Source organism: Deferribacter thermophilus (genome assembly GCF_049472675.1).
GTDB classification, from domain to species: domain Bacteria; phylum Chrysiogenota; class Deferribacteres; order Deferribacterales; family Deferribacteraceae; genus Deferribacter; species Deferribacter thermophilus.
The window spans coordinates 57,672-115,342 of the sequence record NZ_JAPNXM010000005.1; the positions used below are offsets into that span (position 1 = coordinate 57,672).

At 32.3% G+C, this 57,671-nt stretch carries 61 protein-coding genes (2 of these 61 cut by a window edge); 20 read left to right on the forward strand and 41 right to left on the reverse strand.

What is annotated here, in order from left to right; genetic code table 11:
* The 26 genes from OWM07_RS05975 to ndk all read right to left on the reverse strand — a co-directional run.
* On the reverse strand, positions 1-1,106 hold the 5' portion of the coding sequence (locus OWM07_RS05975; protein ID WP_423302904.1) for a DUF1015 domain-containing protein. Its footprint begins 133 nt before the window's first position; 1,106 of the gene's 1,239 nt are visible here — the first part of the coding sequence; it begins with the start codon at positions 1,104-1,106; the stop codon falls past the left edge of the window.
* A 16-nt stretch (positions 1,107-1,122) separates the two neighbouring features.
* The gene (gene tyrS, locus OWM07_RS05980; protein WP_423302765.1) at positions 1,123-2,325 is read right to left on the reverse strand and encodes a tyrosine--tRNA ligase; all 1,203 of its coding nucleotides are present in this window, start codon (positions 2,323-2,325) and stop codon (positions 1,123-1,125) included.
* Positions 2,326-2,337: 12 nt separating this feature from the next.
* Complete coding sequence (locus OWM07_RS05985; RefSeq protein WP_423302766.1) at positions 2,338-3,114, reverse strand: prepilin peptidase; 777 nt, start codon at positions 3,112-3,114, stop codon at positions 2,338-2,340.
* A 2-nt stretch (positions 3,115-3,116) separates the two neighbouring features.
* A complete protein-coding gene (locus OWM07_RS05990; RefSeq protein WP_423302767.1) occupies positions 3,117-3,584 on the reverse strand; it encodes a chemotaxis protein CheX in 468 nt (155 codons plus the stop codon).
* Positions 3,574-4,389 carry an LpxI family protein gene (locus tag OWM07_RS05995; protein WP_423302768.1) on the reverse strand — a complete coding sequence of 272 codons (816 nt, stop codon included), beginning with the start codon at positions 4,387-4,389 and terminating at the stop codon, positions 3,574-3,576. Before OWM07_RS05995 ends, OWM07_RS05990 begins: the two co-directional genes overlap by 11 nt.
* A 3-nt stretch (positions 4,390-4,392) precedes the next feature.
* The gene (locus tag OWM07_RS06000) at positions 4,393-5,343 is read right to left on the reverse strand and encodes a Gfo/Idh/MocA family protein (RefSeq protein WP_423302769.1); all 951 of its coding nucleotides are present in this window, start codon (positions 5,341-5,343) and stop codon (positions 4,393-4,395) included.
* A gap of 2 nt (positions 5,344-5,345) precedes the next feature.
* A complete protein-coding gene (gene lpxA / locus OWM07_RS06005) occupies positions 5,346-6,116 on the reverse strand; it encodes an acyl-ACP--UDP-N-acetylglucosamine O-acyltransferase (protein WP_423302770.1) in 771 nt (256 codons plus the stop codon).
* Positions 6,113-6,541: a 3-hydroxyacyl-ACP dehydratase FabZ gene (gene fabZ / locus OWM07_RS06010; protein WP_423302771.1), complete on the reverse strand. Its 429-nt coding sequence runs from the start codon at positions 6,539-6,541 to the stop codon at positions 6,113-6,115. The genes lpxA and fabZ overlap by 4 nt, the downstream gene beginning before the upstream one ends.
* A gap of 1 nt (position 6,542) precedes the next feature.
* The gene (lpxD, locus tag OWM07_RS06015; RefSeq protein WP_423302772.1) at positions 6,543-7,532 is read right to left on the reverse strand and encodes a UDP-3-O-(3-hydroxymyristoyl)glucosamine N-acyltransferase; all 990 of its coding nucleotides are present in this window, start codon (positions 7,530-7,532) and stop codon (positions 6,543-6,545) included.
* Complete coding sequence (locus OWM07_RS06020; protein WP_423302773.1) at positions 7,519-8,058, reverse strand: OmpH/Skp family outer membrane protein; 540 nt, start codon at positions 8,056-8,058, stop codon at positions 7,519-7,521. The genes lpxD and OWM07_RS06020 overlap by 14 nt, the downstream gene beginning before the upstream one ends.
* Positions 8,059-8,082: 24 nt before the next feature.
* Complete coding sequence (gene bamA, locus OWM07_RS06025) at positions 8,083-10,323, reverse strand: outer membrane protein assembly factor BamA (RefSeq protein WP_423302774.1); 2,241 nt, start codon at positions 10,321-10,323, stop codon at positions 8,083-8,085.
* Positions 10,316-10,942, reverse strand: coding sequence for an ATP phosphoribosyltransferase (gene hisG / locus OWM07_RS06030; protein ID WP_423302775.1), 627 nt, complete (start codon positions 10,940-10,942; stop codon positions 10,316-10,318). Before hisG ends, bamA begins: the two co-directional genes overlap by 8 nt.
* Positions 10,932-12,194 (reverse strand): UDP-N-acetylglucosamine 1-carboxyvinyltransferase, encoded by a 1,263-nt coding sequence (gene murA, locus OWM07_RS06035; RefSeq protein ID WP_423302776.1) that lies wholly within the window; start codon positions 12,192-12,194, stop codon positions 10,932-10,934. Before murA ends, hisG begins: the two co-directional genes overlap by 11 nt.
* Positions 12,182-13,018 carry a peptide chain release factor N(5)-glutamine methyltransferase gene (gene prmC, locus OWM07_RS06040; RefSeq protein WP_423302777.1) on the reverse strand — a complete coding sequence of 279 codons (837 nt, stop codon included), beginning with the start codon at positions 13,016-13,018 and terminating at the stop codon, positions 12,182-12,184. The genes murA and prmC overlap by 13 nt, the downstream gene beginning before the upstream one ends.
* A gap of 4 nt (positions 13,019-13,022) precedes the next feature.
* Positions 13,023-14,090: a peptide chain release factor 1 gene (gene prfA / locus OWM07_RS06045; protein ID WP_423302778.1), complete on the reverse strand. Its 1,068-nt coding sequence runs from the start codon at positions 14,088-14,090 to the stop codon at positions 13,023-13,025.
* The gene (locus OWM07_RS06050; protein ID WP_423302779.1) at positions 14,080-14,988 is read right to left on the reverse strand and encodes a DUF1385 domain-containing protein; all 909 of its coding nucleotides are present in this window, start codon (positions 14,986-14,988) and stop codon (positions 14,080-14,082) included. Before OWM07_RS06050 ends, prfA begins: the two co-directional genes overlap by 11 nt.
* A 42-nt stretch (positions 14,989-15,030) precedes the next feature.
* Positions 15,031-15,747 carry an FAD-dependent thymidylate synthase gene (gene thyX / locus OWM07_RS06055; RefSeq protein WP_423302905.1) on the reverse strand — a complete coding sequence of 239 codons (717 nt, stop codon included), beginning with the start codon at positions 15,745-15,747 and terminating at the stop codon, positions 15,031-15,033.
* 24 nt (positions 15,748-15,771) lie between these two features.
* A complete protein-coding gene (gene rpmE / locus OWM07_RS06060; RefSeq protein ID WP_423302780.1) occupies positions 15,772-15,990 on the reverse strand; it encodes a 50S ribosomal protein L31 in 219 nt (72 codons plus the stop codon).
* A gap of 70 nt (positions 15,991-16,060) precedes the next feature.
* A complete protein-coding gene (gene rho, locus OWM07_RS06065) occupies positions 16,061-17,302 on the reverse strand; it encodes a transcription termination factor Rho (protein WP_423302781.1) in 1,242 nt (413 codons plus the stop codon).
* Positions 17,303-17,466: 164 nt separating this feature from the next.
* The gene (secF, locus tag OWM07_RS06070; protein WP_423302782.1) at positions 17,467-18,360 is read right to left on the reverse strand and encodes a protein translocase subunit SecF; all 894 of its coding nucleotides are present in this window, start codon (positions 18,358-18,360) and stop codon (positions 17,467-17,469) included.
* A 10-nt stretch (positions 18,361-18,370) separates the two neighbouring features.
* Positions 18,371-19,915 carry a protein translocase subunit SecD gene (secD, locus tag OWM07_RS06075; RefSeq protein WP_423302783.1) on the reverse strand — a complete coding sequence of 515 codons (1,545 nt, stop codon included), beginning with the start codon at positions 19,913-19,915 and terminating at the stop codon, positions 18,371-18,373.
* Between the two features lie 18 nt (positions 19,916-19,933).
* Complete coding sequence (gene yajC, locus OWM07_RS06080; RefSeq protein WP_423302784.1) at positions 19,934-20,257, reverse strand: preprotein translocase subunit YajC; 324 nt, start codon at positions 20,255-20,257, stop codon at positions 19,934-19,936.
* Positions 20,250-21,371: a tRNA guanosine(34) transglycosylase Tgt gene (gene tgt / locus OWM07_RS06085; protein ID WP_423302785.1), complete on the reverse strand. Its 1,122-nt coding sequence runs from the start codon at positions 21,369-21,371 to the stop codon at positions 20,250-20,252. Before tgt ends, yajC begins: the two co-directional genes overlap by 8 nt.
* A 10-nt stretch (positions 21,372-21,381) precedes the next feature.
* Positions 21,382-22,407: a tRNA preQ1(34) S-adenosylmethionine ribosyltransferase-isomerase QueA gene (gene queA / locus OWM07_RS06090; RefSeq protein WP_423302786.1), complete on the reverse strand. Its 1,026-nt coding sequence runs from the start codon at positions 22,405-22,407 to the stop codon at positions 21,382-21,384.
* A complete protein-coding gene (thrC, locus tag OWM07_RS06095; protein ID WP_423302787.1) occupies positions 22,407-23,795 on the reverse strand; it encodes a threonine synthase in 1,389 nt (462 codons plus the stop codon). Before thrC ends, queA begins: the two co-directional genes overlap by 1 nt.
* A gap of 48 nt (positions 23,796-23,843) precedes the next feature.
* Entirely contained in the window at positions 23,844-24,263 is a 420-nt protein-coding gene (gene ndk, locus OWM07_RS06100; protein ID WP_423302788.1) for a nucleoside-diphosphate kinase, read from the reverse strand.
* A gap of 135 nt (positions 24,264-24,398) precedes the next feature.
* Here ndk and rdgC point away from each other — a divergent pair, with 135 nt between their 5' ends.
* Genes rdgC through OWM07_RS06120 form a run of 4 tightly spaced genes read left to right on the forward strand, consistent with a single transcriptional unit; the run spans position 24,399 to position 27,328 of the window.
* A complete protein-coding gene (rdgC, locus tag OWM07_RS06105; RefSeq protein WP_423302789.1) occupies positions 24,399-25,001 on the forward strand; it encodes a recombination-associated protein RdgC in 603 nt (200 codons plus the stop codon).
* Between the two features lie 14 nt (positions 25,002-25,015).
* On the forward strand, positions 25,016-25,513 hold the full coding sequence (locus OWM07_RS06110) for a hypothetical protein (RefSeq protein ID WP_423302790.1): 498 nt from the start codon (positions 25,016-25,018) through the stop codon (positions 25,511-25,513).
* A gap of 41 nt (positions 25,514-25,554) precedes the next feature.
* Positions 25,555-26,997, forward strand: coding sequence for a sensor histidine kinase (locus OWM07_RS06115; RefSeq protein ID WP_423302791.1), 1,443 nt, complete (start codon positions 25,555-25,557; stop codon positions 26,995-26,997).
* Positions 26,975-27,328 (forward strand): response regulator, encoded by a 354-nt coding sequence (locus tag OWM07_RS06120; protein ID WP_423302792.1) that lies wholly within the window; start codon positions 26,975-26,977, stop codon positions 27,326-27,328. The genes OWM07_RS06115 and OWM07_RS06120 overlap by 23 nt, the downstream gene beginning before the upstream one ends.
* 34 nt (positions 27,329-27,362) lie before the next feature.
* On the opposite strand, the gene OWM07_RS06125 is transcribed toward OWM07_RS06120, so the two are convergent.
* Entirely contained in the window at positions 27,363-29,258 is a 1,896-nt protein-coding gene (locus tag OWM07_RS06125; protein WP_423302793.1) for a transketolase, read from the reverse strand.
* Positions 29,259-29,398: 140 nt separating this feature from the next.
* On the opposite strand from OWM07_RS06125, the gene OWM07_RS06130 reads away from it, so the two are divergent.
* From OWM07_RS06130 to OWM07_RS06175, 10 genes are all read left to right on the forward strand, one after another.
* On the forward strand, positions 29,399-30,055 hold the full coding sequence (locus OWM07_RS06130) for a hypothetical protein (protein WP_423302794.1): 657 nt from the start codon (positions 29,399-29,401) through the stop codon (positions 30,053-30,055).
* 10 nt (positions 30,056-30,065) lie between these two features.
* Positions 30,066-30,974, forward strand: coding sequence for an AEC family transporter (locus OWM07_RS06135; protein WP_423302795.1), 909 nt, complete (start codon positions 30,066-30,068; stop codon positions 30,972-30,974).
* A gap of 65 nt (positions 30,975-31,039) precedes the next feature.
* Positions 31,040-31,969: an MOSC domain-containing protein gene (locus OWM07_RS06140; RefSeq protein WP_423302796.1), complete on the forward strand. Its 930-nt coding sequence runs from the start codon at positions 31,040-31,042 to the stop codon at positions 31,967-31,969.
* Positions 31,956-32,603: a dTMP kinase gene (tmk, locus tag OWM07_RS06145; RefSeq protein WP_423302797.1), complete on the forward strand. Its 648-nt coding sequence runs from the start codon at positions 31,956-31,958 to the stop codon at positions 32,601-32,603. The genes OWM07_RS06140 and tmk overlap by 14 nt, the downstream gene beginning before the upstream one ends.
* Positions 32,594-33,382, forward strand: coding sequence for a DNA polymerase III subunit (locus tag OWM07_RS06150; protein ID WP_423302798.1), 789 nt, complete (start codon positions 32,594-32,596; stop codon positions 33,380-33,382). The genes tmk and OWM07_RS06150 overlap by 10 nt, the downstream gene beginning before the upstream one ends.
* Positions 33,375-34,082 (forward strand): PSP1 domain-containing protein, encoded by a 708-nt coding sequence (locus tag OWM07_RS06155; RefSeq protein ID WP_423302799.1) that lies wholly within the window; start codon positions 33,375-33,377, stop codon positions 34,080-34,082. Before OWM07_RS06150 ends, OWM07_RS06155 begins: the two co-directional genes overlap by 8 nt.
* Complete coding sequence (gene metG / locus OWM07_RS06160; RefSeq protein ID WP_423302800.1) at positions 34,079-36,001, forward strand: methionine--tRNA ligase; 1,923 nt, start codon at positions 34,079-34,081, stop codon at positions 35,999-36,001. The genes OWM07_RS06155 and metG overlap by 4 nt, the downstream gene beginning before the upstream one ends.
* Positions 35,998-36,825 (forward strand): TatD family hydrolase, encoded by an 828-nt coding sequence (locus OWM07_RS06165; RefSeq protein WP_423302801.1) that lies wholly within the window; start codon positions 35,998-36,000, stop codon positions 36,823-36,825. Before metG ends, OWM07_RS06165 begins: the two co-directional genes overlap by 4 nt.
* Complete coding sequence (locus tag OWM07_RS06170) at positions 36,815-37,180, forward strand: response regulator transcription factor (protein ID WP_423302802.1); 366 nt, start codon at positions 36,815-36,817, stop codon at positions 37,178-37,180. Before OWM07_RS06165 ends, OWM07_RS06170 begins: the two co-directional genes overlap by 11 nt.
* Before the next feature lie 117 nt (positions 37,181-37,297).
* Positions 37,298-37,645, forward strand: coding sequence for a hypothetical protein (locus OWM07_RS06175; protein WP_423302803.1), 348 nt, complete (start codon positions 37,298-37,300; stop codon positions 37,643-37,645).
* A gap of 31 nt (positions 37,646-37,676) precedes the next feature.
* Here OWM07_RS06175 and OWM07_RS06180 read toward each other — a convergent pair whose 3' ends face one another.
* The 5 genes from OWM07_RS06180 to OWM07_RS06200 are packed head-to-tail and all read right to left on the reverse strand — an operon-like array spanning position 37,677 to position 42,031.
* Positions 37,677-38,651 carry a class II fructose-bisphosphate aldolase gene (locus tag OWM07_RS06180; RefSeq protein WP_423302804.1) on the reverse strand — a complete coding sequence of 325 codons (975 nt, stop codon included), beginning with the start codon at positions 38,649-38,651 and terminating at the stop codon, positions 37,677-37,679.
* 10 nt (positions 38,652-38,661) lie between these two features.
* Positions 38,662-39,651 carry an S-methyl-5-thioribose-1-phosphate isomerase gene (gene mtnA, locus OWM07_RS06185; RefSeq protein WP_423302805.1) on the reverse strand — a complete coding sequence of 330 codons (990 nt, stop codon included), beginning with the start codon at positions 39,649-39,651 and terminating at the stop codon, positions 38,662-38,664.
* A gap of 8 nt (positions 39,652-39,659) precedes the next feature.
* On the reverse strand, positions 39,660-40,196 hold the full coding sequence (locus tag OWM07_RS06190) for a flavodoxin family protein (protein WP_423302806.1): 537 nt from the start codon (positions 40,194-40,196) through the stop codon (positions 39,660-39,662).
* On the reverse strand, positions 40,193-41,542 hold the full coding sequence (locus OWM07_RS06195) for an NAD(P)/FAD-dependent oxidoreductase (RefSeq protein ID WP_423302807.1): 1,350 nt from the start codon (positions 41,540-41,542) through the stop codon (positions 40,193-40,195). The genes OWM07_RS06190 and OWM07_RS06195 overlap by 4 nt, the downstream gene beginning before the upstream one ends.
* 6 nt (positions 41,543-41,548) lie before the next feature.
* Complete coding sequence (locus tag OWM07_RS06200; protein WP_423302808.1) at positions 41,549-42,031, reverse strand: metallophosphoesterase family protein; 483 nt, start codon at positions 42,029-42,031, stop codon at positions 41,549-41,551.
* Between the two features lie 95 nt (positions 42,032-42,126).
* Between OWM07_RS06200 and csm6 the strand changes: the two genes are divergently transcribed.
* The 3 genes from csm6 to csx20 all read left to right on the forward strand — a co-directional run bounded on the left by csm6 (position 42,127) and on the right by csx20 (position 44,813).
* Entirely contained in the window at positions 42,127-43,233 is a 1,107-nt protein-coding gene (gene csm6 / locus OWM07_RS06205) for a CRISPR-associated ring nuclease Csm6 (RefSeq protein ID WP_423302809.1), read from the forward strand.
* 117 nt (positions 43,234-43,350) lie between these two features.
* Complete coding sequence (locus tag OWM07_RS06210) at positions 43,351-44,040, forward strand: hypothetical protein (protein ID WP_423302810.1); 690 nt, start codon at positions 43,351-43,353, stop codon at positions 44,038-44,040.
* A gap of 389 nt (positions 44,041-44,429) precedes the next feature.
* Positions 44,430-44,813, forward strand: a complete 384-nt coding sequence (gene csx20 / locus OWM07_RS06215) for a CRISPR-associated protein Csx20 (RefSeq protein ID WP_423302811.1) — start codon at positions 44,430-44,432, stop codon at positions 44,811-44,813.
* A gap of 29 nt (positions 44,814-44,842) precedes the next feature.
* On the opposite strand, the gene OWM07_RS06220 is transcribed toward csx20, so the two are convergent.
* Positions 44,843-45,232, reverse strand: a complete 390-nt coding sequence (locus OWM07_RS06220) for a hypothetical protein (RefSeq protein ID WP_423302812.1) — start codon at positions 45,230-45,232, stop codon at positions 44,843-44,845.
* Positions 45,233-45,778: 546 nt separating this feature from the next.
* The gene (locus tag OWM07_RS06225; protein WP_423302813.1) at positions 45,779-46,807 is read right to left on the reverse strand and encodes a hypothetical protein; all 1,029 of its coding nucleotides are present in this window, start codon (positions 46,805-46,807) and stop codon (positions 45,779-45,781) included.
* Between the two features lie 55 nt (positions 46,808-46,862).
* Here OWM07_RS06225 and OWM07_RS06230 point away from each other — a divergent pair, with 55 nt between their 5' ends.
* Positions 46,863-48,167, forward strand: a complete 1,305-nt coding sequence (locus OWM07_RS06230) for an HD domain-containing protein (RefSeq protein WP_423302814.1) — start codon at positions 46,863-46,865, stop codon at positions 48,165-48,167.
* 30 nt (positions 48,168-48,197) lie between these two features.
* Here OWM07_RS06230 and OWM07_RS06235 read toward each other — a convergent pair whose 3' ends face one another.
* The 5 genes from OWM07_RS06235 to OWM07_RS06255 are packed head-to-tail and all read right to left on the reverse strand — an operon-like array spanning position 48,198 to position 54,454.
* Positions 48,198-48,389: a YgaP family membrane protein gene (locus OWM07_RS06235; protein WP_423302815.1), complete on the reverse strand. Its 192-nt coding sequence runs from the start codon at positions 48,387-48,389 to the stop codon at positions 48,198-48,200.
* Positions 48,390-48,392: 3 nt separating this feature from the next.
* On the reverse strand, positions 48,393-51,674 hold the full coding sequence (locus OWM07_RS06240; protein WP_423302816.1) for an efflux RND transporter permease subunit: 3,282 nt from the start codon (positions 51,672-51,674) through the stop codon (positions 48,393-48,395).
* Positions 51,675-52,856 (reverse strand): efflux RND transporter periplasmic adaptor subunit, encoded by a 1,182-nt coding sequence (locus OWM07_RS06245; RefSeq protein WP_423302817.1) that lies wholly within the window; start codon positions 52,854-52,856, stop codon positions 51,675-51,677.
* 19 nt (positions 52,857-52,875) lie between these two features.
* Positions 52,876-54,186, reverse strand: a complete 1,311-nt coding sequence (locus tag OWM07_RS06250) for a TolC family protein (RefSeq protein ID WP_423302818.1) — start codon at positions 54,184-54,186, stop codon at positions 52,876-52,878.
* Complete coding sequence (locus tag OWM07_RS06255) at positions 54,179-54,454, reverse strand: ArsR/SmtB family transcription factor (protein ID WP_423302819.1); 276 nt, start codon at positions 54,452-54,454, stop codon at positions 54,179-54,181. The genes OWM07_RS06250 and OWM07_RS06255 overlap by 8 nt, the downstream gene beginning before the upstream one ends.
* A 223-nt stretch (positions 54,455-54,677) precedes the next feature.
* On the opposite strand from OWM07_RS06255, the gene rpsB reads away from it, so the two are divergent.
* Positions 54,678-55,490: a 30S ribosomal protein S2 gene (gene rpsB, locus OWM07_RS06260; RefSeq protein ID WP_423302820.1), complete on the forward strand. Its 813-nt coding sequence runs from the start codon at positions 54,678-54,680 to the stop codon at positions 55,488-55,490.
* 2 nt (positions 55,491-55,492) lie between these two features.
* Positions 55,493-56,149, forward strand: a complete 657-nt coding sequence (gene tsf, locus OWM07_RS06265) for a translation elongation factor Ts (protein ID WP_423302821.1) — start codon at positions 55,493-55,495, stop codon at positions 56,147-56,149.
* A 160-nt stretch (positions 56,150-56,309) separates the two neighbouring features.
* On the opposite strand, the gene OWM07_RS06270 is transcribed toward tsf, so the two are convergent.
* On the reverse strand, positions 56,310-56,837 hold the full coding sequence (locus OWM07_RS06270; protein WP_423302822.1) for a YdcF family protein: 528 nt from the start codon (positions 56,835-56,837) through the stop codon (positions 56,310-56,312).
* A 105-nt stretch (positions 56,838-56,942) separates the two neighbouring features.
* A protein-coding gene (locus OWM07_RS06275) for a RelA/SpoT family protein (protein ID WP_423302823.1) crosses the window boundary here: on the reverse strand, positions 56,943-57,671 show its final stretch. Its footprint extends 1,404 nt past the window's final position; 729 of the gene's 2,133 nt are visible here — the last part of the coding sequence; its start codon lies beyond the right edge, outside the window; its stop codon occupies positions 56,943-56,945.

A 57,671-nucleotide genomic window follows, 5' to 3' on the forward strand; every position in this document is an offset into this window, starting at 1 on the left:
ACAATATTTTCCCTTTCCTTTTCAATCTTCTCAATTTGAGCCATGTTTTGGACAAAGTATATCCCCTCTTTTTTTAATAGCTTCTCCTCAGTAAACCCTAAAATAGGTTTTAGTATCGTCTCTTCAAGAACATAAGCATCCACTTTTCTATATATTGGGTGCAATTTCTCGTATTCTTCTACACTTAATCTTAACAACTTAAAATCACCTTTATAATAAAGGACAAAAGCAGGATAATCACTTTCACTTTGCTTTTTTATACCTTCTTCATAACTATTTACATTTTCCACTGTGTAAGATGTTTTTATTTTTTCTAAAAGCTCATCCAAGTTTCCATTATATTCTACAACTCTGTGAGTTGGAAATACTTTTAATCCTTCATCATAAAAATTTACAAACATCATCATTACAAAATCATAAGGCTTTATATCATCAGGGGAATCTCCATTTAGCTCTCTCATATACTCTCTATATTTCAAAGCAGTCTCATACCTATGATGGCCATCCGCAATATATATTTTCTTATTCTTCATAAAATCTTCTATAGTCTTCTTAATCTCTCCATCATCAATTAACCATAAGCTATTCTTCACCTTTTCATCATTAACAGCTGAAGCTACAGGCATCTCTTTCTTTATAGAAGAAAATATTTTATCAAGAAATCTTTCTTCATCTATATACAAACCAAAAATTTGACTAAAATTTGCCTTTGCTGCCTTCATAAGATTAAATCTGTCCATCTTTGGACCTGATAGAGTTTTTTCATGAGGGAAAACATTGCCTTTTCCATAATCTTCAAGTTTTAACAAGCCAATAAATCCAGTACGCACATATTTTTTCCCATCATATTCATATTCCTGTTCATAAAGATAGAAAACAGGTTCAGGATCTTTTATTAAAATCTTTTCTTTTTTCCAATCATTATATTTTTTGGCAGCTTCCTCATAATTACCATCAGGTAAAATTAGATTTACTACATTATATGGTGATCTCAGCTTTAAAACTTCTTTCTGTTCATTACTAATCACATCGTAAGGTGGTGCAATAACTTGCTTTAATAGAGTTTTTTCTAAATTGTATCTAACACCCTTAAAAGGTTTCACCATTACCACGACAACCTCCTCATTTTAAAACAATTTTAGCAAATTTCTTCTTACCTACCTTTAATACAAACTCATCTTCCTCCATTACCCTATAAACATCTTCAACCCTTTCATTGTTTACATAGATACCACCTTGAGAAGCAAGTCTTCTTATCTCACTATTTGAAGAAACAAAATTTATCCTCTTTATAATTTCTATTAATTTTAACCCTTTTTCTACCTGATACTCTTGCAAATCATCAGGGATCTCTTTTTTACTAAAAAGTTTTTCAAATTTTTCCCTTGCTTCCTTAGCTTCTATAGAACCATGAAATCTTGTTACAATTTCTGCAGCCAACATCTTCTTTGCTTCCATAGGATGAAGCACACCTTTTTCTATATCCTGTTTCATATTATTGATTTCTTCTTCAGTCTTATCTGATAAAAGTAAATAATATCTAAACATTAACTCATCAGATATAGACATGATTTTACTAAACATTGTAAAAGGATCCTCTGTGATACCTACATAATTACCAAGAGACTTACTCATTTTTTGAACACCATCAAGCCCTTCTAAAATAGGCATTGTTATGGCAATCTGAGGCTCTTGCCCATAATCTCTCTGTAATTCTCTACCAACCAATAAGTTAAATTTCTGATCTGTTCCACCTAACTCCACATCAGCTCTCAATGCAACAGAATCATAACCTTGAACCAGTGGATATAAAAACTCATGTATGCTAATCGGTTTATTTGATGAATATCTCTTAGCAAAATCATCCCTTTCTAACATTCTTGCAACAGTATATTTTGAAGCTAACTTAATCATATCATAAGATGTCATTTGATCCATCCAGGAGCTATTAAAAGCAACCTCTGTTTTATCAGGATCTAATATCTTAAAAACCTGCTCTTTATATGTTTCAGCGTTTTTTAACACTTCTTCCCTTGTTAATGCTTTTCTCGTTTCTGATTTGCCAGTTGGATCACCTATCATACCAGTAAAATCACCTATTAGAAATATTACATGATGGCCTAAATCTTGAAAATGTTTTAATTTTTGAATTAATACTGTGTGTCCTAAATGAAGATCGGGCGCTGTAGGATCAAAACCAGCTTTTACTCTAAGAGGTTTACCCTCTTTTAATGACCTTTCCAACTTTTTTCTTAATTCTTCTTCAACAATAATCTCTTCTGTGCCTCGTTTTATCAATTTCAGCTGCTCATCTACAGTCAACAAAACAACCTCCTTTTAAAGAATCATTTTTAAATAACTCTGTATAATCTCTTCACCATAAAAAATGTATATAATTGAAGCCAAAGATATAAATGGACCAAAGGGTATTGGATAATCTCTCCTTTTATAAATATGTATAAAAAACAAACCAATAACTGCACCCAAAAATGAACTGATAAACAATATAAAAAAAAGTGGTTTGTATCCTAAAAATGTACCAATCATCGCAAAAAGCTTTATATCTCCACCACCCATCCCTTCCTTACCAGTAACAAGCTTATATACAAAACCTGGTATAAAAAGCAACAAAAAACCAATAATTCCACCAATTATACTAATTAACAGGCTCTTTTCTATAAAACCAAAAATTAAACCAACTGGTATCCCACCTAAAGATAGCTCATCTGGAATAATCCCTGTCTCAAAGTTATCATCTAAAGCAGTATTTAAGTCTATAATACCAGCACACAAAAGCAATCCACATAAAATAAAATACTTAACAAACAGAATACTCATCCCATACTTTACATAAAGCCAAACTGTTATAACTGCGGTAATAATTTCAACAAATGGGTATTGAAACGATATTTTCAATCCACAATTTCTACACCGACCATTTAGAAGTATATAACTTATTACAGGGATATTATCATACCATCTAACTTCTTGACCACATTTTGGACATGCAGAACCAGGAAATACGATGGACTTTCCATAAGGTAATCTATTTATTACAACATTGAAAAAACTTCCAAAAATCAAACCTAAAAGGGAAAATATTAGATAATCCATTTTTAGTTATTCTCTTTTAAAGAAACCTCTATAGCAAAAAATTCTTTATCAACTTCGAAAATAACAGCTATACACGGGACATTACTAGGTCTTTTTATTTTATGCCCTTTTCCTGTTACCACATTTGGTATAGAAATTTTAAACTTTAAACCTTTATCGGTAAAAATCTTTTTTGCTCCACCAGCAATCATATTGATCAACTCACCCACAGCATCAACCACATCATCATCAATTTCACTCTTTTCCTCACCTATAAATTTCGAAACAACTTTTAAAGCCAAAGATTCTGGAAAACTTATTACAACAGAACCTATAGCTTGCCCAGTCAAACCAATTATACCAGATATATCATAGGATGGGTTGTCCCCTTTTTTTAGTTCAACAGTTTTTTTAGATGGTTTTATACCCATCATTGTTTCAAAAACTGAGAAAGTAGATTCGATAAAAGGATTTATATGCTCAGCCTTCATTTTCACCCCTTATACCAACAATAATCATCTTATTTTTATCTGCAAATTTAATACACTCTTCTTTATCAATTATAAATGTCTTCCCAGCCTCTAAAGCCAATACTTTACCTTTATTATCTTTTATATTCTTTAATGTGTCAATACCTACTGTTGGTACATCAAATCTAAAATCTTGAAAAGGTTTTGCAACTTTCACCACCACAGCGTCCTTTTTAGCATAATTACACCCTCTTTTTATCGCTTCATCGGTGCCTTCAATAGCCTCAACAGCCATTACAGCCATATTCTTCACAACAACAGTCTGTCCAATATCAACCCTTCCCAGTTCTTTAGCAATATTAAAACCAAATCTTATATCATCCCACTCATCTTTGTTAGGCTTTAATTTTGTCAACCCCCCCTCTTCTATAAGTAGATTTTTTAAAATCTCGGTTTGTTCCAATACCTTTATCCCTCTCTCTTCTAACAACTCCACAATTTTCAACATTATTGTGTCATCTTTTCTATCTTTCAAACTCATTAAAAGTTTTATAGAAAACATATCAAACTTTAAATTACTATATAAAAGCGATTTATTAATCTTTCCTGCAAACAAAACTGATTCAACCTTTTCCTTTTCCAGGGTATCCAAAACTTTTTTCGCCTGACCTACACTAAATTTGTAAATTTTATCTGAAGCATCAGATAAATCTATATTTATCTCCTCATTAAATGCTATCGTAATTACTTCATGACCCAAATCTTTCAAATTATTTATTGCTATTAAAGGTAATTTCCCATAACCAGCTAATACGGCTGTTTTCATTATCTACCTGTTGTTTAACATCTCATCAATTTTTAAAGCCACTTCCAATGATTTTAATTCATGCTCCACTGAAACAACTCTACAAGCTCTATTATCAATACATTTTATAAAATTTTTTATTTCCAGCTTAAGAGGGTTGTCTTTATACACAAAAAGTCTTTCTAATATATATTCATTTTTGTAAGTTAACTCTTTATTACCAAAAATATGTTGGCTTGTTCCCTGTCTATAAATATTTATATCTTGATTTGTGTAATCTAAGAAAATAAACGCATCCTTTTGAGCTATACTCATTGTCCTATCTTTCTTCTGATTTACTCTACTAACAATTATGTTAGCTACAGTCCCTTTTTTAAATTTCAAATTAACTGAGGCATAATCAACAAGTTTAGAATATACAGAAGCACCTTGCGCTTGAATATCAACAACTTCATCTTCTAAAATGTTTAATATAATATCTATATCATGAATCATCAAATCTAATATTATACTATCATTTTTCATCCTTTCAGCAAAAGGGCCTACTCTTCTCGATTCTATTAAGTATGGATTGTTTACGATTTTCTTTAATTCCATAACTGCTCCATTAAACCGCTCCACATGACCGATATTCAATACCAAATCCTTTTTCATTGCAATATCAAATAACTCTTTTGCCTGTTCAAGGTTAGTAGTTATAGGTTTTTCAACCAATACATGTTTACCAGCCAATAGACACTCTTTTGCAACTTCGTAGTGATACTTTGTGGGAACAGCAATGGTAACTGCTTCTACAGTATCAAGCATTTCTCTATAATCCAAATACCCCCTAACACCAGTTAATTTTGATTGTTTATTAAGCTCTTCTTCATTTATATCACAAATACCCATCAGCTTTACTTCAGGGATTTCATCATATAGATTTAAATGGTATTTCCCCATTCTTCCAAGTCCAATGAGCCCCATTTTAATCATAACTATCTCCTAGTAATACCTCTTTTTGAGTATTTCATAAACTCAACAAACTCTCTACCCTCACTACTATTTACTACTTTTTCCATCTCTATTATTGCTTCTTCCTTGGTATATTTTTTATCAAGAAATATTTTCAAAAGCTTTTTAAGTTCATTTCTCACTTCTAAACCGATACCTCTTCTTCTCAAACCAATTACATTTAGTCCATGGATAACAGCTGGATTACCTTCAACAAGGGTAAAAGGTGGCACATCTAAAGTAATTCTACTCATCCCCCCTATCATAGCAAGTTTCCCAATTCTTACAAACTGATGAACAGCAACTAATCCAGAAATTACTGCCATGTCCCCCACATGAATATGTCCAGCCAAGCCTGAATAACTTGTTAAAATAACATTATTACCAATCTTACAATCGTGAGCTATATGCGAACTTGCCATGATAAAACAATTATCACCAATCTCTGTTACCCAGTCCTCTTTTGTAGATGCTCTATGAATAGTAACAAATTCTCTGATAATGCAATTTTTCCCAATAATAAGCTTAGTATCTTCCCCTTTATAACTGATATCCTGAGGAGCACCACCAAGATGCGCATTTGGTGAAATAATTGTCCCCTCTTTTATCTCTGTATTAGATTCTATTACAGTCCCAAAACCTATCTTTACATTATCATGAATAACGCAATTTTTACCGATGTAAACATTGGGACCTATTTCGGCTTTTGATGAAATTTCTGAGCTTTTATCAATTATAGCTGTTTTGTGAATCATTTTTGCACCATAGCCATAAATTCTGCTTCACACGCTATAACATCATCAACTTTAGCAACCCCCTTTAACTTCCAAACATCTTTTTTTCTCTTAACCACAGTTACCTCTAAAATTAATTGATCACCAGGAACAACAGGTTTTCTAAACTTTGCATTATCTATTGACATAAAATAAACTTTTGCATCTTTCTTCTCTTCTTCAGAGTAAAATTGAAATGCCAATATACCACCAGCCTGAGCCAAAGCTTCAATAATCAAAACACCAGGCATTACAGGATTTGCTGGAAAATGCCCTAAAAAAAACTCCTCATTCATAGTAACATTTTTTAACGCTTTTATTTTCAAATCATCTATTTCTAATACTCTATCAACTAATAAGAAAGGGTATCTGTGAGGTAAAATATCTTTAATTTTGTTTATATCCATACTACTCCCCCTCTAAATTTTTTAAATATTTATCAATATTTTTCAAAATCACATTCAATTTTAACCATTTTTTATGATCCATTATTGGGCTTCCTGAATATACGCCAGGCTTTTTAACATTGCCAGGTACACCAGCTCTTGATGCTATAATTGTGCCAGCAGGAATTTTAACATGGTCAGCAACCCCTGATTGACCACCAATTATAACAAAATCACCAATCTCACTACTTCCTGCAATACCAGCCTGAGCTACGATTATACAGTGCTTACCTATTTTTACATTGTGCCCAACCTGAACTAAATTATCTATTTTCGTGCCAAAGCCTATTATTGTATCTCCCAATGTTCCTCTATCTATTGTACAGTTAGCACCTATTTCCACATGGCTTTCAATGATTACACTTCCAACCTGCTTTATTTTCTGATGACCAGAAGGTGTATTTACATAACCAAAACCATCACTACCAATAACAGTTCCAGAATGAATAATTACATTATCCTCAATTTTTACATCTGAATAGATAGTCACATTTGAGTATATCTTACAATTTTTTCCAATCTTTACATTATTTCCAATTTTAACACCATCTCCAATATATGTATTACAGCCAATCTCTGTACCATCACCTATTTTTGTAAAATCTCCTATATATACAGGTTTTTCAATCTTTACTCCACCGATAACAGCAGTCTTTGAGATCTCATGCTCTATCTCTTCATCTGGATAAAAAAGGTCTATAACTATTTTTATTGCTTGTTTTAAGTCTTTTACAAATAAGTGAGGGAGATTTACATCCTTACCTTTTAATTTTTCATCTAAAATGGCAGCAACAAACCCCTTTGAAGAATCAAGCTGCCTGAGATAACCTTCTTTTCCTACAAAGGTTATACTTTGTGGCTTTGGGAAATCAATCGCTGCCACATTGAGAATATCTACATCTTCACCGTTAAAATCACAATTTAATTTTTTAGCTATTTCACTTAGCTTCATTTTGATTTGCATGCCATTCTTTGTTATATCTTTCAACAACAAGATTTGTTATATCCACTTTGTCAGAATTGTACAATACACCTGATTCTCTTACCTCTAAAATAATATCATATTTTAGTTCTTTCCCAAGCTTTTCAACAACTTCCTTTAAATCGGTAGCTATTTTTGAAATAAATTCTTGCTCTTTCTTCTTAAGCTCTTCGTTAGAATCAGCTACAAATCTTTTCAAATCTTTTAATTTTTTCTGATAATCATCTAATTTTGCTTGTTTTGCATCTTCAGATAATAGTGAGCTTTGATTATTAATCTCTTCTTGCATCCTCTTAAGTTCGTTTTGTTTTTCATTAATCTCTTGCTGCTTTGCACTATAAAGCTTCTTCATCTCTTCAACAGCTGCTTTACCAGCATCACATTCATCAAGAGCTTTCTGCATATTTACAACCGCTATCTTTAGCTCAGCATAAGCTGAACCAATAAAAACAAAAAAAATAGCCAAAAATAATATTCCAAACTTCTTCTTCATCATAAAAAATTCCTCCTTTATGTTAATTTAAAACATTCCTCCAATTGAAAAATCCCACCTATCAGCGGACTCACCAGATTTTCTATCCAATTTTTTCCCATATTCTAATCTTAAAGGGCCTATTGGACTAAACCATCTAAAACCAAAACCTGCCGATTTTCTTAAGTCATAAGAGAAATAATCTTCCCCATTATCATACACCTGACCTGCATCAAAAAACACAACCCCCTTTAAATTAGCTGCTTCAGATATAGGAAATGTAACCTCAGCATTAAATAGAACATATTTATCACCACCATACTCATAACCTGTCTCATCCTTAGGTGAAATATCCCCATATTTAAAACCTCTCACACTATACATCCCACCTAATCTATATCTTTCATCAACTGGCAATGGATCATTATTTAAAGATTTTAAATAACCGATCTCTCCATGAAGCATACCTACAAATTTCCAGAAAAGAGGGAAGTATTGGGAAGTTTCAAAACCCATTTTAACAAAATTGTTATCACCACCTAATATACCGCCTGCATATTTTACAAATATTTTTGATCTGTTCCCCTTTGATGGATCTATTGGACTATCAAGAGTACTCCAAACCAAAGAAGGTGTAAAACTTATTGTGGTTGTTTCACCTTCCTGATCTTTTATATATTGTGAGGCCGTATCATCAATATCATAAATCTTAATTTTATCATAAGCAAATCTATAATATGCATATAGTTTTCGATTTATAATTGAATGCCCTAATCTTAAAGCTCCACCTTTTGATTTTTTTGTATACTCATAATAGCTTCTCTTAAGATTGTAAAGATCAAACCCAAAAGTAATAGGTCTATCAAACAACCAAGGGTTTGTAAAACTTAAAGTATAATCGGTTCTTTTTGATGAAAATTCTGATTTAAGACTTAATTTATATCCCAGCCCCCAAAAGTTATTTTGAGATAATTGAATTGTACCTACAAACCCATCAAGTGTAGAATAACCAGCTCCTAAACTGAACATCCCAGTTGGTTTCTCTTTTACATTGAGCTTTAAATTTATTTTGTCCTTATCAAAAGGATCCTCAATTAGATTAACTTCTTCGAAATACCCTGTATTTTCTATATGCCTTTTAGAGGATTTAATTTTTTTACTGTTATAAATTTCCCCTTCATGAATATCAAACTCTCTCCTAATAACCCTATCCCTTGTTTTAGTATTTCCACTAATTATGATTTCATGAATATGTACTAAAACATTTTCTTCTACTTTATAAAGGATATCCACTACCTTTTCATCATCATCAATAACAGTATCTGGTTCAATATTCGCAAAAGCATACCCTATTTCAGTAAATGCATCAGTTAAAGATTCTATATCTTTTCTAAATTTTTCACTGGAAAAGATATCCCCCTCTTTAAGAAGAACCCTTTTTCTAAGCTCCTTTTCGCTTCGGTGTATATTTCCACTAAAAGAAATTTTTCTTACTTTATATTGATTACCCTCTTCAATCCTAAATGTCACAACTATTTTTGTTTTATCATCATTCAATTCAACTTCAGGCTCAGCCACCTTTACTCGCATATAGCCGTTATTAAGATACTTTGCTCTGATCCTTTCCCTATCTAATTCCAGTTCATCCCTTTTTAATTTACCACTACCTGTCAGCCACGACCAAAACCCTTTTTCAGAAGTCTCAATTACCTTTTTAAGCTCTTTATCCGTATATATCTTATTACCATAAAAATTAATTTTGACCACTTTGGCTTCTTTCCCTTCATCTATAGTAAAAATAAGGTCAACACTATTATCTTTTCTTTCTTCTAAATCATAATCTATTTTTATATTATAAAAATTCTCATCTTCATACTTTTTTCTGATTTCTGCAATACTCTGCTCAATCTTTGCTTTATCAAAGGGATCTCCTTCATGAATTATTAAGATCTCCTTTAAAGTTTCCTCTCTGATTTCATCATTACCTTCAATATATATCTTATTTATAAAAGGCTTTTCTTTTACAAAATAGGTCAAAACGATTTTATCTTCTACAGCTGATAAATCAGCTTTTATATCCAGAAAATAGCCTGTTTTATAAAGCTCCTTAATAGTTTCGTCTATCTTTTTCAAATCAAAAACATCACCAGGTTTAACCGTATATTTTTTGATAGTTTCTAATGGTACCCTTTTGTTCCCTTCAATTAGAACATTATCTATCAATACTTCAGCAAAAACAAACTTTATAAAAAATACAATAAAGAAAATAAAAATTATTTTTTTAGTCATTCAATGCCTCAATCAATTTTTTAATCCTATTAGATTCCAATTTAGCAAGATTTTTATTAGCTATTAATCTTGCTGTTGACTCCATCACAGTGACTATCTCCTTTAGGCCATTTTTTCTTAAAGTCTCACCAGTTGACACCAAGTCAACAATTAAATCTGATAAGCCTACAATTGGCGCCAATTCTATTGATCCATACAGTTTAATAATTTCTACAAACAAACCATTTTCAAAAAAATACCTTTTGGTAATATTTGGATATTTTGTGGCAATTTTCAAATTATGGGTAAAATCACCCATCCAATCTTTTGGACCAGCTACACATAATCTACAATAACCGAATTTTAAGTCTAAAAACTCATACACATCAGGGCATAACTCCTCCAAAACATCTTTACCTACCACTCCAATATGGCAAGCCCCATTTTCAACATAAGTTGGCACATCCATATTCCTTACTACCATAAATCTTAACTTATTATTTTTATCTTCAAAAATTAATTTTCTTGAATTTAAATCGATACAGTCATCAGCTAAGCCTTTATTAACTAAAAGCTCAATAGTATCATTAGCCATTCTACCTTTAGGTAGAGCAATATTAATAAAACCATCATTCCCCATTTTCAACTCTCTTTATTTTTGCACCTAGCTTATTTAATTTTTCATCAAACTTCTCATAACCTCTATCAAGATGATAAATCCTATGTACATGAGTTTCACCATCAGCAATCAAACCAGCTAAAACCAATGAAGCGCTAGCTCTTAAATCTGAAGCCATAACATGGGCACCGCTTAATCTCTCTACACCTCTTACTATGGCTGATCTATCTTTTAGTCTAATATCTGCTCCCATCCTTTTAAGTTCAGCTACATGCATAAAACGATTTTCAAATATATTTTCTGTAATAACTGATACCCCTTTAGCCACTGTCATCAAAGCCATAAATTGAGCTTGTAAGTCTGTAGGGAATCCAGGATAAACCTGAGTTGTGATATCTGCAGCATCAAGCCTTTTATCTGCCGATACCCTAATAACATTTTCTCCCAATACCTCAATATTTATACCAATTTCTAAAAACTTATCTATGACCGTAGTAAGGCAGTCAATTGGTACACCTTTTAATAATATATCCCCCTTTGTTATTGCTGCAGCACAAATCAAAGTGGCAGCTTCTATCCTGTCATTCATCACTTTATAATCTGTGGCTATTAAATTATCGCTACCATAAATTTTCACTGTTTTAGTTCCCAAACCTTCTATTTTCACACCCATCTTCATAAGAAAATTTCCCAAATCCACTACTTCTGGTTCAATAGCTGCATTATAAATAGTAGTGACACCTTTTGCACCAGCAGCTGCCATCATGATATTTTCAGTCCCTGTAACTGTCACAAGGTCAAAATATATATCAGTTCCGATCAATTTTTCACACTCAGCGACAATATAGCCATGCTCAATCTCAATTTTTGCACCCATTAATTTTAGTGCTTTAATATGCTGATCCACAGGACGCTCACCAATTGCACAACCCCCAGGTAACGATACACGAGCTCTTTTCCTCTTTGCAAGTAGTGGCCCCAATACAAGAATACTTGCTCGCATTGTCTTAACAAGCTCATAAGGTGCCTCAAAAGCATCTCCGCCACTATTTCTTAAAACCAGCTGATTATTTCTTAAATCTGTTTCAATGTTTAAAAGATTAAGAAGCTTACATAAAGTTCTGACATCTCTTAAATCTGGCACATTTTCTAAAGTGTATCCCCCCTCTGCTAAAATTGTGGCAGCCATTATAGGCAACGATGCATTTTTAGAACCACTTACACTGACCTCACCAGTAAGCCTATTTCCACCTTCAATGACTAATTTCTCCAAATCAAAACCCTCTCTTTCCCTGACAAATCTCTAACAAACTCAAAATCCTTATCCTTAAAAATCTCTTTTATCTTATCTAACTTATCCCACGGTATTTCAAAAAAAATAATTCCACCTTTTTTACATAATTTAGGTAATTTACTCAACAGCTTTTTATAAAATAACAAACCCTCATCTTCTGCAAACAGGGCTTGCTCTGGCTCATAAAGGATAGAATCCTCAAAATTACTTGATCTGTCAACATACGGGGGGTTACATGTAATAAAGTCAAAAGTTATCCCACCTTTAAACAACCTCTCAATATTTAAAACATCAAAGTTCAAAAAACTCAATTTATCTTCAACAGAATGCTTTATACTATTAAATCTAGCTATCTTCAAGGCATTTATAGAAATATCTACCCCTACCCCTTTTATCTTTTTTTTGCTGTTTTTGATTATCGAAATGGGAATACAGCCTGAACCTGTACACAAATCAAGCATAAACCCTTTATTGTACCTCTTTAGCACTTCTTCTACTAACACTTCTGTTTCATATCTTGGAATTAAAACAGCTTCATCCACATAAAACTCTAATCCATAAAAATACCTTTTTTTAGTTATATAATTTACAGGATACTTTTTACCAATCTTTTCAAAAACTTTAGATACATCAGTATCATAAATATATAACTCATCCATCTTAAATGGAATCTCTTCATATTTAATATTGAAAATATATGAAATAAGCTCTTTTATTTGAGAAATTGAAAGATGTTTAAAATTATTTTGTAAAAAGTTGATATAATCTCTTACCCTATAATAGCCCCCAACTATTAGGGACATTATTTTATAATCCGATCTCTTTTAGCTTTTCTGCTTGGTCATAAGCAATCAAAGCATCTATTATTTCATCCAACTCCCCTTCCATTACTTGATCAAGATTGTAAAGCGTCAAATTTATCCTGTGATCTGTAACTCTATTTTGAGGGAAATTATAGGTTCTAATTCTCTCACTTCTATCACCTGAACCAACTTGAAGTTTTCTATTTGAAGCAATTTCTTCTTGCTGCTTTCTTATCTCCATCTCTAAAATCTTCGCCTTCAAAAGCTTCATCGCTTTCTCTTTATTTTTTATCTGGCTTCTTTCATCCTGACAAGAAACTACTATCCCAGTTGGGATATGAGTTATTCTTACTGCAGAATCTGTAGTATTTACATGCTGGCCACCTGCACCACTTGCTCTGAATACATCAATTCTAAGATCTGATGGGTCAATCTCCACTTCTACATCATCAGCTTCAGGCAAAACAGCTACTGTGCATGCTGAGGTATGTATTCTACCTCCTGACTCCGTAACAGGAATCCTCTGCACTCTATGACCACCACCCTCAAACTTTAATCTACTATACGCACCTTTCCCTTTGACTAAAAGTATTACTTCTTTATATCCACCCACACCTGTATCGTTGTAATCCACTATTTCAGTTTTCCACCCTTTTTTTTCTGCATACCTCATATACATTCTCAATAAGTCTGCAGCAAAAAGTGTCGCCTCATCACCACCTGTCCCTGCTCTTATCTCCAAATAGATATTTTTTTCATCATAGGGGTCTTTTGGTATTAATAATATCTTTAATTCATTTTCTAATTTTTCAAGCTTCTCTTTCCCCTCCTCTAATTCCATCTCAGCCAGCTCTTTTAGCTCTTTATCTCCAGAAGTCAAAATTTGCTTTGCTTCCTCAATATCATTTTCGACCTTTTTATATTCTTTATACTTTTCTACTATTGGTTTTAAATCCGCATGCTCCTTTGCAAGTTGCTGATATAATTTATTGTCACTCATTATTGATGGATCAGCTAACTTCTCAGTTAATATTTCATATTTCTCCACCACTTCATCTAATTTATGAAACATAAATCAACCCCTCATCATCCATCTCTTTATCCAATGCAAGTTTAAGAGATATCAAAGCCACTTCAATCTGTTCTTCATCAGGTTCTTTAGTTGTCAATTTTTGCAGCCATAAACCAGGCTTAATCAAGATTTTTACTATTATATTATTACTAAACTTATCACTCAACTTTAAAATTTCATAAGAGAGACCAGCAATTAAAGGGATAAAAACTATTCTAGATAATAATTTTATCATAAAGTGCGCATCCTTTGGAATTATAGAAAAAACAAGAATACTCACTATCATCACTATTAACAGAAAGCTTGTTCCACATCTTGGATGAAATCTGCTCATCTGCTTTGCATTTTCCACACTCAACTCTTTCCCACTCTCATAGGTATAAATAGCCTTATGTTCTGCACCGTGGTATTCAAAAACTCTCCTAATATCCTTAAAAAACGATATAAAATAGATATACAACAAAAAGAAAATAACTCTAATAACACCATCTACAGCGTTGTAAGCCAAAAAAGATCTATCTAATAATGGTAATAAATGCTTTAGCAAATCAGTAATAAATAATGGCAAAAAAATAAATAATCCAATCCCCAATAACAAACCCGTAATAAGGCTAAAAAACATCTCTTTTTTGCTTATTTTTTCACTACCTTCACCAAATGCATGATAGGCTGAAAAGTTTAAAGCACTAATACCTAATATAAGTGCATTATATAAAGCGATTAAGCCTCTTAAAATGGGTTTTTTAAATAGCGGTTTATTATCAATAGAAATATCTTTCTTTTTGACAACAATCTTACCATCTTCTCTTCTAACAGCAATTACAAATTTACCAGGGGCTCGCATCATAACCCCTTCTATTACAGCCTGACCACCTACATCTAAACTTTTTTTATTCACTTTGACCTCATAGACAAACGATGAATTTATTAGAAAAAAGTTCTAATTCAACCTATCGTATCTTCTTAAAAGTTCCTCATATCTTTTTCTTACTTCAGATGCTTTACCACAAGTAAAATCACCCTCTTTGCACTTGTCTGTAACACAATTTGGCCCAGCATATTTAAAAATAGCTGGAGCTACTTTAAGGCATTCCTCAAGCATCATTTCAGCCATTCTACGTATTTCCCATTGAGCCCTATTACAACATCTAACATTAAAAAAATGTAATAACTCTCTTGCATTCATAGTAATTATGATTTTAGTTTCACATGCATTTGGTAAAACATACCTAGCATCTTCAGCAGGAACACCTAAATCTATTAATTTATCATAAACATTGGAAATATTCTCCATTAATTTGACAAACTCTTTTTCAGCTTCGGAGTTTGAAGCAATCGAATCAGGTAAAACATACTCAAAACCATCTTTGTGTTTTACATACCTTTGAGAACGCTGAGAATAGCTAGCTATTCTATGTCTAACAAGCTGGTGAGTTAGTGTTCTTGATACACCCTCAACACCAAAAGTAAATGACACATGCTCTAAAACAGAATGATGACCAATTCTAACAATCTTTTCAATAAAACTTTCCTGCTCACCTCTTTCAATTTTCCTCTGTAAGTCATCTATTGTAGCATCAGAAGCATAACATAGTTTAGCGGCTAAAGCAGCAGTAAGCTCTGGTTCTGCTGTGTATTTAAGCAATTTTACATTAATTTTTGTTTTTTTTAGCATAGACTTTTACTTATTAATATTTTCCTGATAATTTCCGTATTTTTTCATAAATTTTTCTACTCTACCAGCTGTATCAACAAACTTCTGTTTCCCTGTAAAAAATGGATGACATGCAGAACAAATCGCAATACCTGTTTTTTTGGCAGTTGATAAGGCTTTTATCTCATTACCACAAGCACACTTAAAAACTACCTCTTTTACCTCTGGATGAATCCCTTTTTTCATCTATATCCTCCATCATTTATTTTTCGAAAAGCTCTAATTAACACAATTTATTCAAATTTGTAAAGTAAAATTATTTACTCATTGACTCCAAAAACTCCTTATTTGTTTTTGTCCCTTTAATTTTATCAAGTAAAAATTCCATTGCATCAACAGAATTCATATTGCTCAAAAACCTTCTAAGTATCCAGACCTTATTGAGCTCCTCTTTTGTAAGTAAGAGTTCTTCTCTTCTAGTTCCAGACTTGTTAATATCAATAGCTGGAAAAATCCTTCTTTCTGCAAGTTTTCTATCAAGATGAAGCTCCATATTTCCAGTGCCCTTAAATTCTTCATAAATTACTTCATCCATTCTTGAACCAGTATCAATTAAAGCAGTTGCAATGATAGTTAAAGAGCCACCCTCTTCTATGTTTCTTGCAGCACCAAAAAACCTTTTAGGTTTATGTAGTGCATTAGCATCAACACCACCGCTTAACACTTTTCCACTTGGTGGTTCAATGGAGTTATAAGCTCTCGCAAGCCTAGTAATACTATCTAAAAGGATACACACATCGTTACCATGCTCCACCAATCTTTTAGCTTTATTCAGCACCATTTCAGCCACATGGACATGTCTATAAGCTGGCTCATCAAAGGTAGAACTAACCACCTCTGCCTGAACAGACCTTTGCATATCGGTCACTTCTTCTGGCCTTTCATCGATCAAAAGAATTATTAAATAGATCTCAGGATGATTTTTTGTGATACTATTTGCAATCGATTTTAACAGCATCGTTTTTCCAGCTTTAGGTGGAGCTACTATTAACCCCCTTTGCCCTTTACCAACAGGAGCCAAAAGATTCATAATCCTTGTATCATAAGCTGTAGGGAATGCTTCTAAATTAATCCTTTCATCAGGAAAAAGTGGAGTTAGGTTTTCAAACAGGTTCCTTTGCCTTCTAGGCTCCTCCCAATTTACCTTCTCAACTTTTAGTAAGGCAAAATATTTTTCATTATCCTTTGGTGGTCTAATCTCTCCCTGAATAGTGTCGCCACTTCTTAGCCCTAACCTTTTAATTTGAGCTGGTGAAACATATATATCATCTGGTCCAGGCAAGTAATTAGCATCCGGAGACCTAAGAAAACCAAAACCATCAGGTAAAACCTCTAATACCCCTTCACCATATATTTGCCCATTCTTTTCACTGGCAGCTTTGAGTATTTCAAATATAAGCTCCTGTTTGAGGAGATTGTCTGCATGCTCAATATCAAATTCGTTAGCAATCGCCACAAGATCTTCAATAGGCTTTTTTTTCAATTCCGATAAATTCACAGTTCACCCCTTTAATGATTCATCTAATGATTATTATTTGAAAAATTAATTATTCTTTTTTGATTTCATCTACTATGAAAAATCCTGTGTAATGTTTCTTTAAGCGGAAATTAATAACATTATTTTTTAATGTCAAGCTTTTTTTTAAAAAAGGGGGAAGCCCCCTATTTATCTCTCTTAATACTATAAACAAAAGAGCTTGCTATACCAATAGAAGAATAAGTACCCACTATGATGCCAATCAATAGAGCGAATGAAAAGTTTTTAATAATTTCACTACCAAATACATAAAGAGCTAATACAGCAAGAAATGTGGTAAAAGATGTAAGCAAAGTTCTACTTAAGGTTTCATTTATACTCTGATTTATTAAATTTAACAAACTTACTTTAGAAGCACTCCCTTTTAGTCTTTCTCTAATTCTATCATACACCACTATTGTATCATTTAAAGAATAACCAACTATTGTCAACACCGCTGCAACAATTGGCAAATTAATCTCTCTTGATGTTATAGAAAACACCCCTAAAGTGATTATTACATCATGAAAAAGTGCTAAAACAGCACCTATAGAAAATATAAACTCAAATCTTACTGCTACATAGATTAAAATACCGATAAGCGCGTAAATCACAGCCATTGTAGCTTTTTTCTGCAGTTCACTACCAACCTGAGGTCCAACCTGTTCTACCCTTTCCACAATAAAATTATTATTTTTAAAGCTATTGCTTAATGCACTTTTTACATCATTAGCTACTGCATTTAAATCATTATCAGTTTTTTCAACTCTTATTAAAACTTCTCTTTCATCTCCAAAATTCTGAATAACCACATCCCCTAAGTTTAATTTCTTTATATTCTCCCTTAAAACATCTAACGAAGGTGGATTATCAAACCTCACCTGTATTACAGAACCCCCTGCAAAATCTATCCCCAGATTGAACCCTTTTGTAAAGATTATAACCAAACTTAACAAAACAATAATACCAGATATCAAGAAAAATAGCTTAGACTTACCCATAAAATCAATTTTTGTTCCAGGCTTTATAATCTCAAACATCTTCAGCTCCTTAAATACTCAACTTCACATTTTTCTTGGATTCGTATATTTGTAAAAAGATTGTTCTACTAACAAAAATAGCAGTAAACATAGATGTCAAAATACCTATTGATAAAGTCACAGCAAAACCTTTTACCGGCCCTGTTCCAAACTGAAATAATACCACAGCAGCAATCAAAGTGGTTATATTAGCATCCAAAATAGTGGACATAGCTTTTTCAAAACCAGCCTCAATTGCGCTTAATGCAGTTCTACCAAGCCTTAGCTCTTCTCTAATTCGTTCAAAAATTAAGACATTAGCATCCACAGACATACCAATTGTCAAAATCAATCCTGCAATACCTGGAAGTGTCAAAGTGGCTTTAAATAAAGCCATAACACCTAAAATTATCACTAAATTTAATATCAAGGCAATATCTGCAATTACACCAGAAAGCTTGTAATAAACGGCCATAAAAACTACAACCAAGAGTAATCCTATAATTGATGCCTTTATACCTTTTTCTATTGAATCTTTACCCAAAGAAGGACCTACAGTTCTATTTTCAAGTATTTTAACAGGTGCAGGCAAACTCCCAGCTCGTAAAACTATAGCTAAGTCCTTAGCTTCTTCCATTGTAAAGTTACCAGTAATTTGAGCTTCACCACCCATGATAGCTTCTCTAATTACTGGTGCTGAATATACATTGTTATCTAATACAATTGCCAGCCTTTTACCCACATTATTTTTAGTAATTTCTCCAAACAATTTTGCTCCAGCACTATCAAACTTAATCAACACATAAGGCTCATTAAATTGACTAGAAATCCTCACTTCTGCATCTACAAGGTAATCACCAGTTAAAACAGCATCCCTTTTAAGAGCGTAAGGGGTATTTTCTACTATTTTCCCTGTTCTTTTATCTATCACTTTTTTATAAAGAACGATATCATCAAAGGGGATATTACCAGATGAAATATCAGAAGCAGTAACTGCATCATCAACCAAATAAAATTTAAGCTGTGCAGTCTTACCAATTAGCTTTATAGCTCTTTCTGGATCAGTAATCCCCGGAAGCTGAACCAAAATATTTCTATTACCCTGCCTTTGAATAACAGGCTCTGTAACTCCAAACTGGTCAATCCTATTTCTAATAACTTGAGCTGCCTGCTCTACCGCATAATCTTTTATCTTCTCAACTTCTTTTGGATCAAGCTTAAACTCTAACAGAAACTCATTTTTAGAAATACTTGATTCCTTTAAAAAAGGGTAATTATTTTCAATAATTTTTTTTGCATTATCTATTGAATCATCCTTTAGAGCAACAACTAATTTATCTTTATCTTTTTTCACATAAGCATAAGATATCTTTTCACTACGCAAATCCTTCTTGACCTGAGTGACAAGGGTATCAAGTTTTGCATCCACTGCTTTATCAACTTCTACCCCTAACAAAACATACATCCCACCTCGTAAATCCAACCCAAGCTTTATCTTCTCATTTAAAGGATATAGTGAAATCAAAGCTCCAACAATTACAATAAAGATAATAGCCCATCTAAGTTTATATTTCATAACCCCACTACCTCTTTTTTATTTATTTTCTGCTCCTCCAGTAACTTTTGACGCTACAGCATTTTTTACCACTTTGATTTTAACACCATTTGCAATTTCCACTAAAAATGTATTTTGATCCAAAATCTTATCTATTTTTCCATAGATACCGCCTGAAGTAATTATCTCATCTCCAGCTTTTAAGGATTCTAACATTTGTTGATGCTGTTTCTGTCTTTTTTGCTGTGGTCTAATAAGCAAAAAATAAAATATTACAAAGATCAATATTAAAGGTAAAAAAGCAGCTATCGGATTCTGCCCTGCTGGTTGCTGCCCAGCCGCATAAGCTATTGATTCAAACATTATCTCCTCCTATTTTAAACATTTCTAATTTTTCTCGCTTAAATTTTTTAAAACAACCACTCTTTATAGCATTTCTTATCTCTTTTACAAGAGAAATATAAAAATGTAAATTATGAATTGTATTAAGCCTCAGTGCTAATATTTCACCTGCCTTATATAAATGTCTCAAATAACCTCTTGAAAAATTCCTGCAAGTATAACAGTTACAGTTTGGATCAATTGGTTTATCAGACAGTTTCCACTCTTGCCTTTTAATATGGAGCTTACCATAACTTGTAAAAAGTAAACCATTCCTAGCATTTCTTGTGGGCATGACACAGTCAAACATATCTATCCCACGCTCAACACATTCTAAAATATCCTCAGGTGTCCCAACCCCCATAAGATATCTCGGTCTATTTTCAGGTAAAAAATCTGTAGTAAAATCCGTAATATCATACATAAGTATATTTTCTTCCCCTACACTTAAACCACCTATCGCGTAACCATCAAAACCTATCTCAACTATCTGTTCAGCACTTACCCTTCTTAACTCCTTATATACCCCTCCCTGCACAATCCCAAATAGAGCCTGCCAGCTATTTATCTTTGCATTCTTACATCTAATTGCCCATTTTCTCGTTAATTCTATAGACTTTTTTACATAATCTTTTTCACAAGGGTATGGAACGCACTCATCCAATACCATCATAATATCTGAACCAAGGTTTGACTGTATCTCAATGGACTTTTCAGGAGTTAAAAAAATCTTTCTTCCATCAAGATGTGATCTAAATGTAACCCCTTCCTCGTTTATATCTTTTAACTCTGACAAACTAAAAACCTGAAAACCACCACTATCTGTTAAAATCGGCCTATCCCAATTTATAAACTTATGAAGCCCTCCAAAATATTTTACAACATCATCCCCTGGTCTAAGATGAAGATGATATGTATTTCCCAATATAATCTGAGCTCCAATATCCTTTAATTCATCTGGAGTAACTGTTTTTACAGAACCCACAGTACCAACTGGCATAAAAATAGGTGTTTCTACTCTCCCATGAATAGTCTCAAAATACCCAAACCTCGCCTTACTCTCCTTATCCTTACCCTCTAATACAAATCTAAACAAACCATCACCTCTACATTATAAACATTGCATCACCATAACTAAAAAACCTAAAACGAGACTCCACTGCATACCTATAAGCTTTTTTCATCAAATCATAACCACCAAAAGCACACACAAGTATAAAAAGTGTAGACTTTGGAAGGTGAAAATTTGTTATTAACATATCCACCATTTTAAATTTATACCCTTCTTTTATAAAAAGATCTGTGTAAGCATTTTCTGCAGGCATTAACTTTCCATCATTATTTGTTGAGGATTCAAGTGCTCTAACTACTGTTGTTCCTACTGCGACAAGCTTTTTCCCCTGTAGTTTTAAAAAATTTATTCTCTCTGCAACTGACTTATCTATAGAATATGATTCTTTATGCATTTTATGGTCTTCAATATACTCCGATTTAACAGGTCTAAAGGTTCCAAGCCCTACATTTAGTGTTATTTCAAATATTTCAACACCTTTTTTTCTCAAAGCATCAAACAACTCATCTGTAAAATGTAAGCCAGCTGCAGGAGCTGCAACTGAACCTACCTTTTTAGAAAACACTGTATTATAACGCTCTTTATCAATCTCTTTATCTTCCCTTTTTATATACGGAGGAAGAGGGACATGCCCATATCTTTCCATCATTTGAAAAGGGTCATTTTCCAAAAAATCAACATATACCAACCCTTCATCATCTCTACTCGATACAAAAATCTTATAATTTTCTATATATAAATACCCTTCTTTTTTCCACTTACCTCCAAGAAGTGCTTTAAATCTTTTATCATCGATCTGTTCCAACAAAAAAAGTTCTACTGTTTTACCACTTTCTTTTTTTGCATAAAATCTGGCATTTAAAACTTTTGTATTATTAACAACAAGAAACATATTTTCATCAAAAAAATCAATTATATCCTTAAATTTCTTATCCAGCAGTCTTTGCTCTTTTCTATCTACTATCAATAATCTTGACTCATCCCTTTTTTCTGCTGGATATTGAGCAATAAGACTTTCATCAAAATCAAAGTTGTATCTTTCAATACTAGTTTTACTCATTAAACATGTTGCTCAATAAATTTTTTTACAACAGATACATCATTTGGCATATCATAAACCCTTTTCTCTTTATCAAATAGTTTTTGAATTCTGTCAGGGATTACAGGCTCTTTATTAATAGCTTTTTTAACTGCATCAATAAATTTTGCTGGATGAGCAGTTGAAAGACAGATAAATTTTTCTTCATATTTATCTTTTAGTTTTAGAGCACCATCCACACCACATGCTGTGTGAGGATCCAAAATGTAACCTTTTTTATGATACACACTATTAATCACTTTTAAGGTCTCAGAGTTATCAGTGGTAGTAGAATCAAAATCTTGATGAACCTTTTTTAGTTCTTCAGTAGAAAACTTGATAAACCTTTCTCTCCTTAAATTTTCCATTGAAGCTTTTACTTTGTCTGCATCCTCATCATATAAATAAAATAGATATCTTTCAAAATTACTTGCAATCTGAATATCCATCGAAGGTGAGTATGTTTGTACAACACCCTTTATGCTATAATCACCATACTGAACAAACCTGTGCAATATATTATTCTCATTAGTTGCTATGACCAATTTGTTCACTGGTAGCCCCATCATCTTTGCGTAAAAACCTGCTAAAATATTCCCAAAATTCCCTGTAGGAACAATGAAATTTATTTTATCAAGCCTTTCACTCTCTTTTGTCTGCAAGTAGGCATAAAAATAATAAACAATTTGAGCTAAGACCCTTGCCCAATTTATAGAATTAATTGATCCGAGACTATACTTTCTCTTAAAATCCAGATCAGAAAAAATTTCTTTTACAATATACTGACAATCATCAAAAGTCCCATCTACAGCAAGATTAAACACATTCTCATCAAGAACTGTTGTCATTTGAAGCTCTTGAATTTTACTCACACGCCCTTTTGGATGCAAAATAAATATCTTTACCCCTTTTTTACCCCTTACTCCATATATGGCAGCGCTACCCGTATCACCACTAGTAGCCCCAATTATATTTAAATTTTCCCCTTTTTCTCCTAATACATATTCAAACAAATTCCCTAAAAATTGTAATGCCACATCTTTAAAAGCTAATGTTGGGCCATGAAAAAGCTCTAAAAGATAAAAATCATCAAGATCTACTAAAGGAACTATTTTCGATGTATCAAAAGTTTTATAACTTTCATCAATTAATCTTTTCAAAACCTCTTTATCGATATCCCCAACAAATTTACTCATAATATAAAAAGCAACATCTTGATAATTTTTATCTTTTAGAGCCATCAAATCATCTTGGGTAATAGAAGGGATACTCTCAGGGATTAATAAACCACCATCATCAGCAAGCCCCATCAAAACTGCTTCTTTAAAGCTAATACCCTTAATTAAACCTCTTGTACTTTTATACTTCATAATACACCTCAAAAATTAAATAAAAGAGGGGAGAAGCTCACCCCTCCCTTATACTAATTCTATTTGTGAGAAGAAGTAACCAATTTCAAATGCGGCTGTCTCAGGCGCATCAGAACCATGAACCGCATTGTTGTCAATATTTTTTCCAAACTCTTTTCTCAAAGTTCCTTCCTCTGCATCAGCTGGGTTTGTCGCACCCATCAATTTTCTCCAATCCTTAATAGCATTCTCTTTCTCTAAAACCATTACAATAGATGGGCCAGAGCTCATAAAATCTGTCAGAGCTTCAAAAAAGGGTTTTTCTTTATGAACATAATAAAACCCCTTTGCAACCTCTTTTGTCATCCATATTTTTTTCATCCCAACTATTTTAAAACCTTCATCTTCAATTCTCTGAATAATTTTACCTGACACACCCATCTTAACTGCATCAGGTTTTATAATAGCAAGTGTTCTTTCTACAGCCATACTTTTTACCTCCTGTTATAATTTGAGAGTGTATAAATATCAGTTTTCTTGAAAAAATCAACTTTTTAAGAAAAAAAGTATAAATTTATTGCATATAAATATAATTTTGTATATCTTTCTTGCTCTGGAGGCATTATGGGAATTATCAAAGGGAGTTTGACCTTTTTTAGATTAGGCTATCAAAACGAATTTAATCTTTCTATAACAGAAATTGCAGAAAAACTAAAAGAATACTCTTTTGAAAATCTTTATGATGAACTAAGAGCTGTAAACTATGGTTTTACACCATTTTTATACCCTACAGCAGAAAATTTTGATGAAGCAGAAATATTTTTCAATGAATATATGCTTTTTACTGTTAGAATCGATGAAAAAAAGATTAACTCAAATTTTTTTAACATAGAGTTAGAAAAAAAGAAAAAGGAGCTTTTATCCCAATCAAACAAAGAAAAATTAACAAAATCTGATATCGATTTCCTTAAAAACTCTGTTACAAAAACATTACTTAATTCCACTACCCCTTCTACCACAATTGTTGAAGTGATTTTAGACTCTAATAACAACTTCGTTTATATAAACAAGCTTAACTCCAAAATTTTTGATGCTCTATCTCATCTCTTCAGAATTGCTTTTGATATAAATCTTTACAGAGAATCATTTGCAGAAATACTTAAGCGTAATTTAAGAGATTTATCAATATTGGATAATTTACTAAACAGCTTGCCCACAACAATATAATAAAGGGGGGATTTTTGAGCAAAGAAGTAAAAAAAGATATCTCTTTTCTTGAAAACGAATATCTCACCTATTTATTAATAGAATATTTTTTAGGTAATAACACAATCCAAGTTAATGACCTGCTTCTAAGTTTTAATCTAACTAACTCAATATATCTTGAAGATATTGACCATCAAGAAAAAGTGAACATAATTAGTGATAACTTATCAGAAAACAAAGAGCTGATTACATCACTGAAAAACTCAAAAAAGGTATCTCAACTTACACTAAAACTATCTTCTCAACACATAGAAATCGAAGCCACATTCAAAACAAAACCCCTTAGAATAACAGGGATAAAAGCCCCGACCACTAAAAGTGAAGATTTGAGCGACAATGTCTTAGAAAGAATTTTATATCTAAAATTAGTTTATGAATTCTTCGATAAAACTCTTTTATACTTTGCAAAAATCCGCACAACTGATGAGTGGCATAACAAAATAAAACAGTTCCGCAATAAAATTTCTCATTAAATTTATTTACAATTTATTCAAAACTTATGCTATAATTAATTATGCATTTAGTTAGTTTATTAGAAGAATTATATAATATAGATATCTCAAAACTGTTTATATTTTCCCACAATAATATTCTAATCTCTTATATAAAAAGAAATGAATCTGACTTTTTCAGTGAGGTGGAAATAGAAAATTATAGATTGGAACTATTTTACAACTCTCCCGAAAAATTAAATGACAATCAGATAAACCAGATTAAATTGATTTTACTTTCATGTGCAACTACTTTTAATAGCACAGCAATTATCGATGTTACATACTTACTTGAAAGTATTTTAAGTGATCAAAGTATTGAAAAAACATTAGACAATACTCTATTAAAACTCATTACAGAGGATGACATCTTTAGCGCAGGTTTATATCTCTTTAATAGTAAACTTTTCCAATTAAGAGGGTTACTTTATCAATCCAAAACCAAAACTTTAATGAAAGGTATAAATTTTAAAAAAGAAATTATTGAGCTTAAAGAAAGGAATAATTTTAGTGATATACTCTTTTTTGAACAGATAAAAGAAGTGGATGAATTAAACAATGAATTATTCCCATATAAAAATTATGGTATTGGTATTTATACAAACAAAGGGCCTTTGGGTTTATTAGTAATTTCTACTAAAGAAGCAGAGCTATCTAAGATTAACAATCTGCTTGTTATATATTCAAAAATCTTAGCAATAACTTTTAGTTTTAAGTCTTTAATCCAAAGGTATAAATTTGCTGTCAACGATTTAGATTTCTTTAAAAATAATCTCTTCTACAATAATAACTTGATAAATTTAGGTAAACTTACTGCATCTATTGCCCATGAGTTGAAAAACCCATTGGTTTCTATTGGCGGATTCACGGAAAGGGTCATCAAATTAAACACCGATGAAAGACTAAATACTTATCTAAAAATCATAAAAAATGAAGTAAACAGGATGGAACAACTCATAAACGATCTATTGTTATACTCAAAATCACTCAAATTATCTGTTGATGAAATTAATATTTTAAGTTTAGTTGAAGAAGTCTTAACAATACTTTATGAAAAAATTAAAGAAAAAGAAGCTGAAGTAAAACTACATATCAACAACACAGAAACTTTAAATGTTGATAAATCGAAAATTATGCAAGTATTAGTCAATATTATCAAAAATAGTCTTGATGCTTTTAGTGATACAAAAAACAATATTATTGAAATAAGATCTTTCGATAACGAAAAATATAAAATTTTAGAGATAACAGATAATGCTGGAGGGATACCCACATCCGAACTACCTAAAATTTTTACCCCTTTTTATACCACCAAAGAGAATGGGACTGGTCTTGGTTTACCTATTTGCAAAAAAATAATGGAAGCACATGGAGGTGATATAAAAATATTCTCTGAAAATAACCAAACTAAAATACAATTATTTTTTAAAAAAGAGGTGCAATATGAAGAAAATACTTATTATTGATGATGACCCCAATATAAGAAGCTTTTATCGAGAATTTTTAGAAGAAAACGGTTTTACTGTTATTGAAGCTGAAAATGGCTTTGAAGGGGTAAAAATCTTTAGAGAAGAATCTCCTAACCTGATTTTATTAGATATCAATATGCCAGAAAAAAGTGGGCTTGATATTTTAAAAGAGATAAAAAAGAGAAATGATAAAGTCCCTATATTTCTGTTAACGGCTCATGAAGATTATAAAAGAGATTTTTCAGCTCTATATGCCGATGAATATTTTGTAAAAAATAAAAACCCAGAAATTATTTTAAAAAGGATAAATAAATATTTAGAGTCATAAAAAGCTGGTATCAATAATGATACCAGCCTCCTTTTTATAGATATGTCAAAATATCAGCTGCTACAGCTTCTGGAGCTAACCCAATGAGCTCAAAAATTTGATCAGGTTTGCCAGAATATGAGTAATTTTTAACACCAAACTTTATAAGTTTTATACCATAACCTCTTTCAGCAATATAGTCTGCTAAAATGGAACCTAAGCCTGTATTAATATTATGGTCTTCATAAGTAATCCAAATTTTACTATCTTTAAATTTTTCCAAAACCTCTTCATCCAATTTAAAAGGTGTCGATACATTTAAAACTGCAAGATTTTTATTGGCAGATTTTACAATCTCATGCACTTTAATGGCACGAGACAACATAGAACCATAACTAAACAAAGGTATTTCCCCATCTCTAACTATGTCTATTTTTCCATATTTAAACTCATAATCTTCACCAAAAAAAGGGTTTCCATTCTCATCTGAAATAATAGGTGTTTTTGACCTACCCATAGCTATTAAAAAGTTCCCATACTCTTTAGCTGCATATCTGACAGTCCTATCTGTTTGATTTGGATCAGCAGGAACAATCACTTTAAAGCCATAAAGATTCCTCATTGCACCAATATAATCAATACATTGGTGAGTTTTGCCATCCTCTCCCACATCTATACCCACATGAGTTGTAACAACCTTTAAGTTTGTATCATTTATATCATTTAATCGTTGCTGGTTAAAAGTCTCATCAATACCAAATACTCCAAAATCTGCAAAAAAAGGGACCACCCCATTTACACTTGCAGCTCCAGCACAAACTGCCGTATGATGCTCCTGAATCCCTGCTTCATAAAAATTTTCTGCAAACTCTTTTGCCACCTTATCAGTTTTTACTGAACCTGCCAGATCACAATCAAAAACTATTACCTGAGTTTTATTGTTTGCCATATTTATCTGAACAAGCTCAGTGATGGCATTTCCAAAAGCACTCCTATTGTCCATAGAGATATCTATTCCATAAGTTTTAGAAAATCCCGTATCTACACTAACATCGTATCTAAAAATTTCATGCGCTGACTCATCAAAAACAAACTGTTTTCTCATCTCTTTGTACTTCTCAAGATCATTTTCAAGTCCCAGCTCTTTTAGGGCAGCATCAAGTTGTTCTTCACTCAAAGGCTTTCCATGATAAACCTCTTTATTCTCCATAAAAGAGACACCTTTACCCATCACAGTTTTTGCTAATATCAAAACTGGCCTTGCTATCTTTTTAGCTTGATAAATTGCATCAGCAATCTCTTTGATATTGTGCCCATCTATTTCAAGGACTGCCCAACCAGAAGCAATATATTCATCCTTTATATTTTGAGGCATAACCTCATTTATATCACCGCTAATCTGCAATTTATTATAATCCACAAAAGCTATCAAGTTATCTAAATTATATTTAACAGCAAACCTTCTTGCCTCGCTAATTTGTCCTTTTTGCTGCTCACCATCCCCCATAAAGCAGTAAACATCATACTGGACACCTAAATGCTTTGCCGCAAGAGCCATCCCGCAGGCTGCTGACAAACCTTGGCCTAAATTACCTGTAGTCCATTCTACACCTGGCACCATTCTCTCGATATGCCCCTCAAAGATACTCCCAGCCAATCTAAAATAAGCAATTGCCTCATCAATATCAAAAAACCCATTTCTACCAAGTGCAGAATAAACACCTGGAGAAGTATGTCCATGAGAAACAATTACTCTATCTCTATCCAAACTTCTATAATTTTCAGGTGAAATATTAGCTATTTTATATACTGTCAAATACATATCAATAGATGACATTGAACCACCAGGGTGACCACTCCCTGCCAAAGTTGTCATTTTCAAAATATCGCCACGACACAAAACAGCAAGCTTTTCTAATTCTTTTATTTCAGCTTCGCTAAGTTTTTTCATTATACACTCCGACTATATAAATTTTGTTTTCGCACTATTAACAAACTAACATAACATTGTCAATTTATCTTTTATTTCAAATTCTATTGAATTTTTATATCAAAAATATAAAATACAAAAAAATTAATATGAGGTTAACAATGAAAAAAATAATCTTTTTACTTTTCACTTTTTTCCTAATTTTATTTTTAGGATGTTCACAGAAAACAGCCACATTAGAAAAATCTATCGATAAATCTTTACAGAAAAACCCATACGAAATAATTAAAGTAATCCTTGATAAAAATTCTCCTACTAACGACTACAAATATTATAAAACTTATCATTCTGATGATAACAGATTATTAGCCTTTACATGGGTGCATAAAAAATTGGACAAATTTTATATAAAAACTCTCGAGCTTTATGACAATAATCATACAACTAAAATTAATAAATTTTTTGGTGCAAATTATGTAAAAGTCATTAATGGAAATATTTACAGCTGTTATGGGACTTCTTTGAAAGAACCTGTAATAACAAAAAATGGGGTAAAAGTTGACTGGTACCTTTTCGATAGAGGAGAATGCAAGCAAACATTTAATATAAAAGTAAAAAATAATGACGATGCTACAAAGCTTGCTGATGCTTTACAGTCAATTATAAACCTTTATCCAGATAAGAAAAACCGTTTTGATTCATATAGAAAACCTGAGACAAAAGATGATAAAGAGAATAACAGATGTAGTGTTGATAAAATCATAAAGATGAAAGAGATAGGCTTAACCACTGAAGAGATAAAAAAGATTTGTGAATAAGTTATCATAGATGACAGCACTTTTTGCTATTTTCATCAAGACAGTTTTACCTATCTTTATCATTATTGCTTTTGCTTATATTTATAACAAAATAAAAAACATTGATTTTAAATACATTACCGATGTCACACTTACTATTTTTGCTCCCATATTTGTATTTCATTCACTAATGTCTCATAAAATTGAAACACACACCCTATATAAGCCTTTTATTTTTATGATTATTCTTATTAGTATGCTAATATTGATTGCTTCAATTACTTTTAAAATACATAACTTTGATGATAAATACAAAATACCTTTCATACTCTCAGTATCCATGATCAACGTGGGAAACTTTGGGCTTCCATTGATTAGTTTCGCCTATGGTGAAAAAGGGGTTTTATATTCGATTATATACTTTGTAGTATTTAATATACCTCTTTCCACTTTGGCAATTATGCTCTCCTCAAACGAAAAAAACCTCCTTTTGGCCATTAAAGATGTTATAAAAATCCCCTTAATACACGCATTTATACTAGCAATAATCTTTTCTGAGCTAAAAATTACTCTACCAGACTTTATAGAAAAACCTTTTAGCTTGATGTCAAACGCCACAATCCCATTACTGATTTTTATATTAGGGCTTCAACTATCAAAAATTAGTATCTCATCAAAACTATTAAAACCTGCTTTACTTTCCGTATCTTTAAGATTAATTGCTTCTCCAATAATTGCTATTTTAATAGCTAAAATTTTAAATATTAATGGTGTTGAAAAACAGGTAGCTATTGTTCAAACATCAGCTCCTAGCGCTCTCTTGCCCCTTATGTACGCTATAAAATTTAATAAATCCCCAGAGTTTTTATCTACAACAATACTTTTATCTACAATACTTTCTGGAATAACTCTCCCTGTACTAATTTCATGTTTGACTTAAAAAGCAATTTCTCTATTATAAAGAAAATGAATGATGCGCAAATTTATCAAAAAAAGAGGTGATTCATGCCAAAAGTATATGCAATTTCTATTAGTGAAAGAAAAGGGACAAAAAAACATAATATAGAAACTGCAGAAATCAAAGCAAACCACGGGATTGTAAATGATGCACATGCTGGTGATTGGCATAGACAAATAAGCTTTTTAGCCAAAGAAAGTATTGAAAAGATGCAAAATTTAGGTCTTAAGGTAAAAAGTGGAGATTTTGCCGAAAATATCACCACAGAAGGGATTGAGCTGTGTAAAATGAAGGTAGGTGAAAGACTTAAAATAAACAATATTGAATTCGTAATCTCTCAAATAGGTAAAATCTGTCACCATAGATGTGCTATTTATTATCAAGCAGGTGATTGTATAATGCCAAAAGAGGGGATTTTTGCCGTAGTAAAAAATGATGGGAAAATAAGTGTAGGTGATCCAATCGAAAAGCTACCTAAAGATGGTTTTAGCGCAGCTATTATAACGCTCAGTGATAAAGGTAGCAAAGGGGAAAGGGAAGATATAACTGGGCTTAAAATAAAAGAATATATTGAGAAAAATTTAGCTACATCGTTTATCAGATACGAAATGATACCTGACGAAAAGGATATATTAGAAAATATGCTTGTTGATTTTGCCGATTTACAGCAGTTTGACTTAATCATAACCAATGGCTCTACTGGTGTATCGCCAAGAGATATTGCACCTGATGTTACAAAAAAGGTTATAGAGAAAGAATTACCAGGATTTTCAGAAGCAATGCGAATGAAAAGCTTTGAAAAAACACCTCATGCTCTAATCTCAAGAGCATTATGTGGAATAAGGAGAAATTCTTTGATTATCAACCTACCAGGAAGCCCAAAAGGTGCAATGGAAAATCTCGAAACCATTTTCCCAGCGATACCACATACAATAAAAAAATTGCAAGGGGATACAGAGGACTGTGCAACAAACTAAAAGGCCATATTTTTTAGTCATAGATGGGATAGATGGCTCAGGAAAATCTACTCAATGCAAATTACTTAGCAATTATTTATCTACAAAAAAGGTGGATTTTATCCTTACAAAAGAGCCTGGCGGAACTGAAGTTGGAAATATTTTAAGAAATATTCTTATCTCTTCAGAATACAATATTGAGCCAGAAACTGAGCTTCTACTTTATTCGGCTGACAGATTAGAACACCAGAAAAAAGTTATTGAGCCAGCTTTAGAAAATAATAAAATTATAATATGTGATCGTTTTATTTCCTCAACTTATGCTTACCAAGTCTTTGGTAGAGGTTTAAATATTGATACATTAAAACTTTTAGAAAAACTTACCGTTTTTTACTGGCCAAACTTAACAATTTTAATCGATATTCCCATAAAAATAGCTTTAGAAAGGGCTATAAAAAGATTAAAAGAATACGAAAAAATAGACAGCGAAGGTAAATTTGAAAAAGAAGGGCTCAATTTTTACAAAAAGGTTAGAGATGGTTTTATCTGGTACAGTAAAAATTATAAAAATGTCATAATATTAGATGGAAACAAAGATATAGAAAGTTTATCTAAGGAAATAATTTCTTTGGTAAAAAAAGAGTTATGTTTATAGGCCACAAACACCTAAAAGACTATTTTAAAATAATAAAAGAAAGAGAGACATTTCATAATGCTTATATTTTTACTGGTAATGAAGGGGTAGGGAAAAAACTATTTGCTCTAAATTTAGCTAAATCTGTACATTGCTTAAATGACAAATACTTTGAAGAGTGCCATTGTAACAGTTGTCTACAGATAAATGAAAACATCTATCCTGATGTAATACTTTTACAAGAGGATGAGCTATCTATCGATAATATTAGAGAATTAAGTGAAAAAGCATTCCTCTCATCTTTTTCAGGCAAAAGAAAATTTTTTATACTTGATAACTTCCACAAGATAAAACGAGAAGCTGCAAATGCAATGCTCAAAACTTTAGAAGAACCACCCATCGATACAACTTTTATTTTAATAACACATAATTACGATATGGTTTTACCTACAATAAGATCTAGATGCATCAAAATTGTCTTTCATAGACTTTCAAAAGAGGAACTAACTCAAATTAACAAAGATGTAGATACTTTTGAGCCATTCATAGATATTTTAAACTGTGAACTATTTGATATCATAAATGAAATTAATAAAATCAATGATAGAGATGAATTTTCTACAATTTTAGAAAATACTTTCAAATATTCTAAAAAACTTGCTTTAGAAAAAGAAAATATTAAATTAGGCAGTTTTAGCGATTATCTACTGGATATTTTGAAAAGTGTTGACTATAATATCAATCTTGATATAGCAAAAGGGTATTTAATTACAAAAATTATCGAGGTTAAAAGTGATTGAAATAAATGCTACTGGCGTTGCCTTTAAAAGGGCTGGTAAAATATATGATTTTTTAACAAATGATGTTATTGCAAAAAGAGGTGATTTTGTAGTTGTTGAATCGGAAAAAGGTGAAGACATAGCTACGGTTATAATCCCAGATAGAAAAATCCAAATAGAAGATATCTCTGTAATGAAAAAAGTTTTAAGGCTTGCAAACAGTGATGATTTAACTCAATTAGCTCAAAACAGAAGAGATGAAATTAAAGCATTAGAAATTTGTAAGCAATTTGTAAAAAAGCATAAACACGAAATGAAACTCCTCAAAGCAGAATACACATTAGATAGAAAAAGGCTCACATTCTATTTTACAGCAGATGGTAGAATCGATTTTAGAGAGTTGGTTAAAGATTTGGCAAGAGTATTCAGAACAAGGATAGAGATGAGACAGGTTGGGGTTAGAGACGCGACAAAGATTTTAGGCGGAATAGGGGTTTGTGGGAGAGAGCTCTGCTGTTCATCTTTTTTAAGGACATTTCAGAATATATCTATCAAAATGGCTAAAGACCAAAATCTTATACTAAACCCTTCAAAGATATCTGGTGTATGCAGTAGATTAATGTGCTGTCTAATGTATGAAACCTATGAAGAAGAGTTACAAGAAGGCGAATTTATAGAGTTTGAAGATATAGTGGATGAAGAAAGTGGAGGAAAGATATGAATAATAAAACCTTTTATGTTACCACCCCAATATATTATGTAAATGATGTACCTCATATTGGTCATGCATACACCACAGTCGCTGCAGATGTTTTGGCTAGGTATAAAAGGCTTTGTGGTTATGATGTATTTTTCCTCACAGGCACTGATGAGCATGGACAAAAAATTGAACAAGCTGCACAAAAAAAAGGGGTAACCCCTAAAGAGCTTGCTGACACTGTTGTTGAAAGATTCAAAAGTTTGTGGGTAAAGCTAAATATATCCAATGACAAGTTTATAAGAACTACCGATGAAGAGCACAAAAAAGCTGTACAAAAAATCTTTAAAAAAATGCAAGAAAATGGTGACATTTATTTGGGAGAATACGAAGGGTGGTATTGCACCCCTTGCGAAACATACTGGACAGAAACTCAACTTTTAGATGGCAACCATTGCCCATCCTGTGGTAGAGAAACACATAAATTAAAAGAACCTAGCTACTTCTTTAGGATGTCAAAATATCAGGATGAATTATTGAAATACATCGAAGAAAATCCCGATTTTATACAGCCACCATCAAGAAAAAACGAGATTGTATCATTTATAAAAGAGGGGTTAAAAGATTTATCTGTAAGTAGAGTATCATTTAAATGGGGTATCCCTGTTCCTGGAGACGAAAACCATGTAATTTATGTTTGGATAGATGCTTTGACAAACTACATTTCTGCAATTGGTTATTTAGATGAAACAGAACAGTTTAAAAAATACTGGCCAGCAGATGTCCACCTTGTAGGAAAAGATATTCTCAGATTCCATACAGTTTACTGGCCTACTATGCTTATGAGTGCAGGGCTACCACTACCTAAAAAAGTTTTTGCCCATGGATGGTGGACAGTAGAAGGTCAAAAAATGAGTAAATCTCTTGGCAATGCCATTGACCCTAACTGGCTTGTGGACACCTTCGGTGTTGATGCTATTAGATACTTTTTGTTAAGAGAAGTCCCTTTTGGACTTGATGGTGACTTTTCCTTTAAGGCACTAATACATAGAATAAATGGTGATCTTGCCAACGATTTGGGTAATCTTTTAAATAGAACACTAGGTATGATAAAAAGATATTTTGATGGTGTTATCCCCGCATATAAAGAAGAGGATGAATCTGACAGAGAACTGTTGGCAAAGATTGAAGAAGTTTTTGAAGAGGTTGATAAACATCTAAATAATATAGCTTTCAATAAAGCTTTGATAGCCATTTGGCAGCTTGTATCCGAACTAAACAAATATATAGACAAAAATGCACCATGGATGTTAGCAAAAGATGAATCAAAAAGGGATAGATTAGAATCTGTTTTGTATCTTGTGCTTGATGGTATAAGGATACTTTCTCTGCTTATCTATCCATTTATGCCTGATACAGCAAAGGAAATCAGAAGACAGCTCAATTTAGATATCGATTTACATAAAAGTAATTTTGATGAACTTAAAAAGGTAAAACAACTAAAATCTGGTATTAAGATTGGAGAAGTAAAGCAGTTATTCCCCCGCATTGATGAAAAAGAATTCTTAGAGAAAATTTCTAAAGAAAACGAAAAGACAATGCCTGAACCATCAGTAGAGGAAATAACTATCGATCATTTTTCAAAAGTTGTAATAAAAGCAGGCAAAATATTAGAAGCTGAAAAAATTGTAAAATCTGAAAAACTTCTTAAACTCAAAGTTGATTTGGGAAATAATGATATAAGACAGATTGTAGCAGGTGTTGCAAAAAGTTATAATCCAGAGGATTTAAAAGGGAAAACAGTGGCTGTTGTATCAAATTTAAAACCAGCTAAACTGATGGGGGTAAAATCTGAAGGGATGATTTTAGCTGCCTGGGTTGGGGATCGACATGTCGTAGTAGAGTTACCAGATGATGTTCCTGCAGGAAGTATTATAAAATGAAGGACTTAGAAACACATTTAAAAATATTGCGTGAGAATGGGGCTTTTTTTACTGATACCCATTCTCATATTCATTTTGAACCATTATGCTCAAACCTAAAAGCAGTTTTTGATAATTGTAAAAAAAATAGTATTCACAGAATTATAAACATAGGGATAAATTATACAGACTCTTTAAAAGCTTTGGATATTGCAAAAAATTACCCCTTTGTTTATGCATCAATTGGTGTTCATCCACATGATTCAAACGATTTTAATCTAAAAGAGTTGTCACTTTTTGAAAAATTAGCAAAAAATGAAAAGGTAATAGCAATTGGTGAAATAGGGCTTGATTATTATAGAAATTATGCCCCAAAAGATGTCCAGCAAAGCGTTTTTAGGATTTTCCTTGATTTAGCTATATCATTAAACAAACCGATCATTATACATAATAGAGATGCTTCAGATGATTTGATAAAAATCTTAAATGAAATGAATAAAGGGCAAAAATTAAAAGGGATTATTCACTGTTTCAATGGTGATAAAAAAATAATGCGTTGGGCATTAGATAACGGTTTTTTGATATCTGTTGCAGGGAATATCACTTATAAAAAAGCAACAGAAATCCAGGAAGCTGTAAAAGAAGTACCTATTGAACATCTTTTAGTGGAAACAGATTCACCCTATTTAGCACCCATTCCAAAAAGAGGTAAAACAAACGAGCCATCTTTTACAATTTATACTGCAATCTATATTTCAAAATTACTTGATATAGACCTAATCTCATTAGCAAAACAGACAGAATCAAATATAGCGCGACTATTTGGAGAACTTAATGCCTTATAAACTATTAATTGTCGAAGATGACACAGAAACATTGTTAGGATTAAAAAACTATTTTGAAAAAAAAGGGTTTACCGTTGATATAGTTGATAATGGTAAAGACGCCTATACCATGATTCAAGACAATAATTATTCACTTGTGATTACTGATATAAATATGCCATTTATGGATGGCTTAAATTTTTTAAGCAAAATAAGAAATATCGATGAAGAAATTCCTGTAATTGTAATCACAGCTTTCTCAAATATTGACAATCTTGTTTTATCTTTTGATCTTGGTGCAGTTGATTTTATTGAAAAACCGTTTGACCCTGACGATTTGTTAACAAAAGTTCGGGAAATTTTAAATAATCATTAATTAATATTTACTATCCGTTATGTTGTGATATAATTATATAATGAAACTCTTATCAGTGAAATTTATCACTTTATAGAGCTTTAGTAGAAAAATTTTATTTTGATTTAGGAGGATGTTATGAAAAAGAAGACCTTAACTACCATCTTCACAATCATTTTGATATTTTCGTTGATTTCGAGTTCCTATGCTTTAAGCCAAAGGGACGGGAAAAGGAAGTTTAAAAGGTACTGTCACAAAGAATGTCACGATGGTGACAAAAAAGGGATACCTGTCATCACTCCATCAACCTACACGATAGAGCAGTGGAAATATTTTTTCCAAGACAATATGAAGAGACTTAGAAGCTTTCACAAAAATGGAGAGCTTGATAATCTAAAACTCAAAGAAAAACATTGGAAAAACATGGAAGCTTTTTTGACAAACCATGGATTAGGTTCCTTTGAGCCTGAAAGCTGTACCAATTAAAATAAAAAAGGGGCTGTTTTTGACAGCCCCTTTATGCTTTATAAGCACTACCAAGAACATTTATATTTTTATGTTTATACATTTTCACAAGTTCTTCTCTTGCAGGCTTTAAATATTTTCTTGGGTCAAACTCTTTTGGATTGTTCCACAAAAACTCTCTAACTTTTGCAGTAAAAGCAAGTCTTCCATCACTATCAATATTTATTTTACATACAGCGCTTGTTGCAGCTTTTCTAAGCTGGTCTTCAGGTACACCCACAGCCCCCTCTAAATTTCCGCCATACTTATTTATCAACTCTACATATTCAGGTATTACAGATGAAGCTCCATGCAAAACTATAGGAAAACCTGGCAATCTTCTTTCAATCTCCTCTAAAATATCAAATCTAAGAGGTGGTATAGGCTCACCAGGTTTTACTTTAAATTTATAAGCACCATGAGATGTACCAATAGAAATTGCAAGGGAATCAACCCCTGTCCTTTCCACAAACTCTTCTACCTCATCGGGATTTGTATAGTGAGATTTCTCTGCTTGAACATCCTCTTCTATTCCAGCTAAAACTCCCAATTCACCTTCTACAGTCACATCAAACTGATGAGCATATTCCACCACTTTTCTTGTAAGCTCAATATTTTCCTCAAAAGGTAAATGAGAACCATCTATCATTACAGAAGAAAACCCATTATCTACACAAGCCTTACACAACTCAAAACTATCACCATGATCAAGATGTAATGCTATAGGGATTTCATATCCAAGCTCTTTAGCATACTCCACAGCACCCATAGCCATATACCTTAACATAGTTGCATTCGCATACTGTCTTGCCCCTTTTGAGACCTGCAATATCACAGGTGATCTTGTTTCTACACAAGCTTGAATTATAGCCTGTAACTGCTCTAAATTGTTGAAATTATAAGCAGGGATAGCATATTTACCTTCCATCGCTTTTTTAAACATCTCTCTTGTGTTAACAAGCCCTAACTCTTTGTAACTAATCCCCATAAGCTCCTCCTTAGTCATTTATTTTATTCAAAATTTCATCAACAGAGTGGAAGACTCCAAACTCTGTAATAAATCCACAAATAAGATTTGAAGGTGTCACATCAAATGCAGGGTTATAAACATTTACATTTTCTGGAGCAATCAATTTATCACCAATTTTTCTAACCTCATCAGGATTTCTATGCTCAATTACAATATCATCACCACATTCTATACTAAAATCAAAAGTTGAAATCGGAGTAGCAATATAAAGTGGGATATCATGGAAATATGCTAAGACAGCCAGCTGATAAGTGCCAATTTTGTTTGCAGTATCACCATTTTTGGCTATTCTATCAGCACCCACAATTATTTTATCTATCTTCTTTTGCTTCATCAAAAAACCAGGCATATTATCACAAATAAGAGTGCAGGGGATCCCCTCTTCCATCAATTCAAAAGCTGTTAATCTTGCACCCTGCAAATAAGGCCTTGTCTCATCTACATACACATGTATATTCAAACCTGCCTCTTTTGCCGCCCTAAATACCCCAAGAGCTGTGCCATATCCAGCAGTAGCAAGAGCTCCAGCATTACAGTGAGTAAGGATGTTATCACCATCTTTAATAACCTGTAACCCACTTTTGCCAATCATTCTGTTATACTCGATATCCCTTTTAAAAAGCTTTACTGCGCTTTTTTCAACAAAATCTATATCACCTTCTGCATACTCATAGGTAGCTTTCATCTTATCAAGAGCCCATTTAAGATTTACCGCAGTCGGTCTTGTATTGAGTAGTAGATTATAAATTTCATCTATATTTTTCCCCTCTTTGAGCCCTAAAACCACACCAAAAGCAGCGGTAACACCAATAGCAGGAGCACCTCTTACAACCATATCCTTTATAGCATTTGCCACATCTTCTGCAGTATTGCACTCAACATACCTTTTTTCATGAGGTAAGATTCTCTGATCAAGAAGTTTTAATACTCCATTTCCCCAAACAATAGGCTCAACCATAATAACCCCTAAACAAACATATTCAAATGCATTTTCAAATCATCTATCTTCATCTTAGCCATATCAACATTCTCACTACTACAACCAGGGATCACATAAGCATAATATTTTAAATTAAACCCCTCTGCTATTTTCTTAAGCCAGTTTGTAGCAAGGCTTGCGTGATCCCTATTTTGAGCTCCCTGAGTCATCACAAAAAACATTTTTGCAGCATTTTTAAATTTGCTTACCCTGTTAGCATCCTTTAAACAGTACCACCTATCAAGAAACAGTTTCAGTTGACCACTGATAAAGCCGTAATAATTTGGAGAAATAACAATTAACAGATCAGCATCTACAAGCTCAGGTAAAATATCTTTCAAATCATCGTTAACCACACAAAAAGTATTGTTCTTTCTGCAGCTATAACAGGATTGACACCCTTTGAAAGTTAAGTCGTTTAGATTGATAAGATTAGCTTCAGGATATTTTTCTAACAAACTGTTTGCAACAAAGGCAGAATTACCTTTTTTTCTTGGACTTCCATTGATTATAAAAACCTTCATTGTATCTCCCTCAAAATATCGTTTGCTGCAATAATACCTGATGCATTTGCCTGGATAATCCCCCTTGTAATACCTGCTCCGTCACCTACACAATATAGATTTTCAATATTTTGAGACCTCATATTTTTATCAACCCTGATACGCAATGAGTAAAATTTGACCTCTACCCCATACATCAATGTATTTGGATCAGCCATACCAGGCATTACAGTATCAAGCTGCAACATAGTTTCCTTTAAATCTGTTAAGTACCTATAAGGCAAGACAAAAGACAGATCACCTGGCATAGCACTTTTTAGAGTAGGGACAACAAAGTTTTTTTCAATTCGCTTAACAGTTGACCTTCTACCTCTAAGAAGATCTCCAAACCTCTGAACTATAACATTTCCACCACTTAGCATATTTGCAAGATTGGCAATGTATCTACCATATTTAACGGGTTCTTTAAAAGGCTCTGTAAACTTTGTAGAAACAAGTAGTGCAAAATTGGTATTATTACTCTTTTTATTTTTATAAGAATGCCCATTTACCGTTAAAATATCACCATCATTTCTCTCTATGGCCACAAAACCACCAGGATTTACACAAAATGTTCTAACTTCATCTTCAAACTCTGTAGTGTAATATTTAATCTTAAACTCGTATAAATAGTTAGTAAAATGGTCAGTGACAGCCCTTGGGACCTCAACCCTAACCCCGATATCCACAGGGTTTATATCAGAATCTATCCCATACTTTTCTGCTATCTCCTGCATCCAAGCATTACCACTTCTGCCCACTGCGATAATCACTTTGTCATAATATTTTTTTGAATCATCGGCTAAAACAATACCCTTTATTTTACCACTTTCTACAATCAAATCTTTAACTGGTGTATTGCAATATACATTTATATTTTCCTCTTTTTCAAAAAGCTCATAAATCCTTTTTATAGCAAGCAAACAGTTGTCTGTGCCAAGATGTCTGATTTTTGCAGCATACAATCTCAATTTATTTCTGCTACACTGATATTCCAAATCTTTTATCTTTTCATAATCACTTTTTGTATCAATCTCTGTCACACCACTAAACTTTACCCATATATCATCAGCCTCATCTATCAATTTTTCAAGCTCAGCTTCTGAAATATAATCGGTGAGCCAGCCGCCAAACTCTGTTGTTAAAGTAAGCTTGCCGTCTGAAAAAGCTCCAGCACCACCGAATCCGCTCATTACCTCTTTTCTTGTCCTTTCAAGAATACTTTTACCTTTCTCATAAATATCTACAGAGATGTTTTTATTCTGTATCAGCTTATAAGCAGCAAACATCCCTGCGCTACCAGCACCTATTATGGCTACTTTCACCATTTCCCCCTAAATTTTCATGATTTTTGCATCAAAATTTTTGCCTTCAATCTCCAATATAGCATAAGAATTAAAATCTGTATATCGATTATTTGTGGGGCTACCAGGATTTAAAAAATGAACATCGCCAAGAACGCCCCAAAAAGGCTTATGGGTATGGCCATAAACAATTAAATCTACACCTTCAAATTGATAAAGCAACCTATTTTCTAAACCAAAAGGTGCACCATCCCCATGTACCAAACCAACCTTTACCTCATCAAATTTAATAACTCTCTTTTTTGGCATCAAAGTCTCATCAAAAAATGGATCCATATTCCCTTTTACTGCATACACATTTGGGTTAATATGCTCAATCTGATGAATCGGCTTATAGCCAACTACATCCCCAGCATGCAAGATTGCATCACAACGATTAAACTCTTCAATTAAGGATGAGGGCAATTTGTCTATATCGTCAGTATGTGTATCAGAAATAACCAAAATCCTCATAATAGCCTCCACAAAAGAAATACACTTTTTACCGCATTTATCAACAAAAAATTGAAATTATGTTTATTTAATGTATAATTTCTAAGGGGTTATAGATGAAACATATTTTATTAGCAGTAATAGGGATTTCACCTCAAATAATTACCGAGACAATCTACAAACTTTACAAAGATGGTATTATTATATCAGAAGTTTATGTCATCACCACTTTACAGGGGCGTAGAGAGATATTGGAAAAACTCCTTGATAATAGATTTAGTAAACTAAAGCAGTTGGAAGAACTGCTTAACATTAGTATAAAATTTGATGATTCTCACATATTTATTCCTGAGGTTGATGGCAAACCTCTTGCTGACATCAAAGACAATGTAGAAAACAGTGTAATGGCAAAGACAATATTCGAAATCACAGAAAAGCTCGCAGAAGATAAAAAATGTGTTATTCATGCTTCAATTGCTGGTGGAAGAAAAACAATGGGGGCATACCTTTATCTTGCCATGCAACTTTTTGGAAGAGAACAGGATAGATGTTATCATATACTCACTGACGAGCTGGCAGAAAAATCAAAAGAGTTCTTTTTCCCTGAAAAGAAAAAAATCAAATCTTTTATAAATGGTAATGAAGTGATTGTAAATGCAGAGGATAGAGCGCTTTATCTTGCCGAAGTGCCATTAATCCCTTTTAAAAATAATCTTTCGAAAAAGCATTATGAACAATTCCTCAGCAAAGTTGATGCTATTTTAGAACAAAAAGTTGTAAAATACCTCACCTGCAATTTAGAAAAAAATATTATAATCTGGGACAAAACAACAATAAAGCTCACCCCAGCACAATGTGCATTATATTATCTTTTTTTAGAAAAAAGGAAAAAGTCTCAATGTGAAGAAGACTGTAAAGGTTGTCCAGAATGCTCTCACCACATTTTATTTTTAAGTAGTGAAACCGAATATGATTATTTTTTAGAAAAATTAAAGCAGGCTTACGGTGGAGAAAAAGGTAAGTTTTTCACTTTTTTAGAAAAAAAGGAACGCAAAGAATATTTTGCTGACCAATACCTCAGACAATATATCTCAAGGATAAACAGCACTATCTATAAAATTACTGCAAATGACTTAATCCAAATAAATAATTTGAGTAAAATCATCCAGGAAGAATCATCTAGATTTTTAATAACTTATCCAAAAAATAAAATTCTTATTTAGAATTCACTTTAGGCATCATCTCCACAAGCAAGTATGCATAACTCAATATTGAGTTTATAGAATCTTCTCTACTTTTCACACATATTACTCCCATAAACTTTGCTTGGGAGGTGCGAGATGCAAAACAAAAGATTAGACTATGAAAAATTATTTTTGTTAGAGTACGGATTTACATTTTATCCATCTATTTATAGGTTATTATTGTTCAATAATTTTGAAATGACTGCTGATATGTTAAAAAAGTTAAAGTACGCTTTTGTTGCTGTATTTCTTTTAATCTTAGTGATATCACCTATGAGCTCTTATGCAAAAACGGTTATGGGCTTTGATATTGGTAATCAAAATTATAGTGATGTAATGAAATATCTGGATAAGAATAATGCAAGATATGAAAAATACTATTACAAAGGGTATTCTGACTTAAAATATTTAAAAATTTTCAACTACAAACTATTCGAAAAATATGGAACTGTCTCTGAAGCATGGTTAGATTTTGATCCTGATGATAAACTTTACAAGCTAACCGTCAGCTGGAAAGATGACAACGGTGTTTTTAATCTTTTAAAAGACGCTTTAGATGCAAAATATAAAAAGCTGTCAAACTCTGGCTCAATGTTCCTGAAAACAGTAACTTATTCAGATGGAGATATAAAAATCACTTTAGAACAAAATACTTTTGGCTTTGTCCCAATTACTACGCTTACTTACACATATACTCCTTCAATCTCAGCTGTGGAAAAAATGCAAGAGCTAATTAAAGAGGATATTAAAAAGAAAAATGCAAAAAAGGCCGCTTCTGATTTATAATTGCTGCCAAATGGCAGCTTTTTTTTATATAAATTGAGGATGTTGCACAACAATAATTACTTAAACACCTCAGATTGCTTCGCTACGCTCGCAATGACAGCATTTTTGGGTCATTGCGAGGCAACAAAAGTTGCCGAAGCAATCTCAAAACTATAGTGATATCAGAAGATTGTTCCATTGTGCAACAGCCTCTTATTATAATTACCAATATGTTATCTATGCTCTATATTCTCAAAAATATTTCCTTTGCAACAAAAAATTAAATATCCAGCATAGCCAATATCAACAGCAACAAAACTGTATCAATATTTGACAAAAACATATTATATAATGTATGGATACCCTATACCTTAAATACAGTTATAGTAAATTGAAATTATGGAGGCTATATGAAAAAAGCGGGAATAATTTTATCACATACACTTACTGAAGAACAAACTGATTATTTAAAAAAAGTTATGGGAGCAGGTGAGATAGTTTATTTCCCAGATGAGTTAAAAAGCAAATGGCAAAATATACCACCAGAGCTTGATAACCTTGATGAATACTTGCAAATATTTTTTGATTGGATAATCAAATCCTTTGAAAATGGTGATATTTTAGTTATTCAGGGTGATTATGGTGCAACCTACAAATTAGTAAATTTTGCAAAATCAAATGGTATTATTGCCGTATATGCCACAACAAAAAGGGAAGCGATAGAAAGAAAAAATGAGGATGGAACCATAACTCTGGAAAGGGTTTTTAAATTTGTCAGATTTAGAGAGTATTGAGACAAGATAGAGCCACCAAAAGGTGGCTATTATTTATTTGCTAATACAATAGCTAAAACAATTGATAACACATATATCACAGAACCATAACCTATTTTGACAGTAAAATTATTAGCTATATTAAACATTCTCACAAACATCTCCAACTGTGATTCCCCTAAAATAGTAATATACGCACATAACACCAAAGAAAACAACCCTATGATTAATGACCATGTAGTAAAAAAGGGGAATTCTTTTTTGTAGATTTTTGTAATAATAATTATTAATAATATTAAAGGAAACAGTGGGTATAAATAACTTACCCCCTTAATGTGAGTAAAATTGACATAATACCCTTCTTTTGATATTGCCACTGGCAAAAAAGAAGCAAAAAATCCCAAAAAACTACTAACTGCAGCTAATACTTTCTCTTTCATCATATCCCCCCATAGATGTTTAAAAAAAATCATAAACAGTTTTTAAAGTTTTTCAGTAATATCAATATTGAGATTAAATATTTATTTATTAAATTACTAATAATAAATCAATAACAAATTATATATAAAAAATACCTCACTCATTGTAAAATTTGATAAATAAAAAGCAATCTCAAAAACTACTTATTTTCAACACCTTATACAGCATTTTAATTCTCTCAAATAAAATATCTTCTAAAAAATGGCAAACGGTAAAGCGTAGATCGATAATCGATTAAGTCGGAGCTTGCCCAGCTACTGCTCCAAACAAAACATCTTACTAAAAGACCTTATAAAAAGATAACTACAAAAATGTAAACACCCTCAAATCAGTTGCTGGGTCCCATCCGAATGGGATTTCCTTCTGGATGCTTATCACATTTTTTATTTAATTGTCAAGCACCTACAAAGCCATTTTGTAAAACCCACTGCACATTTTTAGTTTTCCACAACTTTTTCACAGGGGGGGTTCGCACCCTTTTTGTTTTATTTTGATAAAATTTTAATTCAATCACTCAACATGTCTTTTGTTGCTCTCTGCACATCTTTGTATGACACATCAAATGCTTTCAATTCTGACGGACTATTTTGTGTAAAATAGGTTACCTGTCTACCATCTTGTATAGCTGCAATTATCAACGCAGAAGTTACAGCAGATGTCCCTCCTGAAATATTTATCATTATATCCATATCTGTATATCCTTCTCTCAGCACATTCTTAATACAATATTCAATCCCAGATAAAACATCTGCATAATCATTAAAATCTAAAACATTGCTAAATTCTAACTTAAATTCTCTTTTTATTTTTTTCTTTAATAAATTAACTAATTCTTCAAAATCCGATTTTTCTTTTTCACTTTTATCGCTAACAAGGAAAAAGGCTTTTTCAAGTGTATCTTTGTTAAAACGAATTAACTCTAAAGGTAATGCCCAGTTAATATATCGGTCATTATTTGTTAATTTATCTTGTTTAATATCTATTTTATCAATCCTATCTTTTAACGCATTAATGATTTCGACCTTATTACCATTTAATTTTGACAAAGCCATAATTAGTACTTTTGAAGGTTGTGGATCTATATTTTTTCGAGGTTTATTATTTTCATATTTCTTAGAAATACTATTAAGGTATAATAGGGCTAAAAGAAACAATGCCTCTAACGATAAAATACCATTTAATATTCTTCCTTCTTTAAAATAATCACCGCTCCAACTTAAAAAAATCAATGAAAAAATAAACACAAAAATAATCTCAATTCCACTCCCTTGACCTGTCAATATCCTAATAATATTTTTAGAAATTCTCTGATCCGGATATTTATACAAGATATATATCAAAAATGTTATTATAAGAACAAATAACAAAATTGCTAATACTTCCAGAATACTTATTTTTTTCAGATCTAAATATTTGTTTATATAATTATTAATAAAATCTGAATAGTTAAATATTAAATTTATGAACATAAATAATGATATATAAATTATAATTTTTCTCTCACTTTTTAGTAAATTAAACATTTTTCTAATCATCTATCACCCCAAATAAAATCTTGTAAAAATTTTATAAAATTATAATATCTAATTCATGAAAAATCAAATAAACTATAAATTAAAAGAACTACCTTTTTATGAAGCGCTTAAAGGTCTATGTGAATATGAGTTTTATTTTGTGGGTGGATTTGTTAGAGATGTATTACTTGGCAAAAAGGCAAAAGATGTAGATTTAGTCCCTTTTGGCATAGATTACAAAGATTTTGCATGGCTTTTAAAAAAGAAATTACAAGCAACATCTGTCCCTTTTAAAGATAATATAAGGTTAATTTTAAAAGATTTTGTAATCGATGTGTCAAAGCCTCGAGGAAAAAATATTATTGAAGATCTTCAAAAAAGGGATTTTACAATAAATAATCTTGCTACTGACATAAAAGGGAATATTATCGGAGATACCAATGAGTTAAAAAATAAGGTCATCAAATATGTTTATGAAGATGTTTTCAATGATGATCCCGTCAGGATTTTACGAGCTTTTAGATTTGTATCTCAACTTGAATTTGATATTGAAAATGAAACCTTTGAAAAAATCTTTCGAGAAAAATACCTGTTGAAAAATGCCCCTTTTGAAAGAGTTTATGATGAGCTAATTAAACTTTTAAAAGGTAAATCAAACTTTAAAGCCTTAAAATTAATGCAGCATAGTGAAGTGTTATTTACCCTTTTTCCAGAATTTAAAAAAATAGAAGGTCTCCCTCAAGGGAAATACCACCAGGACTGCGCACTAACTCACACTTTTAGAGTCGTTGAAAAAACAAGATTAATTACTGACAAATTAAACAAAGATGATGAAACAAAAACTATTTTGCTGTTATCTGCACTTTTTCACGATGTGGGTAAAGCTGTAGCTGGCGAAAAAAATAATTATAAAAACTTTGTGGGGCATGAAGAAGAAAGCGCAAAAATTGCTGAAAAATATTTAAAAAAATTCCCTATTAATAAAAAGAACTTAAAAGAAGTTTTACATCTTATAAAGAACCATACCAAAATTAGAATATATGCATCAGAAAAAGCAAAGGATAACACACTGAAAAAATTTATATATAACAATGCTGAACTTATTGAGGAAATTATACTTTTTACACTTGCTGATAACCTTTCAAAAGGGCAAAATATCAACGATATTTATGAAACAATCATAAGAATCAGAAAACTATCTAAAGAGCTTGATTGGAACAAAAAAGAGTTAATCAATGGAAACACTTTAATTGAATTAAACATCCCTGACAAAACAAAATACGCCACAATCTTAAAAGATGTTCACGAAAAACTTGTAATTGGGATACTCAAAACAAAAGAAGAAGCGATAAAATACATTTTAGATAGGTATTTAAAATAAAAAAGCGCCCCACAATGGGACGCAGAATATCTATTCCTCAGGGATACCCATCTTTTTTAAAAATATCTCAAGTGGGCAAAAATTTGTAAAACCTGATTGAAACAGGTTTAAACCCACAAACAGCGTAAAAGCAAACCACCACTTACTAACTGTCAAACCTAAAATTACACTAATGGTAACAAACAAACCTGGAATTATTCTCATTAATCTTTTAACTGACATAATTTATACCTCCTGTTTATTAAAATATTTCACCATAAACCTATGATAAAAATAGTAACTTAACGGTATAATAACGAGTGTCAAAATTGTTGACACTACCGCACCAGTAATCAAAGATACACCAAGCCCTGCAAAAATTGGGTCAGGCAGCATAAACAAAGCACCAGTAATAACTGCCACTGTGGTCAATACAACTGGCCTTGTTCTGATTGCACCTGCTTGCACCACAGCCTCTTTTATATCTTTCCCTTTTTCAAGTGCAGCTTCTGTAAAATCTATCAACAACACCGCATTTCTCACCATAATACCAGCAAGTGCAATAAATCCAATCATACTTGTTGCTGTGAAAAACTTACCAAAAATGAAATGCCCTGGTATAATCCCAAGCAAGCTGAGTGGAATAGGTATCATCATAATAATTGGTGTTGCAAAAGATTTAAACCATGCCACAAGCACAAAATACATAATCACAAGCACCGCAGCAAAAGCAAGCCCAAGGTCTCTAAACACTTCGTAAGTAATCTGCCATTCACCATCCCACTTTACACTTACATGGTCAGTTGTCTTAGGCTGATGAGTCCAGAGAAGTTTTACTGGCTCGCCGTTATAAGTAATATTTTTTATCTCCTTATTCATTTTCAAAATTGCATACACTGGGCTTTCCTCTTTACCTGCTACATCACCAGTCACATAAATAACAGGTTGTAAGTTTTTGTGATAAATTGCTTTCTCTTTTGTCTTCTCTTTGATATGCACAAGCTCGCTCAAAGGAACAGGCTTTCCTGCCATAGAAATCAAGTTTATATTTTTTATAGCACTTAAAATATTCCTTTCACTCTCAGGCAGTTTCAAAATTATATCCACATCTTCTCTATCAAACCCAGTATGGATAATACCAACTTTCATCCCTTTTAGAGCCATGTATAAAGTTTTAGATACCATCTCAGTGGAAATACCTGTCAAAGCAGCTTTTTCTTTATCCACATCAAACACATACTCTTTCATGTCATCTTCTACATACCAGTCAACATCCACAACTCCGTCAGTCTTCTCAAAAATCTCTTTTATTTTCTTAGCCACTTCCAACCTTGCCTTTTCATTTGGCCCATAAACTTCTGCTACAAGAGTAGATAGCACTGGCGGGCCAGGTGGAACCTCTGCTATTTTAACATTTGCATTATATTTCTTTGCAATTTCTTGAATTGGGCCACGAATCAGCTTTGCAAGATCATGACTCTTTAGTTTTCTTGCTGTTTTATCAACAAAATTTACCTGAATATCTGCTACATTGTTACCTCTTCTAAGGAAATAGTGTCTTACAAGACCATTGAAGTTGTAAGGTGCTGCAATACCAGCATAAATCTGATAGTTTTCTACCTCTTTTACTGTTGCAAGATAATTTCCTATTTCTGAGGCTACTTTTGTAGTCTCTTCTAATGGTGTCCCTTCTGGCATATCTATGATTACCTGTAATTCGTTTTTGTTATCAAAAGGGAGCATCTTCATTACTACAAGCTTGGTAGGTATAAACATGAAAGCACCTATAAATAAACCTATCATTACTACTGTTAACAACAATCTTAAAGACAATTTATCTATTAGAGGGATAAGCACTTTACTATAAATCTTATAAAGCTTTGTCTGTTTTACATACTCTTCTTCATCCACATCCCCTTCAACTTTTGTGTGCCCAGCAAGTAATTTATATGCAAGCCAAGGTGTAATAATCAGAGCTACAAGTAGTGAGAAAATCATAGCAAGGGATGCCCCAATTGGCATAGGTTTCATATAAGGCCCCATAAGCCCTCTAACAAATGCCATAGGGTAAATAGCTACGATAACTGTAATTGTAGCAAGGATAGTGGGGTTGCCCACTTCACCCACAGCAAGTATTGCCCGCTTAAGCAGATTTTTATTGGAAATCTTAAAATGCCTTTCCATATTTTCAACAACGATGATAGCATCATCCACCACAAGACCTGCAACAAATATAAGGGCAAAAAGTGTCACCCTGTTTAATGTATAGTCAAACATGTAATAAACAAAAAGTGTCAAAGCAAAAGTAACAGGCAGCGCCACAAATACTACAAAACCAGCTCTCCACCCCATTGTAAGAGTCATAACGATAATAACAGCAAGGATAGCTCCCAATAAGTGCTCAATGAGTGTTTTAACCTTCTCATAAGCTGTATCACCATAGTTTCTAGTAACTGTAACTTTCACATCATCAGGGATGATAGTTTTCTTCAATGTTTCAAGCTTATCTAAGATATTATCAGCTACTACAACTGAGTCGCTACCTTTTCTTTTTGAAATAGAAATTGTTACTGCATTATAAAGATTTGGTGATATCTTTTCATTAAAACCTATTAAAACATAGTTATCTGGCACATCTGGTGCATCACTTACTTTTGCAACATCTTTTAAATAAACAGGTTTGCCATTATAAACGCCTACTACAAGATTTTTAACATCTTCTACACTCTGGAAAAAACCACCCGCTCTAATATAAAATGTTTTGTTGTTGGCTGTAATTTCACCAGAGTTTAGAGACTGATTGGACATATTCAATGCGCCATAGAGTCTAAATAGGTCAAGATTATAAGATTTTAGAGCTGTAATATCTGGCTCAATTCTCACAACCCTTTTGTATCCACCAATTATAGAAGTTTCTGAAATATCAGGAATTTCTTTTAATCTATGCTCCACCTCAGCAGCTATCCTTCTAAGTGTATATGAATCATAATTTTCCGACCAAAGTGTCAAAGCAACCTGAGGGACATCATCAATAGACCTCTTCTTAATTATTGGCATCATTACGCCTTGAGGCATCCTGTCCATATTGTAATCAATCTTGGTTTTAAGCTTAGTAATACTTTCTTCTTCATCCTCACCCACTTTAAACCTGACAGTCACCATTCCCACATCATTCATCGCTGTCCCATAAACATATTCAACACCAGGGATTTCCCACATCAGCTTTTCAAGGGGCTCTACAACAACTTTTTCCACATCTTTTGCACCAGCTCCAGGATAAGGGACAAATATATCCACCATAGGAACCACTATCTGTGGCTCCTCCTCTTTTGGAGTCATAATCACAGAAACTATACCGATAAAAAGTGCTGCTATAATTAAAAGCGGTGTAATCTTTGAGCGCAAAAATGCCTTTGCTACCCTTTCAGCAATACCATACTTTAACTCTTCTATTTCTTCATCAACATCTATTTCACAGGCTTCCACTTTTTGATTTTTATCTTTTAACTCTTTATCTTTTTCCATCATTTACCCCTCCAGGATATCTCCTGCATTTAATTTATCAGCATTTTCGATAACGACTCTCTCACCAGGCTTGAGTCCACTAAGAATTTCTATTCCATCTTCAAATTTTCTACCTATTTTTACAATTCTGAGCTCTGCTTTACCATTTCTATCCACAAAAACTATTTCCAGTTGTCCTCGTTTAACAACTGCATTTTCTGGAACAACAATCAAATCATCCATATCACCTTTAACCTTCACTTTTGCATACATGCCAGGAACGCAAGCATCACAACCAGTAAGTTTAATTTTGAAATTTCTAGTCGCTGGATCAACATCAGGACTTATTTCCAACACTTTTGCACTATAACTTTTATTTATAGAAGGGATGAAAACATCTACATTATCACCCACTTTAATTTTATTTAAAGCCCCTTCATTTACAAAGGCATAAACAACTGTCTTTTTAGAGCCTATTTTCAAAAGAGGTGCACCAGGTGCTGCAAGATTGCCAATATCAGTTTTTTTCTCTAAAACGATTCCATCAAAAGGAGCTTTGATTTCTGTGTATGACAAATAAGTATTTACTTCTGATAGCGCAGCCAAAGCCTGCTCTTTTTTTATTTTCACTTGCTCATATTTCTCTTTTGCAAGATTTAAATTTTTCTCCGCAAGTTCTAAAGAAGCTTTTGCCATTTTGTATTTAGCTTCTACTTCGTCAAATTCTTGCTGACTTACACTTTCATTCTTTATCAAATTCTGAAACCTTTTATATGTTTTCTCCGCTAACTCATATCCAGCTTTTGCCTGATCATATTGCCTTTTTGCCATTTCAATGCCAAGTTCTGCTTGTTTTAAGCCATTTTCTGCTTCTTTGACTGATGCAAGAGCAAATCTCTTTTTATCTTCAAGCTCTTTGCTTTTAAGTTTTATTAACAAATCACCTTTTTTAAATGTTTCACCTTCTTGCACATAAATCTTTTCCACATACCCTACAACTTTTGGCATTAAAAATGTAGTAGTATCACTAAAAACTGTACCGCTAAAAGTATCCATATCAGCTATTTTCTTCTCGGAAACTGTAGAAATTTTCACATTAACCTTTTTTGGAGTATAAATACTCTCTCCCTTTTTAGCTTCTTTACCAGATGAACAGGATATAGCAAAAAAAGCTATCAAAACAAAAAGTGCATACAACTTTTTCATTATCTATCCTCCTAAATTTTTATTTTATCATACCTATTGCAAATAAAAGCCTAGCTTTTGCCACAATCAAATCATATTCTGCCATAAGTAAGCGAAGTTCTGCTTCTTTTACTTCTACCTCTCTATCGAGAAGCTCTGTAACTTTGGCTAACCCTTCTTTAAATCTGTTTTCTGTAATCTTTAAAGCTTCATAAGCTTTTTCCACCTGCAACTTTGAAGCTTCAAGCTTACTTTCCGAAGATTTTATAGAATAGTATGCTTCTTTTACCTCTGTTTTAATCTGATATTTTAAGTCTGCAATTTTATTTAGTAATGAAAAATAGTTTGACTTATTCTCTTTTATTTTATTGTAATCAGAAAACCCATTAAAAATATTGAGCTTTGCATAAGCTCCAATTGTAAAACCTGTCCCAGCATCACCAAAAATTTTGTCATCATTTTGCTTATAATTTGCAAATAATGCGACTTCTGGCAAAAAAGAACTCTTTGATTTTTTCACTTCATAGTCATTTATTTTTAAATAATGATTATATGCTTTCAGATCCTCTCTATTTGAAAGCGCTAAATCGATATATTCATTCAGATTTTTTTCTACATTTATATTTAAATCACTCCAGACTACATCAACATCTTCATCAATATTTAATAAACGCTGTAAATAGCTCTTTGACACTTCCACCTGCTTTTCGGCATCTTTAATAGCTGCTTCATTCATCAATAAGTAGCTTTCTGCTACTAATAAATCACTTTTGACTATCATACCATTTTTGTAAAAATCTTTTGCCATTTCATAATATTTTTTTGTTCTCTCATAAGATTTCTTTGTGACCTCTAAAGCTTTTTTGGATAATCCTACGGCGTAAAAAGAGCGATATGTGTTAAATAGGATATTATCTTTTACTCTTGATAATTTGTATTCACTCGCTTTTTCTAGCTCCTTTGCCTGCTTTATTCCAAAAAATATTTTACCATTCATAAAAATGGGCTGTATCAGTTCTATTTTTGTTTCAAAATTTGTAACATTTTCGGGGTTTTTTAATTGTGTTGCAAAATATTGCATATCAAATCTGCCTTGAGCCATTTTTGCAAAAGCAGCTGTTGCTGGCTCATCACTTCTCATATATGTTTCTGAAATATTTAATTTTGGTAAATATGCCCCGTAGGCTTGAAACTTTTTATATTTTGCCGCTTCAGCCTCTTTTTCATAAGCTTTGATAAGATTATTATTTTCAAGGGCATACTTTTTAGCCTCATCAATGGTAAACACTTTTGCGTAAATGTTGCTAACAATCAGAAACAAAAAGAAAACAACAAATAAATTTCTATTCATCATAACCCTCCATCAAAACTTCTACCATCTTCATAATTTTTTTATCACTAACTTTATAACAGATACTGCTACCATCCCTTTCACCCTGAACAATCCCTGCATTTTTTAATAAACCAAGGTGTCTGCTAATTACTGCCTGTGGAATATTTAAAATCTCTGACATTTTGGTAACATTACACTCTTTTTTACACAATCCATGAACTATCTTTAACCTCACTGGATGCCCCATAACCCTTAGCTTTTCCGAATAGATTTCGTAAACATCCATAAGCACACCTCCGTATATGCAAATATATAAATATTTATATATTTGTAATTGTCAATACTTATTTTTGATTTGAAATTTTTTAATATTTTCTTATTGATTTAGTAAAAATTGTATGTTAGAAGATTTCTCCCAAAACACACGCCCAAAAAACAGGTATCTGGCGCGTGTCAGCATAAGCTGATGCCACTACCTGGGGCGGAGGAATAACAAATAAGGAGGAAGTATGTCTTATATTTCAATCAAAAATCTGCTTGAAGCAGGTGTGCACTTTGGCCACCAAACAAAAAGATGGAACCCAAAGATGCAAAAATATGTCTTTGGGAAGAAAAACGGTATCTACATAATCGATCTTCAAAAAACTGCACAATGTTTCAATCAAGCTTACGAGTTTATCAGAGACATGGTAAAAAGTGGTGCTTCAGTGCTTTTTGTGGGCACCAAAAAACAGGCTCAAGAAGCTATTAAAGAAGCAGCAGAAAAATGTCAAAGCTTTTATGTTAACAACAGGTGGTTAGGTGGAACTTTAACAAACTTTAACACAATCAAAACTCGTATTCAAAGATTGAAAGAATTAGAAGAGATGTTTAACTCTAATTATATTAAAAACTACACTAAAAAAGAAGCTGCAAGACTTAAAAGGGAATATGAAAAATTAAAAAAGAATCTATATGGTATTAAAGATATGGAAGAAATTCCTGATATACTCTTTATTATTGATATTAAAAGGGAAATGAATGCGGTACTTGAAGCAAAAAAATTAGGTTTACCAATAGTTGCAATTGTAGATACAAACTGTGATCCTGATCTTGTAGATTTCCCAATACCTGGTAATGATGACGCTATCCGTGCCTGTCAATTAATTGCAAATAGAATAGCTGATGCTGTTTTAGAAGGTAAACAGCTTCGCGAAGAAGAACTTTTAGAAGAGGTTAGAGCAGCTAACCAGAATGAAGAGGATGATGACATCCCAGTAGATGAAATTGTAGAAAGTGAAGAATCAGAAACTGAAGAAAAAGAAGAAGCTAAGGAGGAGTAATAATGGCTCAAATTACTGCAGCATTAGTAAAAGAATTAAGAGAAAAAACTGGCGCAGGGATGATGGATTGTAAAAAAGCCCTGCAAGAAACAGATGGTGATATAGAAAAAGCTATCGAATATTTAAGGAAAAAAGGGCTTGCTGATGCAGCTAAAAAAGCCGGAAGAGTCGCTGCTGAAGGTTTAGTAGTTTCCTATATTCACGGCGGTGGCAGAATAGGGGTTCTTGTTGAAGTAAACTGTGAAACAGATTTCGTTGCAAGAACTGACGAATTTAAAGAGCTTTGTAATGATATAGCTATGCATATTTGTGCATCAAACCCTCTTTATGTATCTCAAGATGAAGTTCCTCAAGAAGTAATCGAAAAAGAAAAAGAAATTTATGTAGCCAAAGCTAAAGAGCAAGGAAAACCTGATCATATAATTGAAAAAATAGTTGAAGGGCAAATTAAAAAATATTTAGAAAGCATCTGTCTTTTGGATCAACCATTTGTAAAAAATCCAGATGTTACTGTTGGACAATATATCGCTGAAAAAATTGCTAAAATAGGTGAAAATATCAAAGTGAGAAGATTTGTGAGATATCAATTAGGTGAAGGTATCGAAAAAAAGCAGGAAAATTTTGTGGAAGAGGTAATGAAGCAAGTAAAAGGGAGCTAACTTATTGCCCAATAGAAGTTTCTTTCAATGTATTATCAAAGTTAAAAAAGCTGCAGTCTTAGCTGCAGCTTTTTTTATTTTATACTATAAAAAAGTAAGCCTAAATACTCTTTGATAATTTTAGAGATTATATACATATTTGATGGCGTGGGTAAAAAGTCTATAAAATTATATTTTTATCAATTTTTTTATCTACAAGCTTTGCGCAGCTATTTACACCAAGTTTATCAAATAAAATTTTACTCCTTAAAAGATGATAGCCAGAGGTTATAAGTAAAACTTTTTTATATCCATTATCAGTGATAATCCTCTTTACAAATTTGGCATTTTCAAAGGTATCCTTACTTTTATCATCTAAAAAAATTCTGCCGTCAAAACCCAATTTAATTAATTTTTTTCGCATAACCATTGCCTCAGGCTCTATTTTTTTAGAGACCCTACCACCAGAAAGTATTATCGGTTTATCAAATTCTTTCGCTATAATATACCCCTCTACTAACCTTTTTAAAGAATCCTCCTTGAGTTCACCACCTGCATAAACACCTCCACCTAAAATCACAATAGCATCAAAGTCATCACAATTACTATCTTCAAATTTAACTAAAAGTGGGTATAACAGCAGGTCTTTGGTGGGTGAGATAGAAATAAGATAGATTAAAACCGACAATAAAATAAAAATTTTTTTCAAAACTTTTTCTTTTGTAACCAAAAATAAAATAACAAAAAGTGAAATAAAAAAACCTGGGGGGATTATAAAATAGGTTATAAATTTTTTTATTACAAAAAACATAATTTATAAAACCCTTACTTCCTCCACACCTGGGATATTTTTTATCTTTGTAATCAATCTATTGAGCTGATTTTTATCAGTAACTTCCACACTAAAAACCTGCCTAGCTTTCCCCTTTGTAAATGGCTTCGCTACAAATTCAACAATATTTATCCCAAGCTCTTTTATAACATTTGCCACTTCACTCAACATACCAGGCCTATCCTCAGTAATTGAATCAATTTTAACGGACATCTTAAAGTTTTGATTTACATTCCACTCCACATCAATAATTCTATCCTCATCAATTGCCAGATTCTTAAAATTTTTACAGCTTTCTTTATGTACTACAATCCCTCTCCCCCTTGTAATATAACCCTTTATTTTATCACCTGGTAAAGGTTTACAGCACTGCCCTATCTTTATCATCATATCTTCAATACCATCTATAATAAAAGGATCCTTTCGGTGAGATCTCCTTTTAGTTTGTGTAGGTATTACTTCATCCTCTTTTGCAAAAAGATGTAAAACCTGCTTTGGAGAAAGTCTGCCATAACCCACAGATTTTATTATATCTTCATACGACCTTAAATTAAATTTTGTTAAAATTTTGTTTACATTCTCTTGATCTTTGACTATTTCATCAAAATTTAAATCGTGTTCTTTAAAAACCTTGTCCAACAACTGCTTCCCGACTTCAATCGCTTTATCTTCTTCTTTTTTCCTCAAATAACTTCTTATTCTCGTTTTTGC

Excerpts from the sequence above, each read along its gene's own strand:
- OWM07_RS06220 (WP_423302812.1), bottom strand. The coding sequence starts at position 45,232 with ATGAAAGAGAAAGTATTAGCTGCAGTTAGTAGTTTTTTGGGATTTTTT.
- rpsB (WP_423302820.1), top strand. The coding sequence starts at position 54,678 with ATGTCTTATATTTCAATCAAAAATCTGCTTGAAGCAGGTGTGCACTTT.
- lpxD (WP_423302772.1), bottom strand. The coding sequence starts at position 7,532 with ATGAAGCTAAGTGAAATAGCTAAAAAATTAAATTGTGATTTTAACGGT.
- OWM07_RS05995 (WP_423302768.1), bottom strand. The coding sequence starts at position 4,389 with ATGAAAACAGCCGTATTAGCTGGTTATGGGAAATTACCTTTAATAGCA.
- bamA (WP_423302774.1), bottom strand. The coding sequence starts at position 10,323 with ATGACTAAAAAAATAATTTTTATTTTCTTTATTGTATTTTTTATAAAG.
- OWM07_RS06020 (WP_423302773.1), bottom strand. The coding sequence starts at position 8,058 with ATGATGAAGAAGAAGTTTGGAATATTATTTTTGGCTATTTTTTTTGTT.
- queA (WP_423302786.1), bottom strand. The coding sequence starts at position 22,407 with ATGAGTAAAACTAGTATTGAAAGATACAACTTTGATTTTGATGAAAGT.
- OWM07_RS06230 (WP_423302814.1), top strand. The coding sequence starts at position 46,863 with ATGAAAAATCAAATAAACTATAAATTAAAAGAACTACCTTTTTATGAA.
- fabZ (WP_423302771.1), bottom strand. The coding sequence starts at position 6,541 with ATGGATATAAACAAAATTAAAGATATTTTACCTCACAGATACCCTTTC.
- OWM07_RS06140 (WP_423302796.1), top strand. The coding sequence starts at position 31,040 with ATGCCAAAAGTATATGCAATTTCTATTAGTGAAAGAAAAGGGACAAAA.
- OWM07_RS06250 (WP_423302818.1), bottom strand. The coding sequence starts at position 54,186 with ATGAATAGAAATTTATTTGTTGTTTTCTTTTTGTTTCTGATTGTTAGC.
- hisG (WP_423302775.1), bottom strand. The coding sequence starts at position 10,942 with ATGGGGAATGATGGTTTTATTAATATTGCTCTACCTAAAGGTAGAATG.
- OWM07_RS06175 (WP_423302803.1), top strand. The coding sequence starts at position 37,298 with ATGAAAAAGAAGACCTTAACTACCATCTTCACAATCATTTTGATATTT.
- prmC (WP_423302777.1), bottom strand. The coding sequence starts at position 13,018 with ATGTCCCTAATAGTTGGGGGCTATTATAGGGTAAGAGATTATATCAAC.
- OWM07_RS06130 (WP_423302794.1), top strand. The coding sequence starts at position 29,399 with ATGAAAAAAATAATCTTTTTACTTTTCACTTTTTTCCTAATTTTATTT.
- OWM07_RS06190 (WP_423302806.1), bottom strand. The coding sequence starts at position 40,196 with ATGAAGGTTTTTATAATCAATGGAAGTCCAAGAAAAAAAGGTAATTCT.
- OWM07_RS06225 (WP_423302813.1), bottom strand. The coding sequence starts at position 46,807 with ATGATTAGAAAAATGTTTAATTTACTAAAAAGTGAGAGAAAAATTATA.
- OWM07_RS06255 (WP_423302819.1), bottom strand. The coding sequence starts at position 54,454 with ATGGATGTTTACGAAATCTATTCGGAAAAGCTAAGGGTTATGGGGCAT.
- OWM07_RS06170 (WP_423302802.1), top strand. The coding sequence starts at position 36,815 with ATGCCTTATAAACTATTAATTGTCGAAGATGACACAGAAACATTGTTA.
- secD (WP_423302783.1), bottom strand. The coding sequence starts at position 19,915 with ATGAAATATAAACTTAGATGGGCTATTATCTTTATTGTAATTGTTGGA.
- rdgC (WP_423302789.1), top strand. The coding sequence starts at position 24,399 with ATGGGAATTATCAAAGGGAGTTTGACCTTTTTTAGATTAGGCTATCAA.
- mtnA (WP_423302805.1), bottom strand. The coding sequence starts at position 39,651 with ATGGTTGAGCCTATTGTTTGGGGAAATGGAGTATTAAAACTTCTTGAT.
- ndk (WP_423302788.1), bottom strand. The coding sequence starts at position 24,263 with ATGGCTGTAGAAAGAACACTTGCTATTATAAAACCTGATGCAGTTAAG.
- OWM07_RS06240 (WP_423302816.1), bottom strand. The coding sequence starts at position 51,674 with ATGATGGAAAAAGATAAAGAGTTAAAAGATAAAAATCAAAAAGTGGAA.
- OWM07_RS06165 (WP_423302801.1), top strand. The coding sequence starts at position 35,998 with ATGAAGGACTTAGAAACACATTTAAAAATATTGCGTGAGAATGGGGCT.
- csm6 (WP_423302809.1), top strand. The coding sequence starts at position 42,127 with ATGAAACATATTTTATTAGCAGTAATAGGGATTTCACCTCAAATAATT.
- lpxA (WP_423302770.1), bottom strand. The coding sequence starts at position 6,116 with ATGATTCACAAAACAGCTATAATTGATAAAAGCTCAGAAATTTCATCA.
- thrC (WP_423302787.1), bottom strand. The coding sequence starts at position 23,795 with ATGAAGTATAAAAGTACAAGAGGTTTAATTAAGGGTATTAGCTTTAAA.
- secF (WP_423302782.1), bottom strand. The coding sequence starts at position 18,360 with ATGTTTGAGATTATAAAGCCTGGAACAAAAATTGATTTTATGGGTAAG.
- yajC (WP_423302784.1), bottom strand. The coding sequence starts at position 20,257 with ATGTTTGAATCAATAGCTTATGCGGCTGGGCAGCAACCAGCAGGGCAG.
- OWM07_RS06245 (WP_423302817.1), bottom strand. The coding sequence starts at position 52,856 with ATGAAAAAGTTGTATGCACTTTTTGTTTTGATAGCTTTTTTTGCTATA.
- csx20 (WP_423302811.1), top strand. The coding sequence starts at position 44,430 with ATGAAAAAAGCGGGAATAATTTTATCACATACACTTACTGAAGAACAA.
- OWM07_RS06125 (WP_423302793.1), bottom strand. The coding sequence starts at position 29,258 with ATGAAAAAACTTAGCGAAGCTGAAATAAAAGAATTAGAAAAGCTTGCT.
- OWM07_RS06135 (WP_423302795.1), top strand. The coding sequence starts at position 30,066 with ATGACAGCACTTTTTGCTATTTTCATCAAGACAGTTTTACCTATCTTT.
- OWM07_RS06000 (WP_423302769.1), bottom strand. The coding sequence starts at position 5,343 with ATGATTAAAATGGGGCTCATTGGACTTGGAAGAATGGGGAAATACCAT.
- prfA (WP_423302778.1), bottom strand. The coding sequence starts at position 14,090 with ATGTTTCATAAATTAGATGAAGTGGTGGAGAAATATGAAATATTAACT.
- tsf (WP_423302821.1), top strand. The coding sequence starts at position 55,493 with ATGGCTCAAATTACTGCAGCATTAGTAAAAGAATTAAGAGAAAAAACT.
- OWM07_RS06115 (WP_423302791.1), top strand. The coding sequence starts at position 25,555 with ATGCATTTAGTTAGTTTATTAGAAGAATTATATAATATAGATATCTCA.
- OWM07_RS06180 (WP_423302804.1), bottom strand. The coding sequence starts at position 38,651 with ATGGGGATTAGTTACAAAGAGTTAGGGCTTGTTAACACAAGAGAGATG.
- metG (WP_423302800.1), top strand. The coding sequence starts at position 34,079 with ATGAATAATAAAACCTTTTATGTTACCACCCCAATATATTATGTAAAT.
- OWM07_RS06235 (WP_423302815.1), bottom strand. The coding sequence starts at position 48,389 with ATGTCAGTTAAAAGATTAATGAGAATAATTCCAGGTTTGTTTGTTACC.
- OWM07_RS06200 (WP_423302808.1), bottom strand. The coding sequence starts at position 42,031 with ATGAGGATTTTGGTTATTTCTGATACACATACTGACGATATAGACAAA.
- OWM07_RS06195 (WP_423302807.1), bottom strand. The coding sequence starts at position 41,542 with ATGGTGAAAGTAGCCATAATAGGTGCTGGTAGCGCAGGGATGTTTGCT.
- OWM07_RS06150 (WP_423302798.1), top strand. The coding sequence starts at position 32,594 with ATGTTTATAGGCCACAAACACCTAAAAGACTATTTTAAAATAATAAAA.
- OWM07_RS05985 (WP_423302766.1), bottom strand. The coding sequence starts at position 3,114 with ATGGATTATCTAATATTTTCCCTTTTAGGTTTGATTTTTGGAAGTTTT.
- OWM07_RS05990 (WP_423302767.1), bottom strand. The coding sequence starts at position 3,584 with ATGAAGGCTGAGCATATAAATCCTTTTATCGAATCTACTTTCTCAGTT.
- OWM07_RS06210 (WP_423302810.1), top strand. The coding sequence starts at position 43,351 with ATGCAAAACAAAAGATTAGACTATGAAAAATTATTTTTGTTAGAGTAC.
- rpmE (WP_423302780.1), bottom strand. The coding sequence starts at position 15,990 with ATGAAAAAAGGGATTCATCCAGAGGTAAAAGAGGTAGTTTTTAAGTGT.
- OWM07_RS06120 (WP_423302792.1), top strand. The coding sequence starts at position 26,975 with ATGAAGAAAATACTTATTATTGATGATGACCCCAATATAAGAAGCTTT.